Origin of the sequence: Nocardioides aquiterrae (assembly GCF_039526625.1) — a bacterium.
Classification (GTDB): Bacteria; Actinomycetota; Actinomycetes; order Propionibacteriales; family Nocardioidaceae; genus Nocardioides; species Nocardioides aquiterrae.
In genome coordinates this window covers 1-54245 of the sequence record NZ_BAAAJE010000020.1, presented here as the reverse complement: position 1 = coordinate 54245, position 54245 = coordinate 1, and the positions used below count along the sequence as shown (strand labels likewise).

At 70.6% G+C, this 54245-nt stretch carries 62 protein-coding genes (1 of these 62 running past the window's edge); 20 read left to right on the top strand and 42 right to left on the bottom strand.

The genetic code is table 11. The features are described from left to right. Positions 1-1572, bottom strand: partial view of a glycerol-3-phosphate dehydrogenase/oxidase gene (locus ABD086_RS18495; protein WP_343909087.1) — the 5' portion only. It extends 147 nt beyond the left edge of the window; only the first 1572 of its 1719 coding nucleotides appear in the window; its start codon is at positions 1570-1572; its stop codon lies off the left edge, out of view. A gap of 72 nt (positions 1573-1644) precedes the next feature. On the opposite strand from ABD086_RS18495, the gene ABD086_RS18490 reads away from it, so the two are divergent. Then, complete coding sequence (locus ABD086_RS18490; RefSeq protein WP_343909086.1) at positions 1645-2844, top strand: CapA family protein; 1200 nt, start codon at positions 1645-1647, stop codon at positions 2842-2844. On the opposite strand, the gene ABD086_RS18485 is transcribed toward ABD086_RS18490, so the two are convergent. From ABD086_RS18485 to ABD086_RS18470, 4 genes are read right to left on the bottom strand one after another with little or no spacing between them, the layout of a single operon-like run. Continuing rightward, positions 2841-3632: a carbon-nitrogen hydrolase family protein gene (locus ABD086_RS18485; RefSeq protein WP_343909085.1), complete on the bottom strand. Its 792-nt coding sequence runs from the start codon at positions 3630-3632 to the stop codon at positions 2841-2843. The two genes, ABD086_RS18490 and ABD086_RS18485, sit on opposite strands and share 4 nt — an antisense overlap. Positions 3633-3653: 21 nt before the next feature. Beyond that, positions 3654-4760, bottom strand: a complete 1107-nt coding sequence (locus ABD086_RS18480; protein WP_343909084.1) for a GuaB3 family IMP dehydrogenase-related protein — start codon at positions 4758-4760, stop codon at positions 3654-3656. 40 nt (positions 4761-4800) lie between these two features. Next, on the bottom strand, positions 4801-6081 hold the full coding sequence (locus ABD086_RS18475; protein WP_343909083.1) for an SLC13 family permease: 1281 nt from the start codon (positions 6079-6081) through the stop codon (positions 4801-4803). Next, positions 6078-6917: a maleate cis-trans isomerase family protein gene (locus ABD086_RS18470; protein ID WP_343909082.1), complete on the bottom strand. Its 840-nt coding sequence runs from the start codon at positions 6915-6917 to the stop codon at positions 6078-6080. The genes ABD086_RS18475 and ABD086_RS18470 overlap by 4 nt, the downstream gene beginning before the upstream one ends. 95 nt (positions 6918-7012) lie before the next feature. Between ABD086_RS18470 and ABD086_RS18465 the strand changes: the two genes are divergently transcribed. Continuing rightward, complete coding sequence (locus ABD086_RS18465; RefSeq protein WP_343909081.1) at positions 7013-7801, top strand: IclR family transcriptional regulator; 789 nt, start codon at positions 7013-7015, stop codon at positions 7799-7801. Positions 7802-7882: 81 nt separating this feature from the next. Then, entirely contained in the window at positions 7883-9967 is a 2085-nt protein-coding gene (locus tag ABD086_RS18460; protein WP_343909080.1) for a hypothetical protein, read from the top strand. Here the strand turns inward: ABD086_RS18460 and guaB are convergent. Beyond that, entirely contained in the window at positions 9964-11466 is a 1503-nt protein-coding gene (gene guaB / locus ABD086_RS18455; protein WP_343909079.1) for an IMP dehydrogenase, read from the bottom strand. The two genes, ABD086_RS18460 and guaB, sit on opposite strands and share 4 nt — an antisense overlap. Positions 11467-11486: 20 nt before the next feature. Beyond that, positions 11487-12350, bottom strand: a complete 864-nt coding sequence (locus ABD086_RS18450) for a GNAT family N-acetyltransferase (protein ID WP_343909078.1) — start codon at positions 12348-12350, stop codon at positions 11487-11489. 73 nt (positions 12351-12423) lie between these two features. On the opposite strand from ABD086_RS18450, the gene ABD086_RS18445 reads away from it, so the two are divergent. Continuing rightward, positions 12424-13440 (top strand): hypothetical protein, encoded by a 1017-nt coding sequence (locus tag ABD086_RS18445; protein WP_343909077.1) that lies wholly within the window; start codon positions 12424-12426, stop codon positions 13438-13440. A gap of 43 nt (positions 13441-13483) precedes the next feature. Here the strand turns inward: ABD086_RS18445 and groL are convergent, their stop codons facing one another. Then, a complete protein-coding gene (gene groL / locus ABD086_RS18440) occupies positions 13484-15109 on the bottom strand; it encodes a chaperonin GroEL (protein WP_343909076.1) in 1626 nt (541 codons plus the stop codon). 81 nt (positions 15110-15190) lie between these two features. Next, positions 15191-15484, bottom strand: a complete 294-nt coding sequence (gene groES / locus ABD086_RS18435) for a co-chaperone GroES (RefSeq protein ID WP_343909075.1) — start codon at positions 15482-15484, stop codon at positions 15191-15193. 189 nt (positions 15485-15673) lie between these two features. Here groES and ABD086_RS18430 point away from each other — a divergent pair, with 189 nt between their 5' ends. Continuing rightward, on the top strand, positions 15674-16840 hold the full coding sequence (locus tag ABD086_RS18430) for a class I SAM-dependent methyltransferase (RefSeq protein ID WP_343909074.1): 1167 nt from the start codon (positions 15674-15676) through the stop codon (positions 16838-16840). 57 nt (positions 16841-16897) lie between these two features. On the opposite strand, the gene ABD086_RS18425 is transcribed toward ABD086_RS18430, so the two are convergent. The 3 genes from ABD086_RS18425 to ABD086_RS18415 form a co-directional block, all read right to left on the bottom strand. Next, on the bottom strand, positions 16898-17494 hold the full coding sequence (locus ABD086_RS18425) for a hypothetical protein (RefSeq protein WP_343909073.1): 597 nt from the start codon (positions 17492-17494) through the stop codon (positions 16898-16900). A gap of 130 nt (positions 17495-17624) precedes the next feature. After that, entirely contained in the window at positions 17625-18248 is a 624-nt protein-coding gene (locus ABD086_RS18420) for an MBL fold metallo-hydrolase (RefSeq protein ID WP_343909072.1), read from the bottom strand. Next, positions 18245-19345: an S-(hydroxymethyl)mycothiol dehydrogenase gene (locus ABD086_RS18415; RefSeq protein WP_343909071.1), complete on the bottom strand. Its 1101-nt coding sequence runs from the start codon at positions 19343-19345 to the stop codon at positions 18245-18247. Before ABD086_RS18415 ends, ABD086_RS18420 begins: the two co-directional genes overlap by 4 nt. 93 nt (positions 19346-19438) lie before the next feature. Here ABD086_RS18415 and ABD086_RS18410 point away from each other — a divergent pair, with 93 nt between their 5' ends. Continuing rightward, positions 19439-19936, top strand: coding sequence for a SigE family RNA polymerase sigma factor (locus ABD086_RS18410; RefSeq protein ID WP_343909070.1), 498 nt, complete (start codon positions 19439-19441; stop codon positions 19934-19936). Then, entirely contained in the window at positions 19933-21084 is a 1152-nt protein-coding gene (locus ABD086_RS18405; protein WP_343909069.1) for a hypothetical protein, read from the top strand. The genes ABD086_RS18410 and ABD086_RS18405 overlap by 4 nt, the downstream gene beginning before the upstream one ends. A 29-nt stretch (positions 21085-21113) precedes the next feature. On the opposite strand, the gene tsaD is transcribed toward ABD086_RS18405, so the two are convergent. Beyond that, positions 21114-22157: a tRNA (adenosine(37)-N6)-threonylcarbamoyltransferase complex transferase subunit TsaD gene (tsaD, locus tag ABD086_RS18400; protein WP_343909068.1), complete on the bottom strand. Its 1044-nt coding sequence runs from the start codon at positions 22155-22157 to the stop codon at positions 21114-21116. Between the two features lie 130 nt (positions 22158-22287). Between tsaD and ABD086_RS18395 the strand changes: the two genes are divergently transcribed. Beyond that, on the top strand, positions 22288-23940 hold the full coding sequence (locus ABD086_RS18395) for an HAD family acid phosphatase (protein WP_343909067.1): 1653 nt from the start codon (positions 22288-22290) through the stop codon (positions 23938-23940). Positions 23941-24052: 112 nt separating this feature from the next. Here the strand turns inward: ABD086_RS18395 and ABD086_RS18390 are convergent, their stop codons facing one another. From ABD086_RS18390 to ABD086_RS18370, 5 genes are all read right to left on the bottom strand, one after another. Then, on the bottom strand, positions 24053-24529 hold the full coding sequence (locus ABD086_RS18390) for a GNAT family N-acetyltransferase (RefSeq protein WP_343909066.1): 477 nt from the start codon (positions 24527-24529) through the stop codon (positions 24053-24055). Then, positions 24526-25161: a tRNA (adenosine(37)-N6)-threonylcarbamoyltransferase complex dimerization subunit type 1 TsaB gene (tsaB, locus tag ABD086_RS18385; RefSeq protein WP_343909065.1), complete on the bottom strand. Its 636-nt coding sequence runs from the start codon at positions 25159-25161 to the stop codon at positions 24526-24528. The genes ABD086_RS18390 and tsaB overlap by 4 nt, the downstream gene beginning before the upstream one ends. 274 nt (positions 25162-25435) lie before the next feature. After that, positions 25436-25975 (bottom strand): mycothiol transferase, encoded by a 540-nt coding sequence (locus ABD086_RS18380; RefSeq protein WP_343909064.1) that lies wholly within the window; start codon positions 25973-25975, stop codon positions 25436-25438. Further along, on the bottom strand, positions 25972-26538 hold the full coding sequence (locus tag ABD086_RS18375; RefSeq protein WP_343909063.1) for a helix-turn-helix transcriptional regulator: 567 nt from the start codon (positions 26536-26538) through the stop codon (positions 25972-25974). Before ABD086_RS18375 ends, ABD086_RS18380 begins: the two co-directional genes overlap by 4 nt. A gap of 157 nt (positions 26539-26695) precedes the next feature. After that, entirely contained in the window at positions 26696-26818 is a 123-nt protein-coding gene (locus ABD086_RS18370) for a hypothetical protein (protein ID WP_343909062.1), read from the bottom strand. 83 nt (positions 26819-26901) lie between these two features. Between ABD086_RS18370 and ABD086_RS18365 the strand changes: the two genes are divergently transcribed. The 4 genes from ABD086_RS18365 to ABD086_RS18350 all read left to right on the top strand — a co-directional run bounded on the left by ABD086_RS18365 (position 26902) and on the right by ABD086_RS18350 (position 28880). Further along, complete coding sequence (locus tag ABD086_RS18365) at positions 26902-27228, top strand: hypothetical protein (RefSeq protein ID WP_343909061.1); 327 nt, start codon at positions 26902-26904, stop codon at positions 27226-27228. Positions 27229-27300: 72 nt separating this feature from the next. Further along, a complete protein-coding gene (locus ABD086_RS18360; protein WP_343909060.1) occupies positions 27301-27717 on the top strand; it encodes a hypothetical protein in 417 nt (138 codons plus the stop codon). Further along, positions 27714-27968, top strand: a complete 255-nt coding sequence (locus ABD086_RS18355; protein ID WP_343909059.1) for a hypothetical protein — start codon at positions 27714-27716, stop codon at positions 27966-27968. The genes ABD086_RS18360 and ABD086_RS18355 overlap by 4 nt, the downstream gene beginning before the upstream one ends. Before the next feature lie 96 nt (positions 27969-28064). Further along, positions 28065-28880, top strand: a complete 816-nt coding sequence (locus ABD086_RS18350) for a hypothetical protein (protein ID WP_343909058.1) — start codon at positions 28065-28067, stop codon at positions 28878-28880. A 29-nt stretch (positions 28881-28909) separates the two neighbouring features. Here ABD086_RS18350 and ABD086_RS18345 read toward each other — a convergent pair whose 3' ends face one another. Both ABD086_RS18345 and ABD086_RS18340 read right to left on the bottom strand, forming a co-directional pair. Beyond that, positions 28910-29320, bottom strand: coding sequence for a hypothetical protein (locus ABD086_RS18345; RefSeq protein ID WP_343909057.1), 411 nt, complete (start codon positions 29318-29320; stop codon positions 28910-28912). Between the two features lie 197 nt (positions 29321-29517). Then, positions 29518-29760, bottom strand: coding sequence for a hypothetical protein (locus ABD086_RS18340; RefSeq protein WP_343909056.1), 243 nt, complete (start codon positions 29758-29760; stop codon positions 29518-29520). Positions 29761-30049: 289 nt separating this feature from the next. Between ABD086_RS18340 and ABD086_RS18335 the strand changes: the two genes are divergently transcribed. Next, positions 30050-30550 (top strand): DUF4760 domain-containing protein, encoded by a 501-nt coding sequence (locus ABD086_RS18335; RefSeq protein WP_343909055.1) that lies wholly within the window; start codon positions 30050-30052, stop codon positions 30548-30550. Positions 30551-31144: 594 nt separating this feature from the next. After that, a complete protein-coding gene (locus ABD086_RS18330; protein WP_343909054.1) occupies positions 31145-31939 on the top strand; it encodes a toll/interleukin-1 receptor domain-containing protein in 795 nt (264 codons plus the stop codon). Between the two features lie 183 nt (positions 31940-32122). On the opposite strand, the gene ABD086_RS18325 is transcribed toward ABD086_RS18330, so the two are convergent. The 4 genes from ABD086_RS18325 to ABD086_RS18310 form a co-directional block, all read right to left on the bottom strand. Next, on the bottom strand, positions 32123-33925 hold the full coding sequence (locus ABD086_RS18325; protein ID WP_343909053.1) for a hypothetical protein: 1803 nt from the start codon (positions 33923-33925) through the stop codon (positions 32123-32125). A gap of 42 nt (positions 33926-33967) precedes the next feature. Further along, positions 33968-34855 (bottom strand): hypothetical protein, encoded by an 888-nt coding sequence (locus ABD086_RS18320; protein WP_343909052.1) that lies wholly within the window; start codon positions 34853-34855, stop codon positions 33968-33970. Then, positions 34852-37599, bottom strand: coding sequence for a phage tail tape measure protein (locus tag ABD086_RS18315; protein ID WP_343909051.1), 2748 nt, complete (start codon positions 37597-37599; stop codon positions 34852-34854). The genes ABD086_RS18320 and ABD086_RS18315 overlap by 4 nt, the downstream gene beginning before the upstream one ends. A 137-nt stretch (positions 37600-37736) precedes the next feature. Then, complete coding sequence (locus ABD086_RS18310) at positions 37737-38144, bottom strand: hypothetical protein (RefSeq protein ID WP_343909050.1); 408 nt, start codon at positions 38142-38144, stop codon at positions 37737-37739. Between the two features lie 92 nt (positions 38145-38236). On the opposite strand from ABD086_RS18310, the gene ABD086_RS18305 reads away from it, so the two are divergent. After that, the gene (locus ABD086_RS18305) at positions 38237-38431 is read left to right on the top strand and encodes a hypothetical protein (protein ID WP_343909049.1); all 195 of its coding nucleotides are present in this window, start codon (positions 38237-38239) and stop codon (positions 38429-38431) included. Positions 38432-38435: 4 nt separating this feature from the next. Here ABD086_RS18305 and ABD086_RS18300 read toward each other — a convergent pair whose 3' ends face one another. From ABD086_RS18300 to ABD086_RS18245, 12 genes are all read right to left on the bottom strand, one after another. Beyond that, on the bottom strand, positions 38436-38930 hold the full coding sequence (locus ABD086_RS18300; RefSeq protein WP_343909048.1) for a phage terminase small subunit P27 family: 495 nt from the start codon (positions 38928-38930) through the stop codon (positions 38436-38438). Positions 38931-39039: 109 nt separating this feature from the next. Continuing rightward, positions 39040-39198 (bottom strand): hypothetical protein, encoded by a 159-nt coding sequence (locus ABD086_RS18295; RefSeq protein ID WP_343909047.1) that lies wholly within the window; start codon positions 39196-39198, stop codon positions 39040-39042. Between the two features lie 8 nt (positions 39199-39206). Next, a complete protein-coding gene (locus tag ABD086_RS18290; RefSeq protein WP_343909046.1) occupies positions 39207-39842 on the bottom strand; it encodes a hypothetical protein in 636 nt (211 codons plus the stop codon). A gap of 10 nt (positions 39843-39852) precedes the next feature. Next, on the bottom strand, positions 39853-40266 hold the full coding sequence (locus tag ABD086_RS18285) for a helix-turn-helix domain-containing protein (RefSeq protein WP_343909045.1): 414 nt from the start codon (positions 40264-40266) through the stop codon (positions 39853-39855). A 165-nt stretch (positions 40267-40431) separates the two neighbouring features. Then, positions 40432-41499: an AAA family ATPase gene (locus ABD086_RS18280; RefSeq protein WP_343909044.1), complete on the bottom strand. Its 1068-nt coding sequence runs from the start codon at positions 41497-41499 to the stop codon at positions 40432-40434. After that, on the bottom strand, positions 41496-41768 hold the full coding sequence (locus ABD086_RS18275) for a hypothetical protein (protein ID WP_343909043.1): 273 nt from the start codon (positions 41766-41768) through the stop codon (positions 41496-41498). The genes ABD086_RS18280 and ABD086_RS18275 overlap by 4 nt, the downstream gene beginning before the upstream one ends. Then, positions 41765-41971: a hypothetical protein gene (locus ABD086_RS18270; RefSeq protein ID WP_343909042.1), complete on the bottom strand. Its 207-nt coding sequence runs from the start codon at positions 41969-41971 to the stop codon at positions 41765-41767. Before ABD086_RS18270 ends, ABD086_RS18275 begins: the two co-directional genes overlap by 4 nt. A 225-nt stretch (positions 41972-42196) precedes the next feature. Beyond that, positions 42197-42499, bottom strand: a complete 303-nt coding sequence (locus ABD086_RS18265) for a hypothetical protein (protein ID WP_343909041.1) — start codon at positions 42497-42499, stop codon at positions 42197-42199. 88 nt (positions 42500-42587) lie between these two features. Then, on the bottom strand, positions 42588-42959 hold the full coding sequence (locus ABD086_RS18260) for a hypothetical protein (RefSeq protein WP_343909040.1): 372 nt from the start codon (positions 42957-42959) through the stop codon (positions 42588-42590). Beyond that, positions 42956-43849: a tyrosine-type recombinase/integrase gene (locus ABD086_RS18255; RefSeq protein WP_343909039.1), complete on the bottom strand. Its 894-nt coding sequence runs from the start codon at positions 43847-43849 to the stop codon at positions 42956-42958. The genes ABD086_RS18260 and ABD086_RS18255 overlap by 4 nt, the downstream gene beginning before the upstream one ends. Continuing rightward, a complete protein-coding gene (locus ABD086_RS18250) occupies positions 43846-44319 on the bottom strand; it encodes a hypothetical protein (RefSeq protein WP_343909038.1) in 474 nt (157 codons plus the stop codon). The genes ABD086_RS18255 and ABD086_RS18250 overlap by 4 nt, the downstream gene beginning before the upstream one ends. Before the next feature lie 38 nt (positions 44320-44357). Next, positions 44358-45440: a DNA polymerase domain-containing protein gene (locus tag ABD086_RS18245; RefSeq protein ID WP_343909037.1), complete on the bottom strand. Its 1083-nt coding sequence runs from the start codon at positions 45438-45440 to the stop codon at positions 44358-44360. Positions 45441-45524: 84 nt separating this feature from the next. On the opposite strand from ABD086_RS18245, the gene ABD086_RS18240 reads away from it, so the two are divergent. Further along, positions 45525-45941, top strand: a complete 417-nt coding sequence (locus ABD086_RS18240) for a BLUF domain-containing protein (protein ID WP_343909036.1) — start codon at positions 45525-45527, stop codon at positions 45939-45941. Between the two features lie 294 nt (positions 45942-46235). Here ABD086_RS18240 and ABD086_RS18235 read toward each other — a convergent pair whose 3' ends face one another. The 5 genes from ABD086_RS18235 to ABD086_RS18215 all read right to left on the bottom strand — a co-directional run bounded on the left by ABD086_RS18235 (position 46236) and on the right by ABD086_RS18215 (position 49801). Continuing rightward, positions 46236-46655 (bottom strand): adenylyltransferase/cytidyltransferase family protein, encoded by a 420-nt coding sequence (locus tag ABD086_RS18235; protein ID WP_343909035.1) that lies wholly within the window; start codon positions 46653-46655, stop codon positions 46236-46238. 33 nt (positions 46656-46688) lie between these two features. Next, on the bottom strand, positions 46689-47126 hold the full coding sequence (locus ABD086_RS18230; RefSeq protein WP_343909034.1) for a nitroreductase/quinone reductase family protein: 438 nt from the start codon (positions 47124-47126) through the stop codon (positions 46689-46691). A 49-nt stretch (positions 47127-47175) separates the two neighbouring features. Next, positions 47176-47478, bottom strand: a complete 303-nt coding sequence (locus ABD086_RS18225; protein ID WP_343909033.1) for a hypothetical protein — start codon at positions 47476-47478, stop codon at positions 47176-47178. After that, a complete protein-coding gene (locus ABD086_RS18220) occupies positions 47457-48647 on the bottom strand; it encodes a fatty acid desaturase family protein (RefSeq protein WP_343909032.1) in 1191 nt (396 codons plus the stop codon). Before ABD086_RS18220 ends, ABD086_RS18225 begins: the two co-directional genes overlap by 22 nt. Before the next feature lie 65 nt (positions 48648-48712). Next, positions 48713-49801 carry a ferredoxin reductase gene (locus tag ABD086_RS18215; RefSeq protein ID WP_343909031.1) on the bottom strand — a complete coding sequence of 363 codons (1089 nt, stop codon included), beginning with the start codon at positions 49799-49801 and terminating at the stop codon, positions 48713-48715. A 51-nt stretch (positions 49802-49852) separates the two neighbouring features. Between ABD086_RS18215 and msrB the strand changes: the two genes are divergently transcribed. After that, positions 49853-50257 carry a peptide-methionine (R)-S-oxide reductase MsrB gene (gene msrB / locus ABD086_RS18210; protein ID WP_343909030.1) on the top strand — a complete coding sequence of 135 codons (405 nt, stop codon included), beginning with the start codon at positions 49853-49855 and terminating at the stop codon, positions 50255-50257. Positions 50258-50334: 77 nt separating this feature from the next. Further along, positions 50335-51708, top strand: coding sequence for an FAD-binding oxidoreductase (locus ABD086_RS18205; RefSeq protein WP_343909029.1), 1374 nt, complete (start codon positions 50335-50337; stop codon positions 51706-51708). Between the two features lie 18 nt (positions 51709-51726). Here the strand turns inward: ABD086_RS18205 and hemQ are convergent, their stop codons facing one another. After that, entirely contained in the window at positions 51727-52434 is a 708-nt protein-coding gene (hemQ, locus tag ABD086_RS18200) for a hydrogen peroxide-dependent heme synthase (RefSeq protein WP_343909028.1), read from the bottom strand. A 127-nt stretch (positions 52435-52561) separates the two neighbouring features. Between hemQ and ABD086_RS18195 the strand changes: the two genes are divergently transcribed. Further along, entirely contained in the window at positions 52562-53284 is a 723-nt protein-coding gene (locus ABD086_RS18195) for a sulfotransferase-like domain-containing protein (RefSeq protein WP_343909027.1), read from the top strand. After that, entirely contained in the window at positions 53284-54183 is a 900-nt protein-coding gene (locus ABD086_RS18190; RefSeq protein ID WP_343909026.1) for an aminotransferase class IV, read from the top strand. Before ABD086_RS18195 ends, ABD086_RS18190 begins: the two co-directional genes overlap by 1 nt. The last annotated feature ends 62 nt before the right edge of the window (positions 54184-54245 follow it).

Here is a 54245-nt window from a genome sequence, read left to right as displayed (position 1 = left end):
CATGAGGGCCGCGGCGGCCGGCGCGGCGGAGACGCCGCGGTCGAAGGTCTCGATGGAGATGCGGGTACGCCGGGTGAGGACGTCGTCGAGGTGCCGCGCGGCCTCGTGGGTCACGGCGTAGACGACCTCGGCGGCCAGGTAGTCCTCGGCGCCGCGCAGCGGCTCCCCCAGCTCCGGCCGCTCCGCCACCAGCGCGAGGAGGTCGTCGACCAGCCCGCCGTACCGGCCGAGCAGGTGGTCGATGCGCGCGACGTGCAGACCGGAGCGCCGCGACAGCAACACCCGCTGGTTCGAGCGCGTCTCCCACTCGGTGGCCCCGACCAGCGGGACCCGGTCGGTGATGGAGGGACGGACCGTGAGGCCGAGCGTGGAGGACAGCGAGTGAGCGGCCGCGTCGACGGCGTCGCGGCCCATCACGCGGTAGGTCGTGAGCTTGCCGCCGGCGATCATCACCAGCCCCGGCACGGGCGTGACGACGGTGTGCTCGCGGGAGATCCGCGAGGTCGGCTCGGACTCGCCGGAGAGCAGCGGCCGCAGGCCGGCGTACACGCCGACCACGTCCGCGTGGTCGAGCGGCTCGCGCAGGATGGCGTTGACGTGGTCGAGCACGTAGTCGATGTCGGCCCGCGACGCCGCCGGGTGGGCCTTGTCCAGGTCCCACGGGGTGTCGGTGGTCCCGATGATCCAGTGCCGGCCCCACGGGATCACGAACAGCACGGACTTCTCGGTGCGCACGATGACACCGGCCTCGGACCGGATCCGGTCGCGCGGGACCACGAGGTGGATGCCCTTGGACGCCTGCACGTGCAGGGCGCCGCGGCCACCGACCATCTCCTGGATCTCGTCGGTCCACACCCCGGCCGCGTTGACCACGACCCGGGCCCGCACCTCGAGGTCGCGGCCGGACTCCAGGTCTCGCGCGCGTACGCCGACGACCCGCTCGCCCTCGCGCAGGAAGCCGGTCACCCGCACCCGGGTGGCCACCTGCGCGCCGTGGGCGGCGGCGGTGCGGGCGATCGTCGTGACCAGGCGGGCGTCGTCGACCTGGCAGTCCCAGTACTTGATCGCGCCGGCGAGGGTCGCCGAGTCGAAGTCGGGGGCGATCCGCCGGACCCCCGCGCGGGTGAGGTGCCGGTGCCGCGGGACCCCCATGTCGTACTTGCCCGCCATGGCCATGCCGTCGTAGAGCGCGAGCCCTGCGCCGACGTACGGCCGCTCCCAGCCCCGGTGCATGAGCGGGTAGAGGAACGGCACCGGCCGGACCAGGTGCGGCGCGAGCCGGGTGAGCAGCAGCCCGCGCTCCTGGAGCGCCTCGCGGACCAGCCCGAAGTCGAGCATCTCCAGGTACCGCAGGCCGCCGTGGATCAGCTTGCTGCTCCGGCTCGACGTGCCGCTGGCCAGGTCGCGCTGCTCGAGCAGCCCGGTACTCAGGCCGCGGGTCACCGCGTCGAGCGCGGTGCCGGCGCCCACCACCCCGCCCCCGACGACGAGGAGGTCGAGCTCGCCCGGACCCTCCATCGCGGCGAGGGCGTCGTCGCGAGCCTGCGGGCTGAGGGCGCTGAGCTGGCTCATGGCTCCAGTCTCGCAAACGCGCGTATCCGCAATGTGGCCTCCCACGTCACCCGGAGCGGATTCAATGAGGACGTGAGCAGGACGGGAGCGGCGCTGGCGCTGGTCCTCGCCCTCGCCGCGACCGGCTGCGCGGCGACGGCGCCCCAGCGGATGGAGCCGGTCGCCGCCGAGTCGCCCGCGGTGACGCCGGTCGTGCCGGCGCTGATGCCCACCCCGACCACCAGCCCGACCCCGACCCCGACGCCGACGCCGTCGCCGACGCCGACGCCGAGCGAGCCCCGCACGGTCTCGCTGGTGATGGGCGGCGACCTGCTCTGGCACAACACCGTCTGGGCGAGCGCGGCCGAGGACCACGCCCGGACCGGCGCCGGGCGCCGGTACGACTTCGACCCGATGTTCGCGTGGCTGCGGCCGGTCATCGCGTCCGCCGACGTCGCGATCTGCCACGAGGAGGTGCCGTTCGCGTCACCCGGCGAGCGCCTGCACAGCTACCCGGTGTTCCGCGCTCCACGCGCGATCGCCCCGTGGATCGGCTCGATGGGCTGGGACGCCTGCACCACGGCGTCCAACCACAGCATGGACGACGGCGTCGAGGGCATCGACGAGACCGCGGACCTGCTCGAGGCCGCCGGTGTCGACCACGTCGGCACCTTCCGCACCCCCGCCGAGCGCCGGGAGCCGGTGATCGTCACGACGGAGGACGGCGTGCGCGTGGGGATCGTCGCGGCGACGTACGGCCTCAACGGCTACGTGCTCCCCGCGGGGCACGAGTACGCCGTATCCCATCTCGGCGACGCCGACGACCTGCTGGCGCAGGCCCGCCGGGCCCGCGAGGCGGGGGCCGACATCGTGGTCGCCCACGTGCACTGGGGCATCGAGTACAGCCACGTCCCGGACGCCCAGCAGGTGGAGCTCGCGCGCCGGCTGACCGCGTCGCCGGACGTCGACCTGGTGCTCGGCGAGCACGCGCACGTCGTGCAGCCGATCACCCGGGTCAACGGGAAGTGGGTCGTGTACGGCCTCGGCAACATGGTCGCCCAGAGCGAGCTGGAGCGGCCGGCGGCCTACGAGGGCATCACGGTCACCTTCGACTTCACCGAGCGGCCGGGCGGCGGCTGGCGGGTCGCCCGCGCGTCGTACCTGCCGACCCAGTGGAACCACTGGTCGCCGGGCCACCCGATCCGCATCGCCCGGGCCACCGGGAGCCACCTCGCGTCCGTGCGCGCGGCCGTGGACGGCGTCGGCGGCAACGCCGGGCTGCAGGAGGACTAGACCCGGACCCGGGTGCCGAGCCCGGCGCGGTGGTCGTGGACCATCGTGTGCCGCGCCCGGGTCGCCGCGACCAGCTCGACGTCGATCTCGCCGACGGCCAGCCCCTCCTCCTCGCCCAGCCGCGCGAGCGGCCGGCCCTCCGGGTCGTACACGGCGGAGCCGCCGATGAAGGAGTACTCGCCGCACGGTCCGGTCAGCCCGGAGAACACGACGTACATCCCGTTCTCCAGCGCCCGCGCGGCGTAGTAGAGGTCGCGCCGGTGCGCGCCGCCCGGGAAGTACGCCGCCGAGCTGAGGTAGCCCACGGCGCCGTCCAGGGCGGCGGCCTGCGCGTGCTCGGGGAAGCAGCCGTCGTAGCAGATCGACAGCCCGAGCTCGACGCCGTCGACGACCACCGACGTGCCGTGGTCGCCGGTCGTGAACACCCGCTTCTCGAGCCCGTCGAGGAACTGCTTGTCGTACGGCGCGGTCGTGCTGCCGTCCGGCCGGACCACCACCTGCGACAGGCGCCGGGCGGCGCCCCGGGTGAGCGCGGTGCCGACCACCACGACCACGTCGCCGGCCGCGGCCGCCGCGCGGAGCGGGTCGAGCCAGGCGTCACCCAGCGCGGAGGCCTCGGGCAGCGGCCCCGCGAACGCGCCCGCGTCGTACCCGGTCAGGAACGCCTCGGGCAGCACCAGCACCCGCACGCCCTCGTCCGCGGCCCGGGCCGTGAGGCGGGCGGCGGTGGCGACGTTGGCCGCGAGGTCGCCGGCGACGGAGACGGCCTGGCCGGCCGCGACCCTCATCGGCGGGGCCTCACGCGGGCCTCACTCGACGACGATCTCGACGCGCTGGAACTCCTTGAGCTCCGTGTAGCCGGTGGTGGCCATCGAGCGGCGCAGGGCGCCCATCAGGTTCATGGTGCCGTCGGCGACCCGCGAGGGGCCGAACAGGATCTCCTCGATGGTGCCGACGGTGTCGAACTGGACGCGCTGGCCGCGCGGCAGGTCGTGGTGGTGCGCCTCGGTGCCCCAGTGGAAGCCGCGGCCCGGCGCGTCGCTGGCCCGGGCGAACGGCGAGCCGACCATCACCGCGTCCGCGCCGCAGGCGATCGCCTTGGCGATGTCGCCGGACTTGCCGATGGAACCGTCCGCGATCACGTGCACGTAGCGGCCGCCGGACTCGTCGAGGTAGTCGCGGCGCGCGGCGGCCACGTCGGCGACCGCCGACGCCATCGGGACGGCGACGCCGAGCACGGTGCGGGTCGTGTGGGCCGCTCCCCCGCCGAAGCCGACGAGGACGCCGGCCGCGCCGGTGCGCATCAGGTGCAGCGCGGCCTGGTGGGTCGCGCAGCCGCCGACGATCACCGGGACGTCGAGCTCGTAGATGAACTCCTTGAGGTTCAAGGGCTCCGCCTGCGACGAGACGTGCTCGGCGGAGACGGTCGTCCCGCGGATCACGAACATGTCGACGCCGGCGTCGACCACCGTCTTGGCGAACTCCTTGGTGTGCTGCGGGGACAAGGACCCGGCCACCGTCACGCCGGCGTCCCGGATCTCACGCAGCCGCTCGGCGATCAGCTCCGCCTTGACCGGCTCGCGGTAGATCTCCTGGAGCCGGCCGGTCGCGTCGATGCCCTCCAGGCCGGCGACCTCCTCGAGCAGCGGGTCCGGGTCCTCGTACCGCGTCCACAGGCCCTCGAGGTTGAGCACGCCGAGACCGCCGTACCGGCCCAGCGCGATGGCGGTCGCGGGCGACATCACCGAGTCCATCGGCGCCGCGAGCACCGGCAGCTCGAACCGGTAGGCGTCGATCTGCCAGGCGGTGCTGACCTCCTCGGGGTCGCGGGTGCGCCGCGAGGGCACGATCGCGATGTCGTCGAAGGAGTACGCGCGGCGGGCCCGCTTGGCCCGGCCGATCTCGATGTCGGTCACCGGAGAAGACTATCCGCCGCGCCCCGGCGCCCGACGACCGTCACACCACGCCCAGCTGGACGAACAGGACCCACACCAGCGCCGGCACGACGAGGACCATCGCCATCGCCCACACCAGCAGGGCCCGGAAGAAGACCCGTTCGTCCTCCGGCTCGGCGCTGGCCATCAGCAGGGCGCCGCTGGTCGACATCGGGCTGGTGTCGACCACCGACGCGCTGATCGAGAGCGCGACGATCACGCCGAGGGGCGTGAGGGCCGGGTCCATCGCGATCGGCACCACGACCGGGCTGATCACGCCCAGCGTCCCGGTCGTGGACGCGAACGCGGAGACGGCGCCGACCGCGTAGCAGGCGACCAGCGCGGCGACCGATCCGTTCCCGAGGCGCTCGATGGCTACCTGCAGCTCGTCGAGGGCGCCCATGGCCTCCAGGACGCCGACGTACGTCACGATGCCCGTCACCAGCAGGACGGCCGACCAGGGCATGTGCTTGATGGCCTCGTCCTGCAGCGAGGGCCGGACCACGATCAGGGCCAGCGCGATGATCAGCGTCGCGACCCCGACGTCGACCCCGAAGCCGGTGGTGAGCACGAGCAGCACCACCAGCCCGACCAGGGTCAGCACCCGGATGGGCGTCACCTCCACGCGGGTGGGCTGCACCTGCTCGGAGCCCCCTCGCTCGGCGGACCTCGTGGCTCCGGCCCCGCGCCGGCGCCGGCGCCGGGAGAGCAGCCCCTGGACCACGACGTAGGCCACCACGGCGAGCACCGCGTTGAAGGCGAGGCAGAGCAGGTAGAGCGGCAGCGTGCCCTCGGGCGCACCGGCGTCGTCGAGCATCTTGTTCGACAGCACGCCGAAGGGGTTGACGGGCGAGAAGGCCCCGGCGTTCGCGCCCTGCACGACGACCAGGCCCATCGCGAGGTTGCTGATCTCGAAGCGCGACCCGAGCGCCAGCGCGACGGGGGCGACGATCGCGATCGCCGCCGGGGTGAAGGCGCCGGCCGACGACAGGATCGCCGTGAGCGCGAACATCAGCACGGGGACCAGCAGGCGGCGCCCACCGGCGAGTCGCTCCGCCCAGTACGCGAGCAGGTCGATCGTCCCGGTGAGGCGGACGATCCCGAAGAGCAGCGTGGCACCGACGAGGATCAGGAACAGCCCGCCGGGGAACACGCCGACCACCTCCTCGGTGGAGAGGTCGGCCACGAAGGCGCCGACGGCGAAGGCACCGACGAAGGCGAGCAGGCCGGCGCTGATCCGGGTCAGGGACCCGATGGCGAAGGCGACGACCAGGATGGCGAAGGCGAGGACGGCCGGGCTCACCGGACCGCCTCGACCGGGCTGAACCGACCATCGAGGAGCCCGCCGGCGCCTGGGATGGCGGGCTCGTGGCCCAGGTGCCGCAGGATCTCGTACGTCGTCGCGGTGGCCGCGGTGACCACGGGCACCCCGAGCTCGTCCTCGACCTCCTGCACGGCGGGCAGCGAGGGCATCTGGACGCAGGCCGACAGCACGATGGCCTCGGCGCCCTCGCGGCGCAGCTCCCGCGCGATCCGGGGCAGCTGCGCCGGGTCGAGACAGCCGACGGCGAGGTTGTCCTCCACCTCGAGGCTGGCCGCGTCGAGCACCGAGATCCCGGAGCCCTCGACGTAGTCACGGACCATGGCGGTCAGCGGCTTCATGTACGGCGCGACCATGGCCACCCGGCCGGCGCCGAGGCCCTGGAGGACCCGCACCAGCGCCCCGGCGCTGCTGGTCACGGCGGCGGGATGGCCGTTGTCGGACGCCGCCCGGGCGATCACGTCCTCGGAGGCGGTGTGCGCGCCGGGACCCTGGGCCATGACCGCGACCAGGCAGGCGTAGGCGATCACGTCCACGTCGGCGTCCGAGACGGCCACGGCGCAGTCGGCAGCCTTGTCCACCATCGCGAGGAGCTCCTCGCGGGTGACGCTCTTCAGCGTCGCCCGCGCCGAGTGGAAGGTGTAGCGCTGACCGGTGGCCGCCGTCTGGCGGGCGAACAGCTCGGGCAGTTCGGTCTCCATGGTCGTGTTCGAGCTCGGCACGATGAGGCCGACCCGTGTCACGTCCCGGCGGCGCGGTTCGGCGCCGTTCTCGGCGGTCACCTGCTCGGCCGCCAGCAGCTCGTCTCGATTCCCCATGCTGTCCTCCGTCACCCGTATCGTGAGTACCCAACCCACCTTGTGGGATAGACCAGCTCACGTCAAGGGTGCATCCGGCGCCTACGCTGGGCGGCGTGGCAGCTACCGATGGCGCCCGCAAGGGCTCGACGCTCGTCCTGCGCAAGGTCACGACGATCCTCAACTGCTTCACCGTGGAGAGCCCCGAGCCGACGCTCCAGGAGCTGATCCGTCGGACCGGGCTGCCGGCCAGCACCTGCCAGCGGCTGGTCACCGACCTGACCCTGGAGGGCTTCCTCGACCGCGACGGCGACCGGTACCGCATCGGGGTCGCGCTCGTGCGCTGGGCGACGCCCGGCACGCTCGGGATGGACGTCGTCCGGCTGGTCCGGCCGATCCTCGACGACCTGCGCGACCAGACCGGCGAGTCCGCGTGCCTGTACGCCCGGGACGGGGTCTTCCGGACCGTGATCGCGGTGGCCCCGACCCGGCACGTGGTCATGCGGCCGTTCATGGTCGGCCAGGTGATGCCGATCCATGCCGGCGCGCCCGGCAAGGTGTTCCTGGCCTTCGACCCGGACGCGTGGGCGGACCTGGCCGGCTCCTCCCTCGCCCGCTTCACCGACGCGACGCCGACCTCGATGGCGAGCCTGGACCGCCAGCGCCGGGTCACCCGGGAGCAGGGCTACTTCGCGGCGTTCGGGGAGCGCCACGAGGACGTGGGCTCGATCGCCGCGCCGGTCTTCGACCACCAGGGCGAGCTGGAGGCGGTCATCGGGCTGGGCTTCCCGCTCCAGCGCGTCGGGCCGGGCCGCGAGCACGAGCTCGCTCCCGCGGTCGTGGCGGCGGCCCTCCGGGCCAGCGCGGCCCTGGGCTTCCGGCCGGAGGCTCAGCGTCCCGAGTAGTCGGGCGTCAATGGTCCGACCGGGCCTGGTGGGGGCCGGCGGCCGCGGTGGACGATGGGCCACCGCTCTCGAGGAGGCCCCATGCGTCCGCTCCCCCTGCTCGGCACGGTCGTCGCGGCCCTCGTGACCGCCGTCCTCGTCCCGGTGGCACCGGCGCACGCGGCGACGACGTACACGTGGCAGGGCACCGAGAGCAGCGTGTGGGGCAACAAGAAGAACTGGCAGCCCGAGGGGGTGCCGCAGAACGGCGACTCGGTCCAGCTCGCCTACGGGCCCCGGCCCACGATCACCGACGTCCCGGACATCCAGCTGGCCATGCTGACGGTGACCGGCTCGACCGACGGACTGGTGTCGATGTCCGGGCCGGGCGAGGTGATCACCGGCAGCCTGCAGTGGAACGGCGGTGACATCAACACCGGCCTGAAGGTCTCGGCGCCGCCCGGGGACCCGACGCCGTCGTTCATCATGATGGGCCAGACGCCGATGCGCTTCGGCGGCGGCGGGGACCAGACGCTCACGGTCGACAGCACCCTGTCGCTGATGACCGGTCCGGCGGCCGGCGACGACCCGTGGCTGACGTTCATGTTCGACAGCAACCTGCGGATCTCCAGCACCGGCAAGCTGCTGGTCGACCCCGCCGCCCGGGTGCTGGGCAGCCGCTGCTGCAGCGGCACCACCTCCACGGTCGTCGTCGACGGCACCCTCGAGGTGTTCTCGGCGACCGGGGCGACCGGCTACACCGCACGCTTCGACCAGCTCGGCTTCGACCTCGCCGGCGACGTCGTCGTGCCGACGGGCAACACGCTCGAGATCACCGGCGGTCCGATCCGGGTCGGCGGCCACGCCATCAACGGCACCGTCGGCGACGCCTCGGTCAAGGGCGGCGGCGTCGTGGACGTCAACGAGACCGACGGCGACGCCTACGACCCCGACCACCCGCTGCTGCCCGACGGGACGCTGAAGTTCATCGAGGACGGCGAGAAGCTGACCCTCGCCGACGACACCGTCCTCCGGCTCGGGCCGTACAGCGAGGTGTCCGGCGTCGGGAGCATCGAGGGCAAGGGATCCGTCACGCTCGCCGGTACGACGGTGCGCGGCCGGCTCACGATCGGCGACGGCGTCCCGGCGACGACCGAGGCGGGCACGCAGACGACCATCGCGGTCTGGGACCGGGACCTGCCCGGGCAGACCGGGCTGCTGACGCCCGCCGGCGGCCTGCGCATCGCGCCGGGATCGACGCTGCGGGTCCTCGGGGGCGGCGGGCGCCTCGCCGTGCCGAAGGACGCGACGCTCGAGCTGCCGGCCGGCGCCACCGTCGACGCGGGCGGCTGCTGCTTCGACAGCGGGCAGGTCATCGTCAAGACGGGCGCCACGATGAAGATCGGCGAGGGTGAGGGCGACCCCGCGGTGCTGCGCTGGATCGCCCTCGGCGGGCAGGGCACGATCGAGCACTCCGGCTCGTCGACCTGGGACCTGGCCGAGACGACGTTCACCAGCGGCGCCCGGATCACCGGCGACGGCACCATCACCGGCGACCTGCCCGCCGGCCCGGCCGAGATCCGGCCCACCGGCGTCCTCACCGTCGACGGCGACCTCACCACCAACCAGGCCGGCCGCTACCGGCCGCTGCTGGCGACGCTGCGCAGCGAGCCGAAGGCTGCCGGGCGGCTGGTCGTGACCGGCGACGCCGCCCTGGCGGGCCGGCTCCAGCCGATCGGCGACACGACCTACCCCGTGGGCCGCCGGGTCGTCGTGCTCGAGGCCGGCAGCATCACCGGCGACTACCGCTGCGCGATCGCCGGCGGCATGATCCTCGACCCCGCCCCCACGGGCATCGGGCTGCGCGCCATCGAGACGCGGGTGTCCGACTGCCTGCGGCCGGCGGCGAAGCCGGTCCTCGCGGCCGCGTTCAGCGGCACCCGGAGGGTGGATCTCGGGCTCCCCGACGCAACGGTGTCGATCCTGGTCGACGTGACGGTCTCGGGCGCGCCCCGCGGCGCCACGCTGAAGCTGTCGGCCGGTCGCGGCACGGTGACGGTCCAGGTGCCGAGGCGGCGTACCGTCGCCCGCCAGCTCGAGGTGCCGGTCGCGCCGCAGACCCCGCTGACCGTGCAGCTCACCAAGCGCGCCCGGGTGAAGATCGACCAGGTGGGCTACGCGGTCTAGCGTCCCGAGTAGTTCGGCGCCTCGACGGTCATCTGCACGCCGTGCGGGTGGCTCTCCTGGAGCGAGGCCTGGGTGATCCGCACGAAGCGGCCCTTCTCCTGCAGGTCGGGGATGGTCCGCGCGCCGACGTAGAACATCGACTGGGTCAGGCCGCCGATCAGCTGGTGGGCGACCGCGGCGAGCGGGCCGCGGTAGGCGACCTGGCCCTCGATGCCCTCGGGCACGATCTTGTCGTCGCTCTCGACCTCGGCCTGGAAGTAGCGGTCCTTCGAGTACGACTTCTTGCCGCGGCTCGACATCGCGCCCAGCGAGCCCATGCCGCGGTAGGACTTGAACTGCTTGCCGTTGACGAACACCAGCTCGCCCGGCGACTCCTCGCAGCCGGCCAGCAGCGAGCCGATCATCACGGTGTCGGCGCCGGCGACGATGGCCTTCGCGATCTCGCCCGAGTGCTTGAGCCCGCCGTCGGCGATCACGGGGACGCCGGCGGCCTTGCAGGCCAGCGCGGCCTCGTAGACCGCAGTGACCTGGGGTACGCCGACGCCGGTGACGACCCGCGTGGTGCAGATCGAGCCCGGGCCCACGCCGACCTTGACGGCATCCGCGCCCGCGTCGACGAACGCCTGGGCACCCTCCCTGGTGGCGACGTTGCCGCCGACGACCTGGACGTGGCGCGTCGCGGGGTCGCTCTTGAGGCGCTGGACCATGTCGAGGAGCATCCGCACGTTCCCGTGCGCCGTGTCGGCGACGAGCACGTCCACGCCGGCCTCGATGAGCGTGGTGGCGCGCTGCCAGGCGTCGCCGAAGTAGCCGATCGCGGCACCCACGAGCAGCCGGCCCGAACCGTCGTACGACGCGTGCGGGAACTGCTCGCCCTTGACGAAGTCCTTGACGGTGATCAGGCCCGCGAGCCGGCCCTGGTCGTCGACGAGCGGGAGCCGCTCGCGCTTGTGCTGGCGCAGCAGCAGGGTCGCGTCCTCGCGGCTGATGTCGGCGGGGCCGGTGATCAGCGGCATCGGGGTCATCACCTCGTCGACCTTGGTGGTCGCCCACTCCGCGACCGGGGTGAAGCGCAGGTCGCGGTTGGTGATGATGCCGAGCAGCCGGTTGTCGCTGTCGACGACCGGGAAGCCGGAGACGCGGTACTCGCCGGCCAGCTGGTCGAGCTGCTCCAGCGTCGCGTCCGGGCCGATCGTCACGGGGTTCGGGATGATCCCGGTCTGGGTCCGCTTCACGAGGTCGACCTGGTAGGCCTGGTCCTCGATCGAGAGGTTGCGGTGCAGGACGCCCAGCCCGCCCTGGCGGGCCATCGCGATCGCCATCCGCGACTCGGTCACGGTGTCCATCGCGGCGCTGACCAGCGGGACGTTGAGGCTGATCTCGCGGGTCAGCCGCGTCGTCATGTCGATGTCGGCCGGCGCGAGGTCGGAGTGACCGGGCAGCAGGAGGACGTCGTCGTAGGTCAGGCCCAGGGTGGCGAACTTCTCGGGAACCTCCACTCCCCCAGCCTACCGACCGGCTACGCGTGCAGCGGCTTCAGGTCGCGGACGGCGATCCGCACGGTCAGGAGGTCGCCCGCCATCCGGATCCGGCCGCGGAGACCGGCGGCCATCACCATCGGCAGCACGGCCTGGTTGTCCGACCGCGTGGTCAGCACGATCTCGTCGGTCCCGAGCCCGCTCGCGAGCCGCGCGGCGTCGACGAGCAGCCGGGTGCCGATGCCGCGGCGCTGCCACGCGGGGTCGACCCGCAGCGTGACCTCGCCGTCGGCCGCGACCACCGCCAACCCGACCGAGACGCCGTCGACCGTGGCCGACACCGAGTCGCCGTCGGCGACGTACTCGGGCGTGCGGCCCGCGCCGACGCGCCTGCCGGCCGCCGGGGGTGCGGGTGCATGGCCGCGCGCCAGCACGTCCGACACCAGGTCCGCCATCGCCGCGCCGCGCGCGTGCTCGGTCGCCGTGAACGGCGCGGTACGGCTCACCTGCACCCGCACGTCCCCGACGACCAGGTCCATCACGTCCAGCTCGGGCGACGAGCCGGCCTCGGCGTCGAACAGCCGGGCCACGACCTCGGGGAAGGACGCCGGCTGCCCCAGGATCGACCGCGCGGCCTGCACGTACCGGGTCGGCTGGTCCATCAGCGCGGCCTCCGTGCACGGGGCGGCGCTCACCGAGTGGCCGCCCGAGCGCCCCAGCAGGTCGGCGATCTCGGCCTCACCCCACCCGTCCGGGGTGCGCAGCACCAGCTCGTCGGTCACCGACTCGACGCCGGGAAAGATCTGCAGGCCCAAGATGTTCACGCCCGCCTCGCCGCAGGCCGCCGCCAACGCGGCCAGCGCACCGGGCCGGTCGGGCAGGGTCGTCCGTACTCGCCACAACATGGCGTCAGCGTGGACCGGCGACGTTGCGCGTCGAAGTCCGGCGTGTTTCGCCCGGTTTACGTATGCTCGCTCGATGCGTGCTCTCGGACTCGCCCTCGCCCTCGTCCTCCTGCTCGGGTCCTCGCCGGCCCTCGCCGACCCGGTCGTGGTCACCCCCGACGACGCGGTCAAGGCCCGTCCGGGACGCGACTACACGCGACTGGCGACCATCCGCCCCGGCGAGGACGGCTACCCGGTCGGGGTGACGCCGGCAGGGAGGATCGTGCTCCAGCGGTACGCCCACGGCGGCAACACCTTCACGGTCCTCGACCCGGAGTCCGGGCACCGGAAGAGGCTGCCCGGGCCGGACAGGGGCTCCGGCCTCCTCCGGGTCACGGCGAGCGAGGCCTGGTACGAGGACGTCAACTCCCGGACGGGCCGCACGACGATCCTCCGCTACCGGCGCGACACGGGCCGGGTGCGCTCCTTCCGGCTGCCCGAGGAGTTCGAGCGGCAGGTGTCCTACGTCATCGGCCTGGACGGCGACACCGTCTGGTACGGCAGCGCCCCGCCCCGCGAGGACCACGCCGACAGGAACGTCTGGTCGATCCGGTTCGGCCACTCCGGGACCCTCACGCCGCGCGGCCGCCACCGCGGCAACCCGGTCTACGCCGACGGCATCCTCGCCTGGACGAGGCAGCCCGACGTCGACCGGCCGGGCCAGGTCCTGCTGCAGGACGTCGCCACCGGCGCGGTCACCACGACCGAGATGCCGGCCGGGTGCTCCCAGCGCAGCAACCCGATCCAGAGCAACGGCAGCGAGTTCGTCGCCGTCCTCGCCTGCGACCACCCCGAGCAGAAGGCGATCGTCGTGGACCGCTCCGGCGCGACGACCGCGATCCTCGAGATCGCCATGGAGGACGGCGCCTTCGGGACCAGCGACCGCGGCGTCTTCTTCTACGACAGGTTCTACGACTTCGCGACCGGGCGGCTGCTGGACGTCTCGGACATCGGGTACGGCGACATCTGGCCGCTCGGCGGCCCCGGCGAGCACCCGGTGCAGGTGTGGCCGCAGAGCGGAGGCAAGGACCTCGTCGTCCGCCTGAAATGAGCGAAGGCCCCGCCGTGCCGGCGGGGCCTTCCTCATCGATCACTCAGTGGCCGTGACCGTGCCCGTGGCCGTGGCCGGCCGCCTGGGGCTCCTCGTCCTCGGGCTTGTCGACGACGAGGGTCTCGGTCGTGAGCAGCATGCCCGCGATCGAGGTGGCGTTGACCAGCGCGGAGCGGGTCACCTTCACCGGGTCGAGGACGCCCTGGGCGACCAGGTCGCCGTACTCGCCGGTCGCGGCGTTGTAGCCGTTGCCGGGGCCGAGCTCGCGCACCTTGGTGGTGACGACGTAGCCGTTCTCACCACCGTTCTCGGCGATCCAGCGCAGCGGCTCGTCGGCGGACTTGCGCACGACGCGCACGCCGAGCGCCTCGTCGCCGGTCAGGCCGAGGTCGTCGGAGAGGACCGACACCGCGTGGATGAGCGCGGAGCCGCCGCCGGGGACGATGCCCTCCTCGATCGCGGCACGCGTCGCGGAGACGGCGTCCTCGATGCGGTGCTTCTTCTCCTTCAGCTCCACCTCGGTGGCGGCGCCGACCTTGATCACGCACACGCCGCCGGCCAGCTTCGCGAGGCGCTCCTGGAGCTTCTCGCGGTCCCAGTCGGAGTCGGTGTTCTCGATCTCGGCCTTGATCTGGTTCACGCGGGCCGCGACCTCGGCCGGGTCACCGGCACCGTCGACGATCGTGGTGTTGTCCTTGGTGACCACCACGCGGCGGGCCTGGCCGAGCACCTCGAGGCCGACCTGGTCGAGCTTGAGGCCGACCTCGGGGGCGACGACCTGACCGCCGGTCAGGGTCGCGATGTCCTGCATCATCGCCTTGCGGCGGTCGCCGAACGCCGGGGCCTTCACCGCGACGGCGTTGAACGTGCCGCGGATCTTGTTGACGACCAGCGTCGAGAGCGCCTCGCCCTCGACGTCCTCGGCGAGGATGAACAGCGGCTTGCCGGACTGGATGACCTTCTCGAGCAGCGGCAGCAGCTCGGAGACCGCCGAGATCTTGCCCTGGTGCAGCAGGATGTACGGGTCGTCGAGGACGGCCTCCATCCGCTCCGGGTCGGTCACGAAGTACTGGCTGATGTAGCCCTTGTCGAACTGCATGCCCTCGGTGAACTCGAGCTCGGTGCCCATGGTGTTGGACTCCTCGACCGTGATCACGCCGTCCTTGCCGACCTTGTCGAAGGCCTGCGAGAGCAACTCGCCGATCACGCTGTCGCGGCTGGAGATGGTGGCGACCGACGCCATGTCCTCCACGGAGTCGACCTCGCGGGCGGCCTCCTTGAGCGCGTCGCCGACGGCCTCGGCCGCGGCGTCCATGCCCCGCTTGAGCCCCATCGGGTTCGCGCCGGCGGCGACCGCGCGGAGACCCTCGTGCACCATCGCCTGCGCCAGCACGGTGGCGGTCGTGGTGCCGTCACCCGCGATGTCGTTGGTCTTGGTGGCGACCTCCTTGGTCAGCTGCGCTCCGAGGTTCTCGAACGGGTCGTCGAGCTCGATCTCACGCGCGACGGTCACGCCGTCGTTGGTGATGGTCGGGGCGCCCCACTTCTTGTCGAGGACGACGTAGCGGCCCTTGGGCCCCAGCGTCACCTTGACGGCGTCGGCGAGCGCGTCGACGCCGCGCTCGAGAGCACGGCGGGCGCTCTCGTCGAACTCCAGGATCTTGGGCATTGCTCTCCTCTGACGAAGATCGGGTGGTCCGCCTCAGGCGGGTGTATTCACCCGGGAGAGGCGGACGACCCGTTCGGTGATTCAGGAAACGACGGCGAGGACGTCGCGCGCGGAAAGGATGAGGTACTCCTCGCCGGCGTACTTGACCTCGGTGCCGCCGTACTTGCTGTAGATGACCTTGTCGCCGACGTTCACGTCGAGCGGGACGCGGTTGCCGTTGTCGTCGATCCGACCGGGACCGGTCGCCAGGACCTCGCCCTCCTGGGGCTTCTCCTTGGCGGTGTCCGGGATGACCAGGCCCGAGGCCGTGGTCTGCTCGGCGTCGAGCGGCTTGACGACGATGCGGTCCTCGAGGGGCTTGATGTTGACCGACACGTGTCGACCTCCACTTTCTGGCACTTCGATGTTGGGTGAGGCACGTCTGGTGCTTGCGGGTCGGGTACGCCGTCGCGGGGGTCGCACCGTTGTCGCAAGCGCTGGCACACTCACGGGGAGAGTGCCAAATCAGAAACTAGCACTCTCCCCGCCGGAGTGCCAGAGAGACCCCTGGGGGAGGATCCCGGGATGGACCTGGAGTCGTTCCGCTGGCTGCTCACCGAGGACGGCCAGCGGCTGCTCGCGGAGGCCAGCAGGGAGGTTCAGCAGGGCGGCGACGTGCTCGCGGTCCAGAACCGGCTCCGGCGCACCGCCGCTCCCGAGCACGTCGCCGTCGCGCTCACCCAGGCGACGCTGCGGATCCGCGCCCGGGACAAGTTCGGTCCGGACGCCGACCGCATGTACTTCACCCCCGACGGGCTCGAGCAGGCGACCCGGCAGCGGGTCGCCGCCCACCGCGCGGCGCGCCTGGTCGCCGCTTCGGTGGGAACCGTGATCGACCTGGGCTGCGGCATCGGCGGCGACCTGCTGGCGTGCGCGCGGGCCGGGCTCACCGCCGCGGGGGTGGACATCGACCCGGTGCGGGTGGCGGTGGCCGAGGCGAACCTCGCCGCCCTCGGCCTCCCGGGGGCGGTCACGGTCGCGGACGCGACCACGGTCGACCCGTCGCCGTTCGACGTGGCGTTCGCCGACCCGTCCCGGCGGACGGCGCGCGGCCGGACCTTCGACGCCGACGGGTGGACGCCCCCGTGGTCGTTCGTCGAGCGACTCCTGCGCCGCGACTCCTGCGTCAAGGTCGCGCCCGGCATCCCCCACGAGCTGGTCCCCGAGGGCGTCGAGGCGGAGTGGGTGAGCGACCAGGGCGACGTCAAGGAGGCGGCGTTGTGGTCCGGCCGGCTGGCGACCACCGCGCGCCGCGCGACGGTCATCGGCGACGGCGGCCTCGCGACCATCACCGACGAGGACGACCCGGGCGCCGGCGTCCGCGACGTCGGCCGGTTCCTCTACGAGCCGGACGGCGCGGTGATTCGCGCGGGCCTCGTGACCGCCGTCGCGGCCGGCGTGCAGGGCGGGCTGATCGACGAGCACATCGCGTACGTGACCTCGGACGCGTCGTACCGCACCCCGTTCGCCCGGGGGTACGTCGTCCGGGAGGAGCTGCCCTACCGGGAGAGGGCGCTGCGCGCCGCCCTGCGCGAGCGCGGCATCGGCCGGCTGACGATCAAGAAGCGCGGCGTCGACGTGGTGCCGGACCAGCTGCGCAAACGCCTCGACCTCCACGGGGAGGACGAGGCGACGCTGGTGCTGACCCGGGCCCGCGGCCACGGGATCGCGCTGCTGGTGAAGCCGTTCTGAGACGCGCCGGACCCTCCCGGGGCGCCGCCCCGGGAGGGTCCAGTACGCAGTGCGTGATCAGGCGGTGTGGGGAATCGCGCCGCTGACCTTGACGTCCGCGGTCTTCTCGACCTTGCGGGCGTGCCAGAGGCCGAGCCCGAACAGGACCAGCAGCAGGGCGGCGCCGCCGAAGGCCACGACCGACGCGATACCGGCGATGGTGCCGATGGTCGCGAACGCGTAGCCGTACAGGAGCAGGCCGCGCAGGGTGTTGCCCATGAACAGCGTCTGCCGCAGGCCGGCGAGCGCCTGGCCCTCTTCGGAGGCCTTCTGCTCGTCGCTCATGCCGATGTACTCGCCGCTGACGTCCTCGTAGGTCCGGTTACCGCTGGCCTCGTTCATGTGCACGAGGATGTAGTGGTTGGCGAACGCCTTGGCCTCGGGGCCGGTGTCCAGCGGGCTGCCGGCGTACTGCTTGAGCGCGTCCGCGTCGGCCTTCGGCAGGCCGGAGAGCGCGTCGCCCTCGGGCATCGTGATGCCCTGCATGGTCAGCTGGTCGTGCACCTGGTTGCCGATGAACGAGTTCGCCCACAGCAGCAGGCCGCCGGCCAGGATGAGGACGGCGGCCATGGCCAGTCCCGTCCACGAGATGAACTTGTCGAATGCCGAGCGCATCGTGCGCCTCCCTCATAGTGGCGGGGAATTCCTTGTCGTCCTCGCTTCATGGACAACGCTAGAAATTGCAACCACCGACGGCGAGGGCCCGAAGGACGCAGGCCGGGGGACCAAGGTCCCCAGTTGCGGCTCAGCCCAGCGCTGCCTTCTCGGCGCCGATCGTGGTGTCCTCGCCGTGGCCGGTGTGCACGACGGTGTCGTCGGGCAGCGCGAACAGCCGGGCGCGGATGGACTGCACGATCAGGTCGGCGTCGGAGTACGAGCGGCCGGTCGCGCCCGGACCGCCGTGGAAGAGCGTGTCGCCGGTGAACACGCAGCCCAGGTCCGGGGCGTAGAGGCACACGGCGCCCGGCGCGTGGCCGGGCGTGTGCAGGACCTCGAGCGCCGTACCGCCGACCTCGATGCGGAGGCCGTCGGCCAGGTCGAGGTCCCACAGGTGGTCCCCGGTCTCCGAGTCGCCGTGGGTGAGCTCCCACAGCGGCCTGTCGTCGGGGTGCAGCATGATCGGCGCGACGACCCTCTCCCGCAGCTGCGGCGCGACGCGGACGTGGTCGTCGTGCGCGTGGGTGCACACGATCGCCTTGACCTTCCGGTCCCCCACCACCGCGAGGATGCCGTCGACGTCGTGGGGCGCGTCGATGACCACGCACTCGTTGTCGTCGCCGACCACCCACACGTTGTTGTCGACGTCGAAGGTCTGCCCGTCGAGGCTGAAGGTGCCGCTGGTGACGCCGTGGTCGACCCGGGCGCTCACAGGATCACCACGCTGCGGAGCACGTCGCCATGGTGCATCTTCTCGAACGCCGCCTCGACGTCGCCGATCCCGATCTCCTCGGACACGAACGTGTCGAGGTCGAGCCGGCCCTGCAGGTACAGGTTCACCAGCATCGGGAAGTCGCGCGTCGGCAGGCAGTCGCCGTACCAGCTGGACTTCAGGGCCCCGCCTCGTCCGAACACGTCGATGAGCGGCAGGTCGGGCACCTTCATGTCCGGGGTGGGGACACCGACCAGGACGGCGGTGCCGGCGAGGTCGCGGGCGTAGAACGCCTGCTTCCAGGTCTCCGGGCGGCCGACCGCGTCGACCACCACGTCGGCACCCTCGGCGCCGTCGAAGAACTCCGCGCAGATCCGCTTGATCTCCTCGACCGGGTCCACCTTCGACGAGTCCACGGTGTGCGTGGCGCCCATCTTCTTCGCGGTCTCGAGCTTCTTCGGGTCGATGTCGACCGCGATGATCGGGCTCGCGCCGACCAGCTGGGAGCCGGCGATCGCGGCCACGCCGACGCCGCCGCAGCCGATGACCGCCACGGACTTGCCGCGCGAGACCGCGCCGGTGTTGATCGCCGCGCCGATGCCGGCCATCACGCCGCAGCCGAGGAGGCCGACGGCGGCCGGGCGGGCCGACGGGTCGACCTTGGTGCACTGACCGGCGGCGACCAGGGTCTTCTCCGCGAAGGCGCCGATGCCCAGCGCCGGGGACAGCTCGGTGCCGTCCTCGAGCGTCATCTTCTGGGTGGCGTTGTGGGTGTTGAAGCAATACTGCAGGTCGCCCCGCTTGCAGGCTCGGCACTCGCCGCAGACCGCACGCCAGTTGAGGACCACGAAGTCGCCCGGCGCCACGCCGGTCACGCCCTCGCCGACCGCCTCGACCACACCCGCGGCCTCGTGACCCAGCAGGAACGGGAAGTCGTCGTTGATCCCGCCCTCGCGGTAGTGGAGGTCGGTGTGGCACACGCCGCAGGCCTGGACCGCCACCAGCGCCTCCCCCGGACCCGGATCCGGCACGTTGATCGTCACGACCTCGACCGGCTGACCTTTGGCACGGGCGACCACGCCCTTCACCTGATGCATGGGCCCCAGCCAATCACGTCAGAATTGCAACCATCGTGGACGGGGTGGCGTCTGGGTGGTGTGCTGACGGAGCGGACCGAGCGGACAGGGGTGATGGCGGTGGATCGGGACGCCGACTTCACGGCGTACCTCGAGGCCCGCCAGGCCCGGCTGCTGCGCACCGCGTACCTGCTGACCGGCGACCAGCACCAGGCCGAGGACCTGCTGCAGACGTCGCTCGCGAAGCTGTACCTGGCGTGGGACCGGGTCCGCGACCGCGAGTCGGTCGACGCCTACGTGCGGCGGATCATGGTCAACGAGAACAACTCGCTGTGGCGGCGCGGCTGGCGCCGGCGCGAGCTCACGACCGACACGGTGCCCGAGACGGCGCCGTTCCACGACCGGTACGACGACGGCACCGGCGCCGCCGTGTGGGCGGTGGTCCAGACCCTGCCGCGCAAGGCACGTGCGGTCGTCGTGCTGCGGTACTACGAACAGCTGTCCGAGGCCGAGACCGCCGAGGTCCTCGGGATCTCGGTCGGCACCGTGAAGTCCCAGTGCAGCAGGGCCCTGGCCTCGCTGCGTGAGCGCATCGGGGAGGAGGCGCGATGAGCCAGGAGACCTTCGAGCGTGAGCTCGCCCGCCACGCCGACGGGGTGCACGGCGCCCCGCTCACCTTCGACGACGTGCGCGGCAAGGCGCGCTCCATCCGGCGCAGGCGGCGCACCGCCGCCGCCGGGGCCGTGGCCGCCGCCGCCGCGCTGGTCGTGATCGTGCCGTCGGTGCTGGCCGGTGGCGGCGGCCACCGCTCCGACGAGCCGCCGGTCGCCCCGTCGTCCACGAAGGGCGTCGACCCGGGCCACGACGGCGTACCGGTGCTGCGCGAGGGCGCGATCACCTACGACGACGGAACCCGGATCAGGCCCCGCGTCGGCAACGACCGCATCGTCGGGTTCACCACGCTCGGCTCCGACCGCTGGGTCGTGAGCGTGCTGCCGGACAGTGGGCAGACCGAAGCAGTCGTGATCGACGACTCGGGACAGGCCCTCGACCGCTACCCGATCTCGGGCGCACTCGTGGCCGCCGACGACCACGAGGCGGTGGCCTGGGTCGACCCGGCGGGTGCGCCGCAGGTGCTCGTGGCCGGCGCCGAGCGCCCGTTGTCGCTGCCCCCGGTCGAGGGCCGGTCTCCGACAGCGGTCGCCCTGGTCGGAGCCTGCCCCGACGACTGCCGGGTCATCGGCCGCGACGCGGGCGGAGCGGGGCTGGGCAGCAGCTGGTCGGTGTCGACCGACGGAGACGTGCAGGCGCTGCCGGGGTCGATCCCGGCCGTGATCGACGCGACCGCTGACGGCAGCCTGCTCGCCGTCATCGACGGCTATGCCCCGGACGACATCCACGTGTGCAGCGGAGCCTACGACCCGGGCCTCGGTGACTTCCGGTGGCACGGCTGCGACGACAACGTCTTCGAGTTCGCGCCCGACGGCGGGTTGGTCGCCACCACGTTCGCGGAGGGTCTCGGGCCGACCAGGATCACGGTGCGCGACGCCGCGGACGGCCGGGTGGTCGGCGAGGTGCAGGGCGGCTGGATCTCCAGCTTCGCCTGGGAGGACGCCACCCACCTGTTGGTGGTGCGAGTGGCCGACGACGGCGGCACCCTGCTCGAGCGCTGGGGCCCGGAGGGCACGACGACGGTCCTGGAGGGCCCCACGACGGACATGGACCTCCTCGAGCCCTCCCTGCAGCTGCCGCTCGGCTGACCTCCGGCGAGCTCTCCGAGGTCCCGGCCTCAGACCAGGACCTCGGTCACCGGCAGCGAGGAGTCGGCGGGGTGGTCCAGCGCGGACGGCGTCCGCCCGCGGCTGACCATCTCCGCACCCAGCGCGGCGACCATCGCGCCGTTGTCCGTGCAGAGGCCGGGGCGCGGGACCCGCACCCGGATCCCCTTCGCGGCGGCCCGCTCCTCGGCCATCGCCCGCAGGCGGGAGTTGGCGGCCACCCCGCCGCCGATCAGGATGTCCTCGATCCCCTGGGTCTGCGCGGCGTCGATCGCCTTGCGGGTGAGCACGTCGCAGACCGCCTCCTGGAACGACGCGGCGACGTCGTTCACCGGCACCGGCTCGCCCGAGCGCTCACGCGCCTCGACCCAGCGCGCGACGGCGGTCTTGAGGCCGGAGAACGAGAAGTCGAAGCGGTGCCGCTCGAGGTCGCGCCGCGACGTGAGGCCACGCGGGAAGTCGACGTACACGCTGTCGCCCTCGCGAGCGGCGCGGTCGATGTGCGGGCCGCCGGGGAACGGCAGCCCGAGCAGCCGGGCGACCTTGTCGAACGCCTCCCCCGCCGCGTCGTCGATGGTCGCGCCCAGCGGGTCGACGCCGATCGTCACGTCGGTGACCCGCAGCAGCGAGGAGTGCCCGCCGGACACCAGCATCGCCAGGCACGGCTCCGGCAGCGGCCCGTGCTCGAGCTGGTCGACGGCGACGTGCGCGGCGAGGTGGTTGACGCCGTAGATCGGCTTGCCCAGTCCGATCGCCAGCGCCTTGGCGGCGGCGACGCCCACCATCAGCGCCCCGGCCAGCCCGGGACCGCTGGTCACCGCGATCGCGTCCACGTCGTGCAGGCGTACGCCCGCGGTCTCGCACGCCCGTTCGATGGTCGGCACCATCGCCTCGAGGTGGGCACGGCTGGCGACCTCGGGGACGACCCCGCCGAACCGGGCGTGCTCGTCGACGCTGCTCGCCACCGCGTCGGCGAGGAGCGTGTGCCCGCGCACGAGACCGACGCCGGTCTCGTCGCAGGAGGTCTCGATGCCGAGGACGAGGGGCTCGCTCATGGTGCTCATTGTGCCGACCACGCGCACGCGGCCCCCCACCGGATGAGGTCTGCGCGAACTGCTTCCCAGGGGCGGGTCGCGGACGTACGTTGTCGGGGCTTCACTCACTTCGCACATTTGGGAGCACTACATGCACATCCCGGGAATCTCTCGGACGAGTGCCGCCCTCGCCGTCACGGCGAGCGCCGCGCTCGTGCTCTCGTCTCCGGGGCTGGCCTCCGCCCGCACCGTCGACGACTCGACCCTCACCCCGCACACGCACTTCGTGGTGCAGCCGCTCAACCCGGACGGCTCCACCCCGGCCCCGGCGGCCGACGGTGAGGACATCCCGAACATCGACTCGGTGAAGTCGACGATCCGGAAGTACTACAACGCCAGCAGCGCCGGCATCGCCGACAAGGCCTCCTCGCCCTACATCACCGAGATGCAGGGCATCGAGCAGGCGATCCTCGCGCAGCTGCCCGACCCCGCGCCCGCCGAGAACCTGGCCGTGGTGTTCGACGCCGACGACACGACGCTCTGGACCTACGACATGGAGGACGGGGCGATGCACTTCAACTTCGACCCCAAGGTCCAGAACGACGACTGGGTGCTCCCGGGCAAGTTCCCGGCGACCCCGGGGATGGTCGCCTTCGTGAACGAGGTCCAGGACCGCGGGTACGACGTCTACGGCATCACCGGCCGCGGCGAGAGCCAGGAGCAGGCGACGCTCGACAACCTCACCAAGGTCGGCTACGACGAGTTCAACGCCGACAACTTCTTCACCAAGCCCGCCACGCTGCCGTCGTACCTCGACTGCCACAGCAGCGTCGACCCGAACGACGACCCGGCGAAGTGCAACACCGTCGAGTACAAGGCCGGCACGCGCGCCTACATCGAGTCGACCGGCGAGACGATCGTGCTCAACATCGGCGACCAGTACTCCGACCTCCAGGGCGGCCACGCGCTGAACAACGTCAAGCTCCCGAACCCGACGTACTACCTGCCGAGCCCGGACATCCAGGGCGCGCCGGCCTCGGATGCCGACCTGGCGCTGCCGACCGAGTTCGACATGGCGGCGGACGGCTCGAGCGGCCTGACCACCCCGGGTGACCAGATCCCCAACATCGACAACGTCAAGGCGGAGATCCGCGCGTACTACGGGGCCTCCAGCGGGATCGCGAACAAGGACACCTCGCCGTACATCGCCCAGATGACGAGCATCGCCCAGCACTGGAAGCAGAAGCTCACGGCCGTCTGCACGAAGGGCGTGAAGAAGCACCAGCGCCCGGCCGTCGTCTTCGACGCGGACGACACGACGCTGATGACCTACGACATGGAGGACGGGGCGATGAAGTTCAACTTCGACCCGGCCCTCCAGAACACCTGGGTCCAGGAGGGCCGCTTCCCGGCGACCCCGAAGATGCCGGGCGTGGTCAACGCCGCCGCCAAGGCGGGCTGCAAGATCGTCGGCCTGACCGGTCGCAACAACGCCCAGCGGGTGGCGACGCTCGACAACCTGGCGCGGTACTACCACGACGGCGACGGCAACCCGCTGTTCAAGTCGGCGTACTACTTCACCAAGTGGACGAGCAGCGACACGCCGCCGGCGTACGTCGACCCGGCGCTCGACGGCAAGGACGGCTACTCGACGATCGACTACAAGGCGTCGACCCGGAAGTACGTGCAGGACAAGCTGGGCCTGCACATCGTCGCGAACTTCGGCGACCAGTTCAGCGACCTGATCGGCGGCTCGTCCGCCCGGGTCGTGAAGCTGCCGAACCCGACGTACTACCTGCCGTGATCGGGGCCGCGCCAGCGGACCCGATCGTTGGTGGTCGAGCAGCGACCGGGGACGCGTCAGCGGACCCGACGGAGCGTGTCGAGACCCGGTGACCCGGGAAGTCGGCGGCGATCTAGCCGGATGCGCCGCAGCCTCGAACGAGGCTGCGGCGCATCACCACGGCCGTCGTGCCGTCGCGGTAGTAGCGGCGGCGCCGGTCGACCTCCACGAAGCCCCGGGCCGCGTAGAAGGCCAGCGCCCCGGCGTTGTCCTCACGCACCTCCAGCAGCAACCGGTCGGCGCCGCCCTCGCGGGCGGCGCCGACCACCGCGTCCAGGAGCCGGCTCGCGAGGCCGGTACGCCGGTGGGCGGAGTCGACCGCGATCCGCTGGAGCTCCGCGATGTCGGCGACCACGCTGGCGACGGCGTGCCCGACGACACTCGGCCCATCGCCGGCGTCGACCTCGGTGACCAGGTAGCTGATCGTCGGCAGCCTGCCGGCCACGCCCTCCTCGACCAGGGCGGCCGACCAGGCGTCGTCGCCCAGGGCGTCCCGCTCGAGCGCCGCGATCGCGAGCACGTCGTCCGTGGTCGCCGGGCGGATCGTCACGAGACGCGTTTCGGGGCGTGCGGCGCGTCGGCGTCCGGGCGGCGCAGGTAGAGCGGCTCGGGGTCGCGCAGCTCCGCCAGCTCCTCGGCGACGGCGCGGGCCAGCCAGCCGGCGCTCGGCGCCTGCGGGCCGATGCGGCGCGGGAACGCGTCGGGGTACAGGTCCCCGCCGGGGCCGGCCACCGGCTGCTCGGTCGCGAGGTCGGCCGGCTTGCCGACCAGCGGGCCGTCCAGCCGGGCGCCCTGCTCGTCGTACCGGGCGAGGTAGACCTCCTTGCGCCGCGCGTCGGTCGCCACGACGAACTCTCCCGGGACCCCGGCAGCGGCCGCCTCGACGGCGAGCACGTCGAGCGAGCACACGCCGTACACGGGGATCTCCAGCGCGTAGGCGAGGGTCCGCGCGGTGACCAGGCCGACCCGCAGGCCGGTGAACGGGCCCGGTCCGACCCCGACCGCGATCGCGGTGAGGTCCTGGCGGACCAGGCCGGTGTCGGTGAGCGCGCGCTCGATGAGCGGCGCGAGCTGTTCGGCGTGCTTCAGGGGGCGCTCGGCGGTCAGCTCGGTGACGACGTCCTCGCCGTCGTGGAGGGCGACGGTGACGAGCGGGGTGGCGGTGTCGAACGCGAGCAGCACGCCGCCGAGGCTAACGCGTCACCGATTTCTGGGTGATTCATGGCTGTCCTGTGGATCTGGCGTGGGCGGCGCGTGGAAGTTGCCGCCCTAGTGTTCAGGTGTCGGTAGGGGGAACACGGACCGGCACCGCAGTTCAGATCAGTGGTTCGGAACGACCGTCGCGGAACGTGGGGATCCGCGGGCGCGCTGGGGGGAGCGCCATCGGCCGGTTCCGGAAGGCCCGTCCCGCGCGCTCGGTTCCCCGAGAAGGCGGGACGGGCCTTCTCCATGTCTGCTACCCGTTCGCGAGCTCCACGACGATGTCGAGGTGGCCGGCGTGTCGTGCGTACTCGGCCAGCACGTGGAAGCAGATCCACTCCAGCGTCGGCGGGTCCGCCGCGAACCGCCCGCCCGGCGCGGCCGTGGCGTCCAGTGGGAAGTCACGCAGCACCGCCCGGGTCCGCTCCCCCATCGCCCACAGCGCCGCCACCAGCTCCTCGACGGTCACCTCGTCCGCGACCGCCCAGCGCCCGCCGGCCTCGGCATCCCACGGCTCGTCGACGGTCCAGTTGCCCCACGGCCGGTCGACGTGCTCGCCCAGGAAGCCCCACACGAACCACCGCTGCTCCATGTGGAGCACGTGGCTGAGCAGCTCGATCGGCGTCCACCCGGACGCGAGCCGCGTCGTCCGCCGCTCCTCGTCGCTCAGGCCGAGGACGCCGTCGACGATCTCCTGCCGGACCCAGTCGAGGTACGCCGCCCAGCGCGCCGCCCCGGCCGGCCCGTGCTTGCTCGGCTCTCCGTCCGCCCGCGCGACGCGCCTGTCGTCTGTCACCCGTCGATTGTGCCGCCCGTGGGGAACCCGTGCTCGACCCCCCACGCCACCGCTTGAGACCGGCTGGTGACGCCGATCTTCCGGTACACCGACCGGATCACGGACTTCACGGTGTTGATGCTGAGGTAGAGCTCGGCCGCGACGTCCTCGTTGGACCGCCCGGCGACGATCAGCCCGAGCACGTCGAGCTCACGCGGCGAAAGGTTGACGTCCCGCCCCTGTTGCCGGCGCCGCTCGGCCTGGTTGTCGAGGTCCGCCTGCGACCCGTCCTCGAGGTGACCGTCGGCGAACGCCTCGACGGCGTCCGCCAGCTCCTCGGCGTCGGCGCCGAGGGAGACCGACGTGATCGCTCCGATCGCGAGCGCGCGGGCGGCGAGGCCGGGCTGGAGCTCGCGAGCCAGCGCGAGGACCCGCCCCGGGTGGGCCTTCACGGCTGTCTCGAGGTCCTTGCCGTCGCCGTGCTGCAGCCCGAGCACGTCGTACAGGACGACATCGGCGTCGCCCTGATCGGCACCGGGACCGATGTCCACGACCACCATGCGGTCGGCGTACGCCGCCAGCATGCTCCGAACGCCTGCATGTACGACCGCATGCTCGGAGATCACGCCCACGCGGACCACCGCGCATCACCTCCACGATCAGAGTTCGTGAATTTCGATGCCCGGTGGTCCGCGGGTTCAAACCACCTCGTCTACACCCGTAGGGGTGATCTGGGCTGGGCTACTCCACCCGGTTGCCCTGCTCGTCCCAGTGCTCGGCGACCTTCTTGCTCGGCTGCACGCGCGGCGGCTCGCCCGGCATCTTCGGGGTGCCTACCCCGGGAGCGCTGTGCAAGTCAGTCACGGGAGGCGGCGGTGGGGCAAGCGTTGTGGGTCAGGTTATCGGGCGAGTTTCAGGCTCGCCAGAGAGGGACCCGTGAGATGAGTATGACCGCTCCCCCATCCGCACCGCCCGTGTTCATCGACCAGCGCGAGTTCGAGAGCTTCCTAGGCGACATCTACGACATCGGCGTCTTCTCCGCCTCCGCCGTCATCGACTGGTGCGCCCGTGAGTGCAAGAACCGCGGCGTGCCGTTCGAGCTGATCTACGAGCCGCGCTGGAACGACAAGGGCCAGCAGATCGGGCCGCGCATGGAGATCAGCGTGGCCGCCGGCGACATCGTCCTCGCCGTGCTCGAGGCCATGACGAAGGCCCGCGGCGCCGCCCTCGACGAAGCCACGGCGCGACTGTCGGCGGACAGCGCGACCCTCTAACCAGAAGCGGCTCCGTCTGGTCGGGCTAGGACCAGCGGAGCCTAGGAACCAGTCCCTAGGAGGACCAGCACCATGAGCACAGCATCCCAGACGAGCCAGCCAACCTTCACCGGAGAGTGGGCGCAACCGATCGCCCAGGCCACCGTCACCGGCTACGGGACCGAGAGGTTCACCGTTACCCGCGCGACAAACGGCCGCCAGGAGTTGGTCTTCATCGAGAGCACCTCCGGCGAGACCCTCTGGCTCACTCCAGAGCAAGCTGCCGACTTCGCCGAGGCCGTGCACAACGTTTCCGGCATGGAAACCTCGACGCGCCAGGCGAGGTTCCTAGCCCAGGTCCACCGCATGGCGATGGCCCGCGATGGGGTGACACGAGCCCACGTCGAGCGCGCGACGGGCATCGCGCGCCACCGCCTCCGCAGGATCCTCTCCGGGGAGGTACCGATGACGCACGCCGAGCATGTGGCCATCAGCGAGGTGCAGGCATGATCGGCTTGGACGCTGAGATCAGCGTTCGATCTCTCCTGACCGCGCTCACGTGGTTCGCGGCGATCGCGCTCTTGCTCGCAGGAGGCGCACTCGGAGTCGACTGGCTTCTCGCCGCGGGGATTGCGGCAAGCGTGGCAGGCAGCACGCTGACGGTGCTCCGCGATGGCGAGCGCACCCGGCGACTAACGCGCGCCCTCTGGAACGCCCAGATGGAGAGCCGGGCCAACGGAGACGTGCGGAATCTGCGATGACCGGCACCTACCAGCCCGAGCGCTCGCCACCGCCCCGCCCGCTCCGCACGGGGCGGGCTACCGCAATTTCAGTCCGCACTGAAGATAGGCCGTCCCATGCCCAGCAAGCCCACACCCACCGTCGAGATCGTCGAGGTCTCCCCCGCGATCGCCGAGGACTGGCTCTCACGCAACCCGAACAACCGCAACCTGCGGCGCCCGGTGGTCGACTCCTACGCCCGCGACATGGAAGCCGGCCACTGGATGCTCAACGGCGAGACCGTGAAGTTCTCTGGCAGCGGCGAGCTGTTCGACGGCCAACACCGCCTGCACGCCATCGTGCAGTCCGGCCAGACGGTTCCGATGGTCATCGTCCGCGGCCTCTCCCCTGACGTCATGCCCACCGTTGATGCCGGCGCCAAGCGCACGTACTCCGACGCGCTGAAGCTCATGGGCGAGGAGAACACCTCCACCCTGGCAGCCGTCTGCCGGCGCGCGGTCATGTGGGACAGGGGGATGAAGACGAACACGGGTGCCATCAAGCCGACGCCGCTCGAGATGAACCAGTTCTTGACGGACCACCCCGAGATCCGGGCATCAGCCGACCTGGCCGCGCACCTGGCGTCCCGCGAGAGCCTCCCCGCGTCCGTCTACGGGCTTTGTCACTACCTATTTGCCCAGACTGATGCCGAGGCCGCTACCTGGTTCCTCATGCGCGTCTCGGACGGCGACGGGATCGCGAGCTCGGATCCGATCGCTCAACTTCGGTCCCGGATCACTCGCCTGAGGGTGCGAGGCGGGCGGATCAACGAGACGGTCGGGTTGGCGCTAACGATCCGGGCATGGAACGCGCACCGATCCGGGCAGGCGCGTGCGAAGTTGCAGCTGCCAGCCGGCGGGCTGACGAACGAAAACTTCCCCGAACCGAGATAGCTGGGGACTCGCCCGGTGGCCGGGAATCCTCAACCACGATGCCTTTGCGTGTCGCCGTGAATGAACCGTCCCCAGGCCGATCGCTGCGCCCGGGTCCGGGTCTCCCAGACCAGGCCTACTCCGCTGGGCCAGTCGCCGAGGAGGCCGTTTACGATCCCTTCGATCTCCGCGATGCGCTCCGACAGTTTGCCCATCCCGCGAGACACGTTGAGGGCCCACCACAGACTGGCGAACACCACCAGCCCAGCCAGAAGTACTAGGACCCATCGAGCCCGCGGCTCCATTGAGTCAGAGGTCGCGAGCGCGCCGATCAACGCAACAACCGCGACTGGGACTGTCAGGAAGCCATAGCCGGGAGACTGCCTTGCCATGATCTCGGTTCGCAAGGTGTCGTACTCCCACTTAAGAACCTCAAGTAGTCGCTCGTCGTCACTTGCCACGACGGCACGATACTCAGAGATGCAGAAGGTCGGGAACGCGCCTGCGCTAACGCCGAACAAGAAGTTCCCGGAGCCGAGGTTGAAGTCAGGCGCCCGCCAGGGCGCCAGAAGGCTCGTCTAAGAGGGGCGGGCCCTAACTAGAAGGTCTCCCGGGCATCGATCACCCTCGTCCGGGATGCCGCGGAACCACCTGCCCTTCACCACATGCGTGGTCGCAGGCAACTCTTCAGTTCGTCATAGAACCGGTCTCGCGCTTCCGCGGCTCGTTCGAGCCGGAGCTGGAATTCCGGCTGCGCGATTGCGGCGGGACCATCCGCGATGACATGAAGATCCCAGACCGCCTGGTGCCACGCCCGGGCTGCGGCAACCACCTCCCCAGGTGCCAGCAGGAGTAGTCGCTCGAAGTGCGCCGCCCGTTCGTCCTCGAACTGTGCGACCAACTTGGCCCCCTTAAGCGGGTCTATCGGATTGGTTGTCATGTCGGGGCCAGAAGCTGCCTGAGATTCTCAGACAGAACCGAGATTGCATCTTGAGCGCGGAGGCGTAGTCCGCGACCGCCGAGACAAGCCGGTCTTCCCATCGAGCGGATGTTTCCCTGCGCCAGCGGGATCGCTCCGTCAAAGCGCTCGCTCCGTATGACAGCCCAGCGCCGACAGCGACGCCAGCGAGAGTGAGCCACGACGCATCGTCCATGGCGCGAACTCTAATCTTGCGGCTACGTTTCGATCCATGGACGAAGCACTCCCATGGATCTCACTCGGAATCGCTTTGTTCGCGCTGACGATCAACGGACTGACCTTCCGGGACCGCCGTCGCCAAGACCGCAGAGACCTCTTCCTCAAGATGCACGAGCGGCTTATCGATCAGGACCTACAGCGCGGACGTCGGCTGCTTTACCAGCACATCCACGACGAGGGCAGCGCTCGGCGGCTGAGGATGTCGCCCGCCGAGGCCGACGCCGAGATCTATCAGGCGATTAACCGGGCACTGGCGATGTTCGACGTCTTCTCCATGTATGTCGAGAAGGGGTACATCGACCGCGCGGAGGCACTCCAGGAGTGGGGACACACCCTCGCCCGGGCCTTCCAGCAAGCGCAACCGTTTATCGCAGATCGCGACAACAACCAGACCTGGCTGTCGTGGCCGAACCTCAGGTCTTTCGGCCAAGAGGCGGTCCGGTGGCACGAGGAGAGGGCACAGTCACCTGCGAAGGTGACCCAGGAAGGTTGATGTGGCCGCGGCTCTTCTTGGAGCAGGACAGTGACGGTTGGTGGGTTATGCAGCGCTCAACTTCGTGAGGAGCCACCGACCGAGCTTGGCATCGTATTGGGCGACATCGTCCACAATCTGCGATCTGCGCTGGACCAGCTCGTCTGGCAACAACATCGACAAGCATCAGGAGGTGCCGGGTCGTCGTCATGACCCCCAGCCGGAACGCCCGGCGGGTCGATCATGAAGTCGGGGGCTCCGCAAACGTCGTCGATTACGAGATTCTCTCCACTGATCCACTTCAGGTGGGCACAAGAACCGAGTTCTTGAGATATCTGATCCGAGATCAATGATCGGGCAAACCACGTGGACGTACAGCCCCGCGCTGGCATGTTCTTCGGTTACGGTCCGGAGCTCGTCGGCCGGGGCGAACTTTTCGTCATGGCTGGCGGTGCGACGACGATCGTCCGCGAACTCTGGGACCTCGCCCACCGGCCCTGAGCCCCGCCGGAAGTGTGTTGTGATTGCCCTGTGGCGCATGCGTGAAGTCCGTAGTCTCCCGAGGGTAGGAACTAGCGTTGGCAAGCAGGGGCATGAAGCCTGGGAGGTGCGCAGGTGGCAGAGCGTCGACGGATCTTCTTCAGCCATGCGAGCGAAGACAAAGGCCGGATGCTTCAGGTGTACGGCAAGTTGCTCGAGCACCATCCGGACCTCGATCCGTGGGTGGACACGTTCGAAATCACCGGTGGCCAAGTCCTCCTCGACAAGATCGCTGAGGGAATGGACGCCGCGGAGCGGTTCTTCGTCTTCTTGTCGCCGGTTTCCATCAAGAAGCCGTGGGTCCAGGCTGAGTTGAAGCGCGCGCTGACACAAGAGATCGGAGGTGAGCGGCCCGACTTCGTGGTGCCGATCAAGATGGGGGGGTTGACCGAAGTGCCGCCGTTCGTCGAAGCCAAGAAGTACATCGACCTCGATCGATTGACCGAGCACGAGTGGGTGGCAGAGATCTACGCCGCTGCCACGGGGACAAAGCTCCCGAGCAGCGTAGCGACAACTCCCAACGTCGTACTGCTCGGGTCCGTCGTGGACCCGCACAACCCAGCCCTCATCCAGTATCAGTTCGAGGTCCAACACTGGGCAGAGAAGATGGCCGTCAGGGTCGAGACGACCACTCGAGTGGAAGACATCTCCTGCTGGCTACTCGGGTATGCCGGGATGGCTTCTGTGCACGAGGCTGTTCATGACACGTGGGCTGCTACGTCCTGGCCGGACCCAGTGATGGCGGGTAACCGCTTCGTCGTTGAAGTCGTGTTTCCCACCGGCGTCGATGCGCAGGCAGCGATCACCGGTATTGGGCCCTGGGACGGCTCTGGTTTCACGTCCATGTCTATGCGGATGCACGGGGCGTAGCGGCGTTCGATCGGGCTAGCGCTAGAAGTTGACGGGTCGCGTAGAGGTAGCCGCTTGCGAAGACTGCGCGCGTCGCCTGATCGTTGAAAGGACCGATTGTGGCGGGAAGCGGTGTGCGTTCCACCTCCTCCACCAGGGCATCCAAAGCGGCGAGTCCGTCGGCGGACATCTGAATGTCGGCCATCAGACAGACGCCCCCGAAGCGTCGACCCACGCTGATCCGGTCGACCAGATGGGCTTGCCGAGGGTGGTGTCGAACCACATCGCGCCAGCACCCGCAGCTCCGGCGCCTGGTCGGGAGCCAGTGGCGCCGGCGCCGGATTTGACCACGCCTCCGCCCTTGATGTCTCCGGACAGGTAGGCGTGGCGGAACCTGTTGGCCGCGGCCTGGCCGATGTCGTAGGTGGCGTCCGTCGAGGCACAGATGCCGGTGCCCTGGAAGCCGAGGAGGGCCGCGCCCTCCTGGCGGATGAACTGGGTGATCGCACTGGGGCCGGAGCCGAAGCCGATCTTGCCGTTGTTGAAGTCGAGGTCGACTCGGGGGTTGGCGTCCGCGGTCCGCTTGCCGCGCAGGTGCTGGGCGGTGAGTGTGACGCAGTACGTCGCCGATGGGGCGGTTCCGCCAGAGCCGAACGGGTCGCCGGTGACGTCGAGGATGGTCCATGCCGGCTGGTCGCTGCTGCTGGTGTTCTGGACAACGAACACGCCGTCCGTTCCGGCGGCCGATGCGGTGCGGTACTTCGAGCCCGGGGCGTCCAGGGTGTTCTTGGAGGCGCTGCTGGTCTGGGTGACCACGATGGATTCGGCTCCGTAGCCGCCGCGGATGCAGTTGCGCTGCGCGGACGCGCTGGTGAACAGCACCTTCGGCGTCGTGGCCTCCCACCTCATGCCGATGAACTGGTTGTAGCCGCCCGCGCACTCCACGTGGTACTCGGCGACGTTGCCCTCGATGGACCCACCGAACAACTGCATGTTGTTCGGCCCGCTCGATGCTCCCGCGAGGAAGGCGATGTGCCGGGTTCCGGCGACGTTCGTGCCCTCCCCGGAGTTGTGGGAGTACCGGCCACCATGGAACTGGGACTCGTTCGCTGCCCCTCCCGCGCCCGTCGTGGCGGCACGGAGGTTGATGGCGTTGTTGTCGAGGTGGCCGATGAAGTACCGGTTGTAGAGGGATCCGGCGTCGTCGGCGATGTCGACACCGACGGAGAAGTTCTGGACGTGCTTGATGTGGATGGTGCACGTGCGGGTGTCATCGATCCGCACGCCGACGTCGGTCCCGATGACCCCGGCGCCGGGACCGGGCGAGAGACCCCAGGCCTTGGCCAGCCGCACAACGTCACCGATGTACACGGTTGCACGAGAGAGCACCGTGGCTCCGTCGCCCACCTTTACCAGCGGCGAGGCGTTGCCCGTGAGCGTCGCAAGGGACAGGTCCGCTGGTCCAGTGATGACGAACGTTGAGCTGAGACTGTAGGCGCCTTCCGCGTACAACCGACCGCCACCGGCTACAGCGGCGGCCATCGCGGCCGCGAAAGCCGCATCGTTCGTCGCGGCGCTGGCCGCGTTTCCGCCACCCTCGGCCTCGGGAAAGTACAGTCCGAGAGCGGGAGCATGCTTGGAGCGGCTCATGCGGCCTACAGCCTGCTCCGCAGTCGAGGCGGTAAGTGCAGCCGACGTCGCCGAAGCCGAGTCGTTGATCCGTCCTGCGATGATCGAGTCGTTGGTGCTCCCGACCGCTTCGGCCGCCGCCTGAGCAGCCTCGGCAGCGTCGCGCGCGTCCTCCGCGAGCCCCTGCGCTGTCTCGGCGTTCGTCTCGGCAGTCTCGGCACCGGTCCGCGCGGTCGCCGCAGCGGTCGCCGCGGTCTCAGCGTCGTTGCGCGCCTCGAGCAGCTCGGCCGTGACGGTCCCGAGGACCGCGCGGAACGAGATGCCGCCGCTGTTGCGCGGCCCGGTGATGACGGGGGTTGGGATCGGTGCAAGTCTCATGAGCGGTCCTGTTCTGTGGCTGGGCTCGTGTGAGCGATCGGACTAGGTCGTGGTCGACGTGGCGGTCATGCAGCACTCGCCGAACGGCTTCCCGGAGCCGCAGTCGCAGGTGTGGCCGTCGGCGTACCACTCGGCAAGGTGACATTCGAGGAAGGTCTTGCCGCTCTCGCAGTGGCACGGACGCTGTTGGGCAACCGGGTGCTGGGTCCAGCCGACGAGCTTGTCGAGTTCCTCGCCGTGGTCGTCGAACTCGGCGAGCTGCATCGTGGAGATGTGGCCGCGTTCGAGCCTGGTGTAGTAGAGGCGGCCGCCGACGATGGTCTTGGCGAAGTCCTGCAAGGTCCGGTGCGCGCGCACTTCGTAGCCGAGCGTCATCCACTCCCCTAGGCCGCGCGGGACCGGGCGCTTGGGCTTCTTGCGCCACTCGTCCCAGACGCCGGGGTGGATGTCGGGTGCCTCGTCGCGGAGGCGGTTCAGCTCGATCGTGGTCGGGCGCTCGGTCCAGGTTGCGGGCATGACGTGGACGCCAGAGATCCGCTCGGGCTCGAAGCCGTTCTCGGTGGCGAGATGGTAGGCGTCGAACTTCTTACGCCGGTGGGACCAGCCGACCAGGAACACGGTGGGTGGGGCGAGCTTCAGGTGTCGATCGCCGAGTTCGTTGAGGAGGTGGTCCTCAAGGTCTCCGAGCCAGGCGGGCACCGCTTCGACGAGGTCGTCGAACGTCTGGACCATGCCGGACTGGTGCAGAACCGTCGACTTCGCTTCCGCTCCGAACGCACCGTCTCCAGCGGTGAGCACGGCCGCGTCCAGGTGTGGGATCAGCATGCTCTTGGAGGTGTGCCCCAGCTTCCCGAGGTTCTTGGTGTAGGACATTGAGTCGGTGACGAACTCGGCATGGTCGCCCTTGCAGGCGATCGCAATCAGGGTCACGCCGCGGCTCCGATCAGCTCGGCCGGCACCGCGCACGGGCCGAGAGTGGTCACGGTGCCGCCTGCGGCCAGGGTGAGCGCGTCGCGGGAGACGATCCCGCCCGCGGCCAACTTCTGGGCGTTGAGGGCGTTGAACAGCTCGATGCCGTACTGGTCGACCGCCGAGGCTCGGACCACGTACTCACCGTTGGAGAGCAGCGCGGGGATGGAGTCTGAGGTCTTGGTCCCGGGTCCGGTGATGTAGCCGCCGGTTGCGTGTCCGGGTGTCGGGATGGCACCAGACGCGGCCAGGGCGGCCATCTTGTTGCCGATGGCCGTGTAGTGGACGCGCACCTCGACGTCCTTCGACTTCACCTGTGCCAACGAGAGCTTGAGCCTGTCGATCGCCGACAGCGCCTTCGACGTCTTCACGTCGGTTTCGATCACGCGCGACTTCGGGATCTCCAGCACCCGATCGGCCAGTGACTTGGCGGCGGCCTCGGACACGCCCATCGCCTGGGCGGTCTGGATGAACGCCTGCCGTGCTGCCTTGAACCGCTGCTCGTTGTTGCGCACCGCGGCCGACTGGTTGTTCCATGCCGCGGCGAGCTGCGACAGGGCGGCACGGTTCGCGAGCGCCTCGTCCGTCGTCCCCTTGATGCCGGCGTTGCTCTTCTTGCCCTGCTCGGTGGCGTCCTTGAGCGCCTGCCGGTAGGAGGTCTCGGCGTCGAACGCGGCGAGTGTGGCGGACCGCTTCTCCTCCATGGCCTTGGTGGCGTCGGCGACGGCGGCGGCTTCCTGCTTCGAGGCCTGGGCGGACTGGCGCGCGGCGACGCCGTAGGTCTTGGTGCTGCCGGTGGTCTTGTCGGTGGCCTCCGAGAGACGGCTCTGGCCGGCGCGCGCCTCTTCCAGGTCGTGAGTGCCCTCGCCCATACCCTTGAGCAGCGTCTGCCAGGCGCCCCACTGGTCATAGGCGGCGTCCTTGGACTCCTGAGAGCCCGTGTGCAGGGAGTCGACCCAGGCGGCGTGAATCTGCTCGAGCTGGGCCATGGCCTGGGCGTTGCCAAGTGTCGCGTCGGTGATCAGGTCCAGGCCGATGCCCAGCTCGCGGGCCGCCTTCAGTGAACCTTCCTTCTCCAGGATGTTCGCGATGGTGGTCCGGGTGTTCTCGGTCAGCGCGCCGGTCTGCTGGTCCAGGGAGGCGGTCAGGGCGTCAACGTTCGCGGCCGCGTCACGGTTGGCGGTGGCGAACCCGCCGAGCAGCCCGGTCGCGCCGCCGATCGCGGCACCCCATGGCCCGCCGAGGGAGAACCCGGTCAGGGCGCCGCCCAGTGCTGTTTCCAGGGCGCCGACGGCCGTGCTGGCGTTCTCGGCACCGAGGGCGAACAGGCCGAGCCCGGCGGCGGTGCCAAGGCCGCGGAACAGCAGCCGGGAGGACTTCTCTGCGCGCTCGGAGGAGACGCCGAGATTGGTCAGGGCCTCGCTCGTCGAGGAGATCCCGGAGACGACCTTGCCGGTGGTCCAGACTCCGCCACCGAGGACGGCGGTCAGGCCGGCGAGCGCCAGGGTCGCGTCGTGCGCGGGGCCGGGGAGGTCATTGAAGGCGTTGATGTTGTCGGTCAGCCCTTGGGTGAGCTTCCGCAGCGGCCCCTGGGCGCCCTCGCCGGTTCCGATGAACATCGTCTCGAGCGAGCCCTTGAGCTGTTCGATGTCACCGGCCAAGTTGTCGAGCCGCTTGCCAGCGGTCTCGGCCGCCGCGCCCTGGTCGTTGACCTTGGTGATCCAGTCCTGGATGCCCTCGGCGCCCTGCTGGTAGAGCACGTTGGCGACCCGGATCGCGTCGGAGCCGAAGATCGTAGCTAGGGCGGCGTTCCGCTCAGCGTCGGACTTGCCCTTGAACGCCGCCTGAAGCTGGCCGGCGATGTTGGTCATGGACCGCATCTGGCCGTTGGCGTCATAGATGCTGATGCCGTACTGCTCGAGGACGCCCTGCGCCTTGGTCGTCGGACTCTCCAGCGACAGGATCGCCTGCTTCAGCGAGGTGCCCGCGTCCGAGCCGAGCAGGCCAGCCGAGGCCATCGCAGCCAGGGCACCGGTGGTCTCCTCGATCGACAGCCCGGCCTGCGACGCGACCAGCCCGGACTGCTTCAGCGCCATCCCGAGGTCGGACACGGAGCCCATGGCCTTCCCAGCTCCGGCTGCGAGGAGGTCGGCGACGTGCGGGATTTGTGCACCCGAGAGGCCGAACTGCTGCATCGCGATCGCGGCGATACCGGCGGCGTCCGCGACCTCCAGCCCGCCAGCGGCAGCCAGGGAGAGCGCACCCGACAGGCCCCCGCTGAGGATGTCCTGGGTGCTGACGCCGGCCTTGGCGAGTTCCTCGATCGCTCCCGCGGCCTCAGTCGCGGAGTAGACCGTGTCCGCGCCAGCCTTGATAGCCGCGGCGCGCAGGAACTCCATGTTGCCGGCGGTCTCATGGGTGGCTGCCTGGACCGCCGACATGGACTTGTCGAACCGGGCGGCGCTTGCGATGAAGACACCGACGCCCGCCGCGGCGACCAGACCAACCTTGCCCGCCGTGGATCCGACAGCGGTCAGGCCGGCGCGCATCTTGGCGCCGTTGCGATCGAGCGCGGTCATCTTCGTGCCGAGCTCGGCGACGTTACGACCCGCGGTCGCTAGGCCGGCCGAGAGTGACTTGAAGTCCCCGACGAATCGGTAGACGACGCTGCGGTCAACCATGCAGACCACCGCCCCAAGCCGCACGCGAGGGGCGGTGGTCAGTCCGTGGGCCGCACACAGGAGGTCCTTTCGAAGGGACCCGTGTGCGGCCGGGTGATGGAGCCTGTGTGCGGCCAGGCGGGGGTGTTCAGTTGTGGGGGCGGCCCTCGGGCCGCAGTCACCTACCGGTCAAGCAACTTCTCGGTAAGGTCGTCGTGTACTGACGCGGCGAGCAGGTCGACAGCCCGATAGACGTTCGCCATCTCCGGCGAGCCCATGTCCTCCGCGAGCGGGATCGCAGCCGCGAGGCCGAGTTGAAGGCCAGCGATCCCGCCCGGAGTCTGGTCAAGCGCCGAGAGCGCTTCGAGGAGCCTCCGCTGGGCCGAGGCGAGCCGCTCGTCTCCAGCCAGCACGCCCTCCGCGACACTGCGCAACTCCGCGTACACCTCAGCGAGGTGCCACAAGCCAGCGGCCCGCGCAACAGGGATGTTGACGTCCAGGCCGGCGAACAAACCGACGATGCCGCCGTCGACCTGGTCAAGTGCGCCGAGGGCGTCGGCGAGGCGGCGCTGCGCCCGATCGGTACTCATGAGCCCTCCAGACCGGTCGGGGCAGGCTCCCTACCCCGACCGGTGGACTCTCCTACGCTCGAGGCAACCGACCTGGAGCAAGGAGAAGACTGATGGACCCAGAACTCGTCAAGATCCTCGACGGCTTGCACAACACGCTGCTGACGAACGCGGAGTTGACGAAGAACCTCGCCGCTGGAGGCAACGAGGTCGCGAGCCAACTCAAGCGCCTCGTTGGAATCGTGGATGCGCTCGGCGAACGTGTCGACAGCCTTGAGGGGCGTGTGGCGGCGCTTGAGTCGAAGTGACCGCCTAGTCAAAGGGATCGTCCTCCCCGCCATCCACCGGCGGCCGTACCAGGCGGGACGCCGCCGAAGGCGTGAGCCCCAGTTCGCCAGCGAGCGACCGCATGTGTGACCGGTATTGATTCAGCACCGTTGTCCACGGGTTCTTCACGCGGCCGCGGTCTGCGCGGCCTGACTCGACGAGAACTCCGTCGCGCGTCAGGGACCGCTCGCCCTGCACGATGCGCGCCCACGTCACGCAGTAGTCCGTGAGCACCTCGCCCTGCTCGTTCACCAGCCCCATCGAGCGGCTCAGGGTCGGGGCTGTTCGGCGCCATAGCTCCGCGGCCGTGTCGCGGGCGTAGGTCGTCTCGTCGTCGTCGCCGGCGAACCACTCGGGCCAGTCCGGTTCCTTGAGAGCGGTTGGCGGAAGAGTGACGCCGTCGCGGACCGGCCGATGACCCGGGTTGCCCTCGCGGACGACCTGAAGGGTCGGCTTCGGCTTCCGGCCGGGGCGGCTCATCGGCGCCCCTGTCCCAGAACCGACGATTTCGCGGGAGTACGAGTTGCCCTCCCGCAGTCCGGCAGGCTGAGCGCACAAGAGGGGCCACCCCCCACCCTCCGACGCCCGTTCACCGGTAGATCCTGGGCTCAGGACGCGGGTCCCGCGGGTCGCCCCCGGCCGTCGAGTCCGCCGCGGTCATGCCCGGCAGGTAGACCGGCTCACGTGTGCGCTTGGCCTCCTCGGGGTGGTTCTTGGCACGCATGCGGGCGTACTGAGCGGCTGTCATGACTCGCATCAGGCACCTCGCAGAGCGTCGCTGAGTTCGGCCGTCGGCTTCGTGCCGGCAGCGGCGCTGACCATCTGGTGGGTCACACCATCGGGTCGGTGAGCCTTGAAGGGCGAGAACATCTGGGGCTTGCTCAGGCGCTCGATCTCCCCGAGTTCCTCCACGATGGAGCGCACCTCGCCATGTCGATCGACGTAGTCGGCTGCGATCGCCTCCCATGCGTCGTTGGCGTGACGGCTCGGGCCGGCGGGCTGCTCGACCACGCGGCGCAGGATTGCTCGGGCCAGGACGGAGTCACCCATGGACTCCGCGCTCGCCATCAGTCGCGCAGCTTCCTCGGGCGAGGCGAGCTGGGCGGCCCGGTCCGCTGCGTCTCGCATGGAGATGGCGTGCGACCCAGCGTCAGCACCAGCTCTCGGGGTGTTGTACAGCTTCGACTCGAGCGCCGCGTACCGGGACGACAGCTCCGAACGCTCAGCCTCAGCCAGCTCGTCGAGCTTGCGCTGCGTCTTGTCGAAGAGCTCCGCGAGCTGACGGCTGCGGCCCTCATCCGACAGGTCCCGATCGGCGCGGAGCGCAGCGACCTTCTCGTTGTACTCGCGCTGAATCCGGTCGGCGGTCTCGCGATGCTTCAGGTTCGACACCCTCGACTCCTCACGCTGCTCGTGTTGCTCGGTAGTGCTCCAGGTCCTCGCGCTCAATCCGCCAGACCCCATTGACCTTCGTCGCCTTGAGCCGGCCCCGGGCGATGGCTTGCTGCACCGCCCGGGGACCGCCCCCTAGGAGGTCGGCCGCCTCGCTCGAGGTGACCCACGACCTCAACTCTGTGGGCTGTTCGTCCGTGTTCGTGAGGGGTGTTCGTGCCTGTGACGAACACCATTTGTCGCCGAGCGCTGAGACCGCGACGAGGTAGTTGAAGACAGTTGGGTGCTCACCTCGAGCGGCGATCCGAAGTGCCTTGAACTCTGGGCGTCGGATCATCCAGCCGGCCATCTCCGCAGTCAGGCGGTCCACCGTGTAGTCGCCAGGGCTAGTGATGAACTCCGGAGGCTCGGGGATGCGGCTCATCGCTCCTCACCGCCGCTCGAAGGATCAGGGACGAGGCGAAGCCGTAGTCGCCACCGTTGACCCGACCCTCGTCCTCGTCCCCCCTTAGGGAGGGGGACGAGGGACGAGGTAGGTCGAGGGTCGTCCGGGACGACGCGGGACGAGGCGGGGACGAGGGGACGAGGGCTAGTCATCCTGACCGCCTCCATCCCACGGCTTCAGCAGCGAGAAGGGCGTGCTGTCGGTGAGGTAGCCGTCGACCTGGAGGAGCGCCCGGGCCTGCCGGATGGAGGTGGCCTTGCCCTTCACGAGCGCTTCGATCTGGGCGCCCGAGAGCGGCTTGCCGGCCTTCTCGATCACCTCGCAGATCTGGCCCATCAGGTACGTGGGACGGAACTCGGTCGCGGCCGTCTCGACGGGCGCGGCGACTTCAACTTCGGCGAACCCCTCTCCGTGCGAGGTGAGCACCAGGTCGCCCATCCAGTGCAGGCCACTGGAATGCGAGAGCGCGTGCTTGCGAAGCTGCCCCGGCCGGTCCTTGGCAATCCGCAGGGTCGAGCGTCCGGTGAGTCCGACACCGAACGAGGTGCGGTTCTCCAGCACGTAGGCGGCACCGTCGAGGCCGTTGAGCTTGTGGACGGCGCCCAGGCTGTAGCGACCCCGAGTCTCGCTGGACTTGGTGACGTGGTCCAGCGAGACAGAGGCCGCCCCAGCAGCAGCGAGCCGACGCGGCAGCATTCGACCGAACTTCGCGACGTCGGAGTTGTCGTTCGGCGACAACCCATGCAGAGTCATCGCCTCGGTCACCCCGTCGACCACCCCCAAGGTCGGTCGCACGTCTCGGAGCAGGTCGGTGAGGTCGTCGAGATGGACGCCGGTGCCGAGCGCGTCGTCGGGCCGCACGTAGTGAAACCGCTCAGCGAGGGCCAGACGGTCGGCGCCCAAGGTGAGAAGTCGGCCCACGATGCCGCCCTCGTCGTCCTCGAAGTCGACGTAGACCACGCTGTTGCCGGCCTTGAGCTCGTCGAGGACAACGGACAAGCACAGCCAGGTCTTGCCGCCCTCGGACTCACTGGACACCGTGTGGACCTTGCCGGGGTAGAAGAGCCCTACCCCGTCCGAACGGCGCCCGACGCTGGCCTCCGGCGGCTGCCAGGAACCCTCGAGCACCTCGCCGAGGTCGACCGGCCTCCACGAGCGTCGGAACACCGGCTCCAGGGTCGTGACGACGTCGTCGGTCTGCCACTGGGTCATGCGACCACCCCGAGCGCGTCCATGACCTCAGGTGAAATCTTCGACAGCGGCGACACCGCCGCACGCGCTCGGCAAGCCCGTGCGACCTCGTCGAGCTCGCGCCAGCGCGCGCCAAGCTCAGCAGCGGACGCCTCGCCACGGAAGTCGGCCAGCGTCGGCCTGGCGGCCTCGAACTGTTCGGCCCGACGCAGCCAGTACGCGGCCATGGCCTCGTTGAGCGCGTCCTGTAGCACCCGGGCGCGGAAGTGGTCGAGGTAGTCGCCGCTCACCATCGCCGCTCCCCCGGGTCGGCGCCGGTGACTGTGACGTCGTAGCCGCGGAGTTCGGCCAGGGCCGCGAGATCGCGCGCGCTCTTCGGGGTCGTCGACCACGCCCGGGAACGGGTCAGCCAGACCGGCGGACGTCCGGTCATGTCGACCAGCAGTTGTCGTGAGCCGTGACCGGAAACCTCCGCCCAGTTGTCGCCGATCACGACCGCGAGATGGCCCCTCATCGGTCCTCACCTCGCAGGACGGTCCGCGCGCACCGGTCGACCGCACAGTGAATCGCGAACCGAGCAGCAGTCATGCGCTCGTCGAGCGTCAGCGCGGCGCAGCAGTGCGGGTCTATAGCACTTGCTACGCTGGAGTCGATCTTGATCGCCGTCGAGATGCTGGCCGCTTCCACCTCTGCCCGGGTGGGGCGGCTTTCTCGGTTCTCAGGCAGCTCCATCGAGACCACCCGTCTGAGCCAGCTCGGACTCTGCGGCCTCGGCAGTCGCGGTGAGCTCGCGAGCCTTGCGTCGGGCCTGCGCCGACTTCAGGGCGAGGCGCGCGAAGTGCGCCTCGCGGAGATGCGCAGCGCGGACCGGATCTCCGCCCGCAGCGTCGAGGAACTTCTGATCGAGCGCGGCGCGAGCGGGCGCTGTTCGCGCGGATCGATTCGGCGTCTGGGCCCACGACTCGTGCGCTGCGATCTTGGCAACCAACTGCCGCTCGGTTGCGGCATCCTTCTTGGGCATGAGCAGTCCTGTCGGACTGTCCGCGCTGCCTCAAGCTTGGTTGCGGTCCGGCCGCGAAGTTGCGGCTCAGGCTTCGACGTTGGTCAGTCTAGTCGAACGCTGTGCTGTCGTCGGGATGTTCAGCGTCACTCGGCGAGTCAGGCTTCAAGTCCGTCGGGCGCATGGTGCGTCGTCCGTGGTCGACCTTGCGTGGATCGAGCAGCCACGATCGCTGGCAGCTTCCGCACTCCGCCCGCTGAATGCCGTCGTCCGTCCAGCCGACTTCCCAGCCGAAGGAAGTGTCGCGCTCTACCCACGGGTCTCGTCGCACCCAGAGGTCCCCGCCCATGGTGCGCACGAGGTAGGCGACCAAGTGTCCCTTGGCATCGCGCACCTCCGTCGCGGAGGCTCGGCGGGCCTTCGACAGCCTCCCGCGATCGTCGATACACGCCCGCCACACGACGTCGGCTTCGAGGTTCACACCCGATCACCTCTCTTCATGCGCTGGGCAGCCGCCTTGGCGCGCGCGTCCGCGGCCGAGGCCCCGTAGCGCTCAAGCATGACGTCGGAGGTCCACCCAGCAAGGCGCTTGAGGTCGCGCTCCTGGCCTCCGTTCATCAGGAAGTCGTGCGCCCAGGTGTGACGGAACCGATGCGGGTGCAGGTCTGCGATGCCGGCCTGCTCCCCGCGGACCTTCATGCGCTCGCGTGCGCCGTCCGGACTGAGGGCGCCGCGTTGGGTGATAAAGAGAGCGTCGAGGTGTGCCCAGCGCTCTCGTGCGCGTACCCGGAGGTACCGGTCGAGGGCGCGTGTGGTGCGGGCGCCAAAGTAGATCGGCCGGACCTTGCGACCCTTGCCCTTCACGACAGCCATTCCCTGGTCGAGGTCGACACCGTCAACCGTCAGTGCGCACAGCTCGGAGACACGGATGCCTGCATCGAGCAGCACGCGGATCATGGCCTCGTCCCGGCGGTCGCGGAAGTCCTTGCCGGCACACGCTTTCATCAGCGCCGTCAGCTCCCCGTCAGAGAGCACGGGGACCGGCTTGCTCGTTGGCTCCGGCGGCGACAGCGTCTTCATCGGGTTCTCGTCGAGCTCCTCTTCGTCGACGAGCCACCCGCAGAACCGGAAGAGTCCGCGGTAGCGCGTCTTCACGGTGGAGGGCTCGTTCACCTCGGCGAGCTGGGCCAGCCATTCGCGGATGGCCGGCCGATTGAGCTCGTCGAGGTCCGCTGGTCGACCCTGCTCCTCGAGCCACTTCGAGAAGAACGTGATCGCCTGTCCGTAGATGGTGATCGTGCGCTCGGACTTGCCCTCCGCTCGAAGGTGGCGGGCAAAAGACCGGTGCAGGTCGGGAAGGCGAGCGGTCAAGATTGGGCCACCCTCCGGATCTCGCCGGCCACCTCGCCCTTCGCGTGCTGCCGCATCAGCCACTTGTTTGCGCTTGGATCAACACCCATGTAGACGTCCTCGTACTGCGGGAGCGACGCGAACTCCTCACGGCTTGGCGCAAACAGTCGACGCGTCGCGGGAAGCGCCGACGCGTCGGGCAGGGCGAGAAGCAGGCTCTCGCCGAGCTCGAATGCGGCACCATCACGGTCTGCCTGGGCAACTTGCTGTTGGAGGTTGATCAACAGATCGAGGTGATGTTCCCGCTCTCTGGCGATCCGCTGAGCGCGGAGCTGCTGTGTGAGTGCTTCGTCAGCTGCGCGCCGGTCACGACGGTTGATCAATAGGGCTGCGATGACCGCCGCGGCAGTCGCTAGCGCGCCGACGAACGTGCCGATCGAAGTAAGGACGTCCCAGCCGGAAGTCGCGAGAACGCTGACAAGAGAATCCATTGGGTGTAGGTTATCGCGTGAGTGAGCGCTGTGCTTGCTTACTCACGACGTGTCACACCATCGTCTTCCCAGTTCAGAGCGTTTTTCTTGCTGGGTTGAACCCTGGGCGGCTCGCCCGGCATCTTCGGGTAGTCCGGAGGGAAGTTGAGCTCGCCGCCGGGCAGCTCCTCCCACAGCCGGAGCAGCGGTTCGAGGGAGTACGCCGTGTCGTCGATGGTCGCCCACGGGTCGCCGTCGCGGACCCGGTCGGGCACCGTGAACAGGTTGTACTCGGCCGGGTCGGTGATGCCGGCCAGCTCCTCCCAGGTCACCGGCGTGGAGACCGGCGCGCCCGGCAGCGGGCGCAGCGAGTACGCCGACGCGATCGTCCGGTCCCGGTTGTTCTGGTTGTAGTCGACGAAGATGCGCTCCCCGCGCTCCTCCTTCCACCAGTCGACCGTCACGCCCCCGTCGCGGCGGGCCAGCTCGCGGCCGAACCCGATCGCGGCGTGCCGCAGGTCGGTGAACTCCCACTCCGGCTTGATCCGCACGAAGATGTGCACGCCCCGGTTGCCCGAGGTCTTCGGGTAGCCGGTGATGCCGAGCTCCTCGAGCAGCTCGCGGGCGACGCCGGCCACGCGTACGGCGTCCGCGAACGTCGTGCCCGGCTGGGGGTCGAGGTCGATGCGCAGCTCGTCGGGGTGGTCCACGTCATCGCGGCGCACCGGCCACGGATGGAAGACGAGCGTGCCCATGTGGGCGCACCAGACCGGCACGGCGATCTCGGTCGGGCAGATCTCGTCCGCCGTACGCCCGGACGGGAAGGTGACCTGGACGGTCTCGACGTAGTCGGGCGCGCCCTTGGGCACCCGCTTCTGGTAGAACGCGTCGGCGTCCTTGTCCTGCGGGCCGGTGGCGAGCTTCATGCCGGGCCGGACGCCGGACGTCCACCGCTCGAGGGCCGTCGGCCGGTCCCGCAGCGCCCGCATCAGCCCGTCGTCGACGCTCGCGAAGTACTCCGCGACCATCAGCTTGGTGACCTCGGGGGTGCGGTCGGTCGCCTCGTAGATCACCCGGTCCGGGCTCGACACGCGGACGACGCGGCCGCCGGCCTCGACCTCGGCGGCGGGTGGCTTCGGCATGGGACCGACCTTAGGACACGGGTTCCCCGGCGGAGCCGCACGACCGGTGGACTTCACGGACGGCGGGGCGGGTACACATAGCACGTGATCTCCCTCACCTACGTCAGCTCGGCCACCGACCTGCTCGACACCACCGGCCTGGTCGACCTGCTGGTCGACGTCCGGCCCCGCAACGAGGAGCGCGGCGTGACCGGGATGCTGCTCTACAGCGGCGGCAACATCATCCAGAACCTCGAGGGGCCCGACGACGTGGTCGACGCGACCTTCGCCTCCATCGAGCGGGACCCGCGCCACCGTGGCGTGCTCGTCGTGCTGCGCGAGGAGGTCGAGGAACGAGGGTTCCCGGACTGGTCGATGGGGTTCCGCGAGCTCGGCGGCGCCGACCTCCAGGGCGTCAGCGGCTTCACCGACTTCCTGCGCCGCCCGGTCGGCTCGGGCCTGGGCGACAGCTCGCGCGCGGCGTACCGGCTGCTCGAGCTGTTCCGCGAGAACATGCGCTGACTTGGTGCCGGCACCTTGCCGTCGGTGGGGGTTGCGAACGACAGGCGGCGAACGGGGCGGTGGGCGGGGGTTGCGGTCTGCTCCCGGCTCACCGTTGGTCGAGCTTGTCGAGACCCCGTACGGCGAACGCGGCGCCCTCGCCTGTCAGCACCCCGCGGTGGGCTCGGGGTTGCGGCCGCGCGATGTTCGGGTCGTGTGCCTGAGACCGCGCTATAGCGCGTTCTCAGGCACACGACCCGGCACAGCGGGGGTTGCTCCATGGAAGTGCTCAAAACCCCTGGGTAACAGGTCCTGCTACTCCGGCCGTTCGCGCACCCGGGCGATCAGGTCGGTGGTGGAGATGGAACCGCTCCGCGGGACCAGCCGGAGCCGCCCGGTGCTCGCGGCCGGGCCGTACACGTCGGCGGCCACCTCGTCGTCGACGTCGTCGCCGTGCACGACGAGCGTCAGGTCGTGCTCGTGGAGGAACTCGGCGGTGAGGCGGAGCGGGGCGCCCGGGATCACCTCGTCGACATAGCGGCAGGACTCGATCACCACGACCCGCTCGGCCAGGGTCATGATCGGCCGGCGCTTGTACGCGGCGGCCGCGTCGTCGGACAGGACGCCGACCACCAGCTGGTCGCCGAGCTCGCGCGCGGCGCGCAGGAGGGCGACGTGCCCGGCGTGGAACAGGTCACCGACCATGTCGACGTAGACACGGACGGGCTCGGCCATGCCGTCAGCCTACGAAGACAGCCGGCACCGCCGTCACGGGCGCGGCGAGAGGACGACGACCGCGGTCTCGTGCGGCCGGCGCGCGGCGTACCCGTCGAGGTTCTTGTCGACCAGGGCCCAGCGGGCCCAGAGCCGGGCGCGCTCGTCGCCCATGGCCCGGTGCGCGAGCACCGGGCGCTCGCCGTCCTTGGTCCGGACCGTCGCCTCCGGGTGCGCCTGCAGGTTCAGCCACCACGCGGGCTCGGGAGCACCCCAGCCGTTCATCGCCATCGTGACCAGGTCGGGGCCGTCCTCGAGGTACCCGACCACGACGCGGCGGGGCTCCCCGGAGCGCCGCCCGGTGGTGGTGAGCCACAGCGCGCCCCAGCCACCCGGCTTCGGGCGCCAGAGCCCGACCCGTCCACGCGTCAGGCGCAGGAGCGCCCGGTGCGCGTGCCAGAAGGCCACGACGAACCAGCGAGGCGGTAGCACGCCTCCAGGGTCGGGTCCGGGAGCCCGCGGCCGCCAGAGGACAAGGTCCTCAGAGCAGCGAGTTCGGCTGGAACGTCGGCCGCGGGTCCTCGTCGTACGCCGTGGGCCGGACGAACTCGAAGCCCGCGGTCGTCACCAGCTCGCTTTCGGGCCGGTCACCCAGCGACGCCGCGCACGCGAGGTGCATCGGCGGCAGGTGGAACGCGTTGCGGCCCACCTCCGCCGTGGTGCCACGGAACGCGATCGGCCGGCCCAGCGACTCACCGCAGACGCCGCAGATCCGGCTGAGCGCACACTGGGTGACCCACTTCCGAGTGGTCAGGCGCTGGGTCAGGAGGCGGTGCGCATCCATCCACCCAGCTCCTTCCTGCGCGGCGGCCGCTCGGCGTCGGTCTTCCGCTTGCGGTCGCGAGACGGCGTCGGCGGCTCCGGCTGGTCGCTCGAGGTCATCCGGTTCGGCAGCGACAGCTTCATGATCGTGCGCAGCGCCTGGCCGTACTGCCGGTACAGCGGACCGGTCGTGTAGGGCAGGTCGTACTTGTCGCAGAGCTCCTGGACCCGCACCGAGATCTCGGCGTACCGGTTGCTCGGCAGGTCGGGGTACAGGTGGTGCTCGATCTGGAAGCCGAGGTTGCCGCTGAGGATGTGCAGCAGCGGGCCGCCCTTGAAGTTCGCGGCGCCGAGGATCTGGCGCAGGTACCACTCCGAGCGGGTCTCGTCCTCGATCTCCTCCTCGGTGAAGTGCATCGCGCCGTCCGGGAAGTGGCCGCAGAAGATGATCACGTAGGACCACAGGTTGCGGATCACGTTCGCCGTGAGGTTCGCGCTCAGCGTGGTCTTCCAGTTGCGCCCGGACAGCGCCGGGTAGACGACGTAGTCCTTGATGACCTGGTTACGACCCTTGCGGAAGATCTGCTTGAGCTGCCGCTTCATCTCCTTCGGGTCCTTCTCGCCCTTGCGGATCCGCTCGATGTCGAGGTCGTGCAGCGCGACGCCCCACTCGAACAGCAGCGCGAGCAGGCTGTTGTAGACCGGCTGACCGAGGTTGAACGGCGACCACTTCTGCTCGCGGGCCATCCGGAGGATGCCGTACCCGATGTCGTTGTCGTAGCCGAGCACGTTCGTGAACTGGTGGTGCACGTAGTTGTGGCTGTGCTTCCACTGCTCGGCCGGCTGCGCGGTGTCCCACTCCCAGTTCGAGGAGTGGATCTCCGGATCGTTCATCCAGTCCCACTGGCCGTGCATGACGTTGTGGCCGATCTCCATGTTCTCGAGGATCTTGGCCAGCGCGAGCATCGAGACGCCCGCCGCCCAGGCCGGCTTGCGGTTGGACGCGAAGAGCGCCACCCGGCCGGCCGCGGCCAGCGACCGCTGGATCGTGATGATCCGGTTGATGTACGCCGCGTCCGCGGCGCCCCGCGACTCCTCGACCTCCGCGCGGATCGCGTCGAGCTCGCGGCCGATCTGCTCCACCTCCTCGTCGGTGAGGTGGGTGTACTCCTGGACGTCCGAGATCGCCATGTGGGTCAGTCCTTCCGGTTGGGTGGTTTCGAGGCTCGCTTCGCTCGCACCTCGACCACCGTGGATCAGATGTCGAGCGTGCAGTCGCCCACCGCGGCGGTGACGCAGGTCTGCACCTGTTCGTTGGGCTGGTCGAACTCCTCGCCGTTGCGCAGGTCACGGACCTTGCCGCTGACGAGGGTGAGCGTGCAGGTGTGGCAGATGCCCATCCGGCAGCCGTACGGCATGCCGACGCCGGCCTCCTCACCGGCTTCGAGGACGGTCGTCGCGCCGTCCGCCTCGATGGTCTTGCCGGTGGTCCGGAACGTGATCGTGCCGCCCTCGCCGCCGTCGCCGCCGAGCTCGAGCGAGAACCGCTCGAGGTGCAGGTGGTCCTCGAGGCCCGCCGCCTCGAAGTGCTCGGTGATCGCGTCGAGCATCGGCGCCGGCCCGCACGCGTAGGTCTCGCGCTCTCGCCAGTCGGGGCAGATGTGGTCGAGGTCGGCGAGGTCGAGCATGCCGTCGGTGTCGGTGTGCAGGCGGTGGATCGTCAGCCCGTCGTACGTCTCCTCGAGCCGGTCCAGCTCGTCGCGGAAGATCATCCGCTCCGGGGTCGGCGAGGAGTAGTGCATGACGACGTCGGGCATCGGCGTGCCGTCCTTCTGCGCGCGCCGGTCCAGCGTGCGCAGCATCGCCATGACCGGCGTGACGCCGCTGCCGCCGACGAGGAACAGCATCTTCGCCGGCGGCGGCTCGGGCAGCACGAAGTCGCCCTCGGGCAACGCCAGCCGCACGATCGTGCCCGGCGCGAGGCCGTTCACCAGGTGACTGGAGAGCTTGCCCTCGGGCATCGCGCGCACGGTGATCGTGATCGTGCGGCCGTCGCGCCGCGGGGGCGAGCTCACCGAGTACGAGCGCCACTGGAAACGCCCGTCGACCTGTACGCCGATGCCGACGTACTGGCCCGGGCGGTGGTCGTAGCGCCAGCCCCACCCGGGGCGGATCACCAGGGTCGCCGCGTCGTCGGTCTCCGGGCGGACCTCCTCGACCCGCCCGCGCAGCTCGCGCTCGCTCCAGAGCGGGTTGAGCAGGCGCAGGTAGTCGTCGGGGTGCAGGGGGGTCGTCAGCTTGGCCCCGGCGGTGCGGAGCCGGGTCCACGGGATGGTGGCGGCCATGCGACCCCAGTGAACACTTGTTCTCTGAATGGGTCAACTACCCTGAGGGGTATGGCTTACCCCGTGGAGAAGACCGACGAGCAGTGGCGCGAGGAGCTCTCGCCGGAGGAGTACGCCGTCCTCCGCCAGGCCGGGACCGAGCGCGCGTTCACCGGCGAGTACACCGACACCGAGGCCACCGGCGTCTACCGCTGCAAGGCGTGCCAGGCCAAGCTCTTCGAGTCCGACACGAAGTTCCACTCCGGGTGCGGCTGGCCGTCGTTCTACCAGCCGATCACCGACACCATCGAGTACCTCGAGGACAACTCGCACGGCATGAAGCGAGTGGAGGTCCGCTGCGCGAACTGCGGCTCGCACCTCGGCCACGTCTTCCCCGACGGGTACGGCACGCCGACCGGCGACCGCTACTGCATCAACTCGATCAGCCTGACGCTGGAGCCCGCCGACGGGCAGTAGCGGGGTGGACCAGACCAACGGGTGACGGCTCGGCAAACCCGCCCCGCCGCCCGCCGGGCCGGAGCATCGTGCTGTGCATGACCACGACCCCCCTCTCCCCCGCCGACGGCCTGCGCGGACTGTGCGGCGGCCGGGTCCATCTCCCCGGTGACCCCGGGTACGACGCCGCGCGCACCCCCTGGAACCTCGCCGTCGACCAGCGCCCCGCCGCGGTCGCCGTCCCCCACTCCGCCGACGAGGTCGGCGAGGTCGTCCGGGCCGCGGTCGCCGCCGGCCTCCGTGTCGCTCCGCAGAGCTCCGGCCACGGCGCCGGCCCCCTCGGCGAGCAGGCCCTCGACGACGTCGTGCTGGTCCGCGTGCACGAGCTCACCGGCGTCACCGTCGACCCCGACGCGCGGACCGCCCGGGTCCTCGGCGGCACGCTCTGGCAGGAGGTGGTGGCCGCCGCGGCGCCGCACGGGCTGGCCGCGATGCACGGCAGCTCCCCCGACGTGTCGGTCGCCGGCTACCTGCTCGGCGGCGGGCTCTCGTTCTACGGACGCCGGCACGGGGTCGCCGCGAACAGTCTGCGCGCGGTCGAGCTGGTCGCCGCCGACGGCTCGGTGGTCCGCGCCAGCGCCGAGGAGAACCCGGACCTGTTCTGGGCGGTCCGCGGCGGCGGCGGCAACTTCGGCGTGGCCGTCGCGTTCGAGATCGACCTGCTGCCGTACCCCGACGTGTACGCCGGCATGCTGCTCTGGGACCGCGAGCGCGCCCCCGAGGTGATGCGCGCCTGGGCGGCCTGGACCCGCGACGTCCCGGAGTCGGTGACCACGTCGTTCCGGGTGATGAGCTTCCCGCCGCTGCCCGACCTGCCGCCGTTCCTCAGCGGCCGCCAGCTCGTCGTGGTCGACGGCGCGGTGCTCGAGGACGACGACCGCGCGGCCGAGCTGCTCACCCCGCTGCGCGAGCTCCAGCCCGAGATGGACACGTTCGGCCGGATACCGGCCGTCGGGCTGACCGGCGTCCACATGGACCCGCCCACGCCGGTGCCCGCGGTCAGTGACCACACCGTGCTCGCGGACCTGCCCGAGGAGGCGATCACGGCGTACCTCGGCGAGATCGGCCCCGGCACGACGACCTCGCTGCTGTTCGGCGAGCTGCGGCACCTCGGCGGCGCCCTGGGGCGGCCGGCCGAGGGCGGCGGCGTGGCGTCCCACCTGGACGGCGAGTACGCGCTGTTCGCGGTCGCGGTGGCGCCCTTCCCGGAGGCCGCCGCCCAGGGCCGGGCGGACGCCGCCGCGCTCTGCGCGGCGCTCGCGCCGTGGAGCACCGGCTCGCTCGTGCTGAACTTCACCGAGACCGACGTGGACCCCGCCCCGATGTACGGCGACCGCTGGGAGCGGCTGCGCTCCGCCCGTGCCGCCGCGGACCCCGCCGGGGTCTTCGTCGGGCACCACCCGGTCGGCTGATCGGGCGGCGCGAGGAGGTCAGGGCAGCCGCTCGACCAGCTCGGCGATCCCGACGCGGGCGCCGGTGTAGAACGGCACCTCCTCGCGCACGTGCCGGCGGGTCTCGGAGCCGCGCAGGTGGCGCATCAGGTCGACGATCCGGGACAGGTCGTCGGCCTCGAACGCGAGCAGCCACTCGTAGTCGCCGAGGGCGAAGCTGGAGACGGTGTTGGCGCGGACGTCCGGGTAGTCGCGGGCCATCCGGCCGTGCTCGGCGAGCAGCCGGCGGCGCTCCTCGTCCTCGAGGAGGTACCACTCGTAGGAGCGCACGAACGGGTACACGGACACGTGCGCCTTGACCTCCTCGTCGGCGAGGAAGGCGGGGACGTGGCTCTTGTTGAACTCCGCCGGCCGGTGCAGCGCCATCTGCGACCACACCGGGTCGAGGCGGTAGCCGAACGCGGTCCGGCGGAAGCGGTTGTACGCGTCCTGGAGCTGCTCGGAGGTCGCCGCGTGCCACCACACCATCAGGTCGGCGTCGGCGCGCAGGCCGGAGACGTCGTACACGCCCCGGACCACCACGTCGGACTCGGCGAGCTCTGCGAACAGCTTCTCGACCTCGGCGCCCTCGGCCGCGCGGTCCGCTCCCTCCTCGGGAGGGCCCAGCGGGTCGGCGAGCGCGAAGACCGACCACATCGTGTAGCGGACGGTGTCGTTGATCTCCCGGGTCTTCTGGGCCTTGCTCATGCCCCCATTGTCGCCCCGGGCTCAATCCCGCCCGTAGCCGGCCTCCCGGTGGTGATGAGCGATCGCGACCGACGTTCTCGGGCCCGCTGTCCCGCGGGACAGGGACAACCGGGCAGACTCGGTGCCGATGACGACCCGGATCGTGCGCATCGCGATGTGGTCGGGACCGCGGAACCTGTCCACGGCGCTGATGCGCAGCTTCGAAAGCCGCGCGGACTGCTCCGTCGTGGACGAGCCGCTGTACGCGGCGTACCTGCACGAGACCGGCCTCGACCACCCCGCGCGGGACCAGGTGATCGCCTCGCAGCCGACGTCCGCGGCGGCCGTCGTCGACGCGCTGACCTCCGGCCCGGTGGCGACGCCGCTGCAGTACCAGAAGCACATGACGCACCACCTGCTGCCGTCGGTGCCGCGGGCCCCGCTCGCCGCCCTCGCCCACGCCTTCCTGGTGCGCGACCCCGAGCGGGTCCTGACGTCCTACGCGAAGGTCCGCGGGGAGCCGACGCTCGAGGACCTCGGGCTGCCCCAGCAGCGGGAGCTCTTCGAGACGTACGGCGGGCCGGTGGTCGACGCCGCGGACGTCCTCCGCGACCCGCGCGGGACCCTGACCCTGCTCTGCTCGGCGCTGGGCATCGCGTTCGACGAGGCGATGCTGTCCTGGCCCGCCGGGCGACGCGACACCGACGGCGTGTGGGCGCCGCACTGGTACGCCGGCGTCGAGGCGTCGACCGGGTTCCGCACTGATGGCGGCTCGGGCGACCCCCTGCCGGACCGCCTGGTGCCGCTGCTCGAGCGGTGCCTGCCCTACTACGAGGCGCTCGCGCCGTACCGACTACGGGTGGAGGACTGATGTTGCAGACGTGGGACGAGCGGAACCGCGACCTGGTCGTGGGGATCGACGACCGGCTCGTGCACCGGGACCAGGCGGGCATCAGCCCGTTCGACTCGGTCGTGCAGGGCGGCGACGCGGTGTGGGAGGGGCTGCGGCTGCACCGCGGCCGCATCTTCAAGCTCACCGAGCACCTGGCCCGGCTGCGGCGTTCGGCCCAGGCGCTGGCGTTCGCGTCGGTGCCGCCCGACGAGGAGATCACCGACCGGATCCGCGCGGTCGTCGCCGCGAACTCGATGACCGACGACGTGCACATCCGGCTCACGCTGACCCGGGGCGTCAAGATCACCAGCGGCATGGACCCGCGCCTCAACCAGGCCGGGCCGACGCTGATCGTGCTGGCGGAGTTCAAGTCGCCCGTGTACGACGACAGCGGGATCTCGCTGGTCACCTCGTCGGTCCGGCGCACCCGGCCGGACTCGCTGGACCCGAAGATCCACCACAACAACCTGCTGACCTCGATCCTCGCGAAGGTCGAGGCGAACGTCGCCGGCGCGGACGACGCGCTGATGCTCGACGACCAGGGCTTCGTGGCCGAGACCAACGCGACCCACGTCTTCCACGTGCAGGACGGCGTGGTGCGGACCTCCACCACCCGCGCCTGTCCCGAGGGGATCACCCGCGAGACGATCCTCGAGATCTGCGCGGCGACGGGCATCCCGACCGGCGTCGGCGACTACTCGCTGACCGAGGTCTACAACGCCGACGAGGTGTTCGTGACCGGCACCATGGGCGGGGTCACCCCGGTGCTCACCGTCGACGGCCGCACCATCGGCGCGGGACGGCCGGGGCCGTACGTCGCCAAGCTGGCCGCGGCGTACCTCGACCGCACCGCCACCGAGGGCACGCTCGTCGGCTAGGTGTGATGCCCAGGCACGTTGTGCGATCGGATACGGCGAGCCGTAGATAGGTGAAGGCCTCC

What these genes read in the sequence shown, in the direction of transcription:
- ABD086_RS18485 (WP_343909085.1), bottom strand. Translation starts at nt 3,632, where the DNA reads ATGAGGGTCGCGGCCGGCCAGGCCGTCTCCGTCGCCGGCGACCTCGCG.
- ABD086_RS18470 (WP_343909082.1), bottom strand. Translation starts at nt 6,917, where the DNA reads ATGGGGAATCGAGACGAGCTGCTGGCGGCCGAGCAGGTGACCGCCGAG.
- ABD086_RS18460 (WP_343909080.1), top strand. Translation starts at nt 7,883, where the DNA reads ATGCGTCCGCTCCCCCTGCTCGGCACGGTCGTCGCGGCCCTCGTGACC.
- ABD086_RS18450 (WP_343909078.1), bottom strand. Translation starts at nt 12,350, where the DNA reads ATGTTGTGGCGAGTACGGACGACCCTGCCCGACCGGCCCGGTGCGCTG.
- ABD086_RS18445 (WP_343909077.1), top strand. Translation starts at nt 12,424, where the DNA reads ATGCGTGCTCTCGGACTCGCCCTCGCCCTCGTCCTCCTGCTCGGGTCC.
- groL (WP_343909076.1), bottom strand. Translation starts at nt 15,109, where the DNA reads ATGCCCAAGATCCTGGAGTTCGACGAGAGCGCCCGCCGTGCTCTCGAG.
- ABD086_RS18430 (WP_343909074.1), top strand. Translation starts at nt 15,674, where the DNA reads ATGGACCTGGAGTCGTTCCGCTGGCTGCTCACCGAGGACGGCCAGCGG.
- ABD086_RS18425 (WP_343909073.1), bottom strand. Translation starts at nt 17,494, where the DNA reads ATGCGCTCGGCATTCGACAAGTTCATCTCGTGGACGGGACTGGCCATG.
- ABD086_RS18415 (WP_343909071.1), bottom strand. Translation starts at nt 19,345, where the DNA reads ATGCATCAGGTGAAGGGCGTGGTCGCCCGTGCCAAAGGTCAGCCGGTC.
- ABD086_RS18410 (WP_343909070.1), top strand. Translation starts at nt 19,439, where the DNA reads ATGGCGGTGGATCGGGACGCCGACTTCACGGCGTACCTCGAGGCCCGC.
- ABD086_RS18405 (WP_343909069.1), top strand. Translation starts at nt 19,933, where the DNA reads ATGAGCCAGGAGACCTTCGAGCGTGAGCTCGCCCGCCACGCCGACGGG.
- tsaD (WP_343909068.1), bottom strand. Translation starts at nt 22,157, where the DNA reads ATGAGCGAGCCCCTCGTCCTCGGCATCGAGACCTCCTGCGACGAGACC.
- ABD086_RS18395 (WP_343909067.1), top strand. Translation starts at nt 22,288, where the DNA reads ATGCACATCCCGGGAATCTCTCGGACGAGTGCCGCCCTCGCCGTCACG.
- ABD086_RS18375 (WP_343909063.1), bottom strand. Translation starts at nt 26,538, where the DNA reads ATGCTGGCGGCGTACGCCGACCGCATGGTGGTCGTGGACATCGGTCCC.
- ABD086_RS18365 (WP_343909061.1), top strand. Translation starts at nt 26,902, where the DNA reads ATGACCGCTCCCCCATCCGCACCGCCCGTGTTCATCGACCAGCGCGAG.
- ABD086_RS18360 (WP_343909060.1), top strand. Translation starts at nt 27,301, where the DNA reads ATGAGCACAGCATCCCAGACGAGCCAGCCAACCTTCACCGGAGAGTGG.
- ABD086_RS18355 (WP_343909059.1), top strand. Translation starts at nt 27,714, where the DNA reads ATGATCGGCTTGGACGCTGAGATCAGCGTTCGATCTCTCCTGACCGCG.
- ABD086_RS18350 (WP_343909058.1), top strand. Translation starts at nt 28,065, where the DNA reads ATGCCCAGCAAGCCCACACCCACCGTCGAGATCGTCGAGGTCTCCCCC.
- ABD086_RS18335 (WP_343909055.1), top strand. Translation starts at nt 30,050, where the DNA reads ATGGACGAAGCACTCCCATGGATCTCACTCGGAATCGCTTTGTTCGCG.
- ABD086_RS18325 (WP_343909053.1), bottom strand. Translation starts at nt 33,925, where the DNA reads ATGAGACTTGCACCGATCCCAACCCCCGTCATCACCGGGCCGCGCAAC.
- ABD086_RS18310 (WP_343909050.1), bottom strand. Translation starts at nt 38,144, where the DNA reads ATGAGTACCGATCGGGCGCAGCGCCGCCTCGCCGACGCCCTCGGCGCA.
- ABD086_RS18305 (WP_343909049.1), top strand. Translation starts at nt 38,237, where the DNA reads ATGGACCCAGAACTCGTCAAGATCCTCGACGGCTTGCACAACACGCTG.
- ABD086_RS18300 (WP_343909048.1), bottom strand. Translation starts at nt 38,930, where the DNA reads ATGAGCCGCCCCGGCCGGAAGCCGAAGCCGACCCTTCAGGTCGTCCGC.
- ABD086_RS18295 (WP_343909047.1), bottom strand. Translation starts at nt 39,198, where the DNA reads ATGACAGCCGCTCAGTACGCCCGCATGCGTGCCAAGAACCACCCCGAG.
- ABD086_RS18285 (WP_343909045.1), bottom strand. Translation starts at nt 40,266, where the DNA reads ATGAGCCGCATCCCCGAGCCTCCGGAGTTCATCACTAGCCCTGGCGAC.
- ABD086_RS18280 (WP_343909044.1), bottom strand. Translation starts at nt 41,499, where the DNA reads ATGACCCAGTGGCAGACCGACGACGTCGTCACGACCCTGGAGCCGGTG.
- ABD086_RS18265 (WP_343909041.1), bottom strand. Translation starts at nt 42,499, where the DNA reads ATGCCCAAGAAGGATGCCGCAACCGAGCGGCAGTTGGTTGCCAAGATC.
- ABD086_RS18250 (WP_343909038.1), bottom strand. Translation starts at nt 44,319, where the DNA reads ATGGATTCTCTTGTCAGCGTTCTCGCGACTTCCGGCTGGGACGTCCTT.
- ABD086_RS18245 (WP_343909037.1), bottom strand. Translation starts at nt 45,440, where the DNA reads ATGCCGAAGCCACCCGCCGCCGAGGTCGAGGCCGGCGGCCGCGTCGTC.
- ABD086_RS18235 (WP_343909035.1), bottom strand. Translation starts at nt 46,655, where the DNA reads ATGGCCGAGCCCGTCCGTGTCTACGTCGACATGGTCGGTGACCTGTTC.
- ABD086_RS18225 (WP_343909033.1), bottom strand. Translation starts at nt 47,478, where the DNA reads ATGGATGCGCACCGCCTCCTGACCCAGCGCCTGACCACTCGGAAGTGG.
- ABD086_RS18220 (WP_343909032.1), bottom strand. Translation starts at nt 48,647, where the DNA reads ATGGCGATCTCGGACGTCCAGGAGTACACCCACCTCACCGACGAGGAG.
- ABD086_RS18215 (WP_343909031.1), bottom strand. Translation starts at nt 49,801, where the DNA reads ATGGCCGCCACCATCCCGTGGACCCGGCTCCGCACCGCCGGGGCCAAG.
- msrB (WP_343909030.1), top strand. Translation starts at nt 49,853, where the DNA reads ATGGCTTACCCCGTGGAGAAGACCGACGAGCAGTGGCGCGAGGAGCTC.
- ABD086_RS18205 (WP_343909029.1), top strand. Translation starts at nt 50,335, where the DNA reads ATGACCACGACCCCCCTCTCCCCCGCCGACGGCCTGCGCGGACTGTGC.
- hemQ (WP_343909028.1), bottom strand. Translation starts at nt 52,434, where the DNA reads ATGAGCAAGGCCCAGAAGACCCGGGAGATCAACGACACCGTCCGCTAC.
- ABD086_RS18195 (WP_343909027.1), top strand. Translation starts at nt 52,562, where the DNA reads ATGACGACCCGGATCGTGCGCATCGCGATGTGGTCGGGACCGCGGAAC.
- ABD086_RS18190 (WP_343909026.1), top strand. Translation starts at nt 53,284, where the DNA reads ATGTTGCAGACGTGGGACGAGCGGAACCGCGACCTGGTCGTGGGGATC.